The sequence below is a fragment of the Micromonospora sp. NPDC049903 genome (genome assembly GCF_044460945.1).
Taxonomy (GTDB): domain Bacteria; phylum Actinomycetota; class Actinomycetes; order Mycobacteriales; family Micromonosporaceae; genus Micromonospora.
Window position 1 is genome coordinate 55,707 of record NZ_JBITKL010000011.1, and the last position, 57,671, is coordinate 113,377.

Annotated in this window: 40 protein-coding genes (2 of these 40 cut by a window edge); 28 read left to right on the plus strand and 12 right to left on the minus strand. The window is 73.0% G+C overall.

The window, feature by feature from the left end; all coding sequences use genetic code 11:
- A protein-coding gene (locus ACIBO1_RS18525; protein ID WP_396747970.1) for a hypothetical protein crosses the window boundary here: on the minus strand, positions 1 to 3,137 show its 5' portion. The gene continues 136 nt to the left of window position 1, outside the view; 3,137 of the gene's 3,273 nt are visible here — the first part of the coding sequence; its start codon is at positions 3,135 to 3,137; the stop codon falls past the left edge of the window.
- 160 nt (positions 3,138 to 3,297) lie between these two features.
- Between ACIBO1_RS18525 and ACIBO1_RS18530 the strand changes: the two genes are divergently transcribed.
- The 6 genes from ACIBO1_RS18530 to ACIBO1_RS18555 all read left to right on the plus strand — a co-directional run bounded on the left by ACIBO1_RS18530 (position 3,298) and on the right by ACIBO1_RS18555 (position 7,637).
- Positions 3,298 to 3,855 (plus strand): RNA polymerase sigma factor, encoded by a 558-nt coding sequence (locus tag ACIBO1_RS18530; protein ID WP_396747973.1) that lies wholly within the window; start codon positions 3,298 to 3,300, stop codon positions 3,853 to 3,855.
- Positions 3,852 to 4,652, plus strand: coding sequence for a hypothetical protein (locus ACIBO1_RS18535; protein ID WP_396747975.1), 801 nt, complete (start codon positions 3,852 to 3,854; stop codon positions 4,650 to 4,652). The genes ACIBO1_RS18530 and ACIBO1_RS18535 overlap by 4 nt, the downstream gene beginning before the upstream one ends.
- Before the next feature lie 69 nt (positions 4,653 to 4,721).
- On the plus strand, positions 4,722 to 5,522 hold the full coding sequence (locus tag ACIBO1_RS18540; protein ID WP_396747978.1) for an ABC transporter ATP-binding protein: 801 nt from the start codon (positions 4,722 to 4,724) through the stop codon (positions 5,520 to 5,522).
- Positions 5,519 to 6,853 carry a hypothetical protein gene (locus ACIBO1_RS18545; RefSeq protein WP_396747980.1) on the plus strand — a complete coding sequence of 445 codons (1,335 nt, stop codon included), beginning with the start codon at positions 5,519 to 5,521 and terminating at the stop codon, positions 6,851 to 6,853. The genes ACIBO1_RS18540 and ACIBO1_RS18545 overlap by 4 nt, the downstream gene beginning before the upstream one ends.
- Entirely contained in the window at positions 6,850 to 7,449 is a 600-nt protein-coding gene (locus ACIBO1_RS18550; RefSeq protein ID WP_396747983.1) for a hypothetical protein, read from the plus strand. The genes ACIBO1_RS18545 and ACIBO1_RS18550 overlap by 4 nt, the downstream gene beginning before the upstream one ends.
- Before the next feature lie 41 nt (positions 7,450 to 7,490).
- Positions 7,491 to 7,637, plus strand: coding sequence for a hypothetical protein (locus ACIBO1_RS18555; RefSeq protein ID WP_396747985.1), 147 nt, complete (start codon positions 7,491 to 7,493; stop codon positions 7,635 to 7,637).
- Between the two features lie 57 nt (positions 7,638 to 7,694).
- On the opposite strand, the gene ACIBO1_RS18560 is transcribed toward ACIBO1_RS18555, so the two are convergent.
- Positions 7,695 to 8,057 (minus strand): YciI family protein, encoded by a 363-nt coding sequence (locus ACIBO1_RS18560; RefSeq protein WP_396747988.1) that lies wholly within the window; start codon positions 8,055 to 8,057, stop codon positions 7,695 to 7,697.
- A gap of 219 nt (positions 8,058 to 8,276) precedes the next feature.
- Here ACIBO1_RS18560 and ACIBO1_RS18565 point away from each other — a divergent pair, with 219 nt between their 5' ends.
- The 5 genes from ACIBO1_RS18565 to ACIBO1_RS18585 all read left to right on the plus strand — a co-directional run bounded on the left by ACIBO1_RS18565 (position 8,277) and on the right by ACIBO1_RS18585 (position 13,788).
- Complete coding sequence (locus tag ACIBO1_RS18565) at positions 8,277 to 8,963, plus strand: winged helix-turn-helix domain-containing protein (RefSeq protein ID WP_396747991.1); 687 nt, start codon at positions 8,277 to 8,279, stop codon at positions 8,961 to 8,963.
- A 49-nt stretch (positions 8,964 to 9,012) separates the two neighbouring features.
- Positions 9,013 to 10,128: a MerR family transcriptional regulator gene (locus tag ACIBO1_RS18570; RefSeq protein WP_396747994.1), complete on the plus strand. Its 1,116-nt coding sequence runs from the start codon at positions 9,013 to 9,015 to the stop codon at positions 10,126 to 10,128.
- Between the two features lie 238 nt (positions 10,129 to 10,366).
- Positions 10,367 to 10,732 carry a metalloregulator ArsR/SmtB family transcription factor gene (locus ACIBO1_RS18575; protein WP_396747997.1) on the plus strand — a complete coding sequence of 122 codons (366 nt, stop codon included), beginning with the start codon at positions 10,367 to 10,369 and terminating at the stop codon, positions 10,730 to 10,732.
- Positions 10,729 to 11,208: an SRPBCC family protein gene (locus ACIBO1_RS18580; RefSeq protein WP_396748000.1), complete on the plus strand. Its 480-nt coding sequence runs from the start codon at positions 10,729 to 10,731 to the stop codon at positions 11,206 to 11,208. The genes ACIBO1_RS18575 and ACIBO1_RS18580 overlap by 4 nt, the downstream gene beginning before the upstream one ends.
- 153 nt (positions 11,209 to 11,361) lie before the next feature.
- A complete protein-coding gene (locus tag ACIBO1_RS18585; protein ID WP_396748003.1) occupies positions 11,362 to 13,788 on the plus strand; it encodes an ATP-binding protein in 2,427 nt (808 codons plus the stop codon).
- Between the two features lie 38 nt (positions 13,789 to 13,826).
- Here ACIBO1_RS18585 and ACIBO1_RS18590 read toward each other — a convergent pair whose 3' ends face one another.
- Both ACIBO1_RS18590 and ACIBO1_RS18595 read right to left on the minus strand, forming a co-directional pair.
- Positions 13,827 to 14,651: a trypsin-like serine peptidase gene (locus ACIBO1_RS18590; RefSeq protein WP_396748006.1), complete on the minus strand. Its 825-nt coding sequence runs from the start codon at positions 14,649 to 14,651 to the stop codon at positions 13,827 to 13,829.
- Positions 14,652 to 14,808: 157 nt separating this feature from the next.
- A complete protein-coding gene (locus ACIBO1_RS18595) occupies positions 14,809 to 15,984 on the minus strand; it encodes a low temperature requirement protein A (protein WP_396748008.1) in 1,176 nt (391 codons plus the stop codon).
- A gap of 264 nt (positions 15,985 to 16,248) precedes the next feature.
- Here ACIBO1_RS18595 and ACIBO1_RS18600 point away from each other — a divergent pair, with 264 nt between their 5' ends.
- From ACIBO1_RS18600 to ACIBO1_RS18615, 4 genes are read left to right on the plus strand one after another with little or no spacing between them, the layout of a single operon-like run.
- Entirely contained in the window at positions 16,249 to 17,994 is a 1,746-nt protein-coding gene (locus tag ACIBO1_RS18600) for an RICIN domain-containing protein (protein WP_396748011.1), read from the plus strand.
- Positions 17,991 to 19,568 (plus strand): S8 family serine peptidase, encoded by a 1,578-nt coding sequence (locus ACIBO1_RS18605; protein WP_396748014.1) that lies wholly within the window; start codon positions 17,991 to 17,993, stop codon positions 19,566 to 19,568. The genes ACIBO1_RS18600 and ACIBO1_RS18605 overlap by 4 nt, the downstream gene beginning before the upstream one ends.
- 35 nt (positions 19,569 to 19,603) lie before the next feature.
- Positions 19,604 to 22,201 carry a right-handed parallel beta-helix repeat-containing protein gene (locus ACIBO1_RS18610; protein WP_396748017.1) on the plus strand — a complete coding sequence of 866 codons (2,598 nt, stop codon included), beginning with the start codon at positions 19,604 to 19,606 and terminating at the stop codon, positions 22,199 to 22,201.
- A gap of 31 nt (positions 22,202 to 22,232) precedes the next feature.
- Positions 22,233 to 22,793, plus strand: coding sequence for a sigma-70 family RNA polymerase sigma factor (locus tag ACIBO1_RS18615; protein WP_396748020.1), 561 nt, complete (start codon positions 22,233 to 22,235; stop codon positions 22,791 to 22,793).
- A 48-nt stretch (positions 22,794 to 22,841) separates the two neighbouring features.
- On the opposite strand, the gene ACIBO1_RS18620 is transcribed toward ACIBO1_RS18615, so the two are convergent.
- A complete protein-coding gene (locus tag ACIBO1_RS18620; RefSeq protein WP_396748023.1) occupies positions 22,842 to 35,222 on the minus strand; it encodes a hypothetical protein in 12,381 nt (4,126 codons plus the stop codon).
- Positions 35,223 to 35,365: 143 nt separating this feature from the next.
- Between ACIBO1_RS18620 and ACIBO1_RS18625 the strand changes: the two genes are divergently transcribed.
- The 3 genes from ACIBO1_RS18625 to ACIBO1_RS18635 are packed head-to-tail and all read left to right on the plus strand — an operon-like array spanning position 35,366 to position 37,032.
- Complete coding sequence (locus ACIBO1_RS18625; protein WP_396748026.1) at positions 35,366 to 36,379, plus strand: hypothetical protein; 1,014 nt, start codon at positions 35,366 to 35,368, stop codon at positions 36,377 to 36,379.
- Between the two features lie 16 nt (positions 36,380 to 36,395).
- Positions 36,396 to 36,701, plus strand: a complete 306-nt coding sequence (locus tag ACIBO1_RS18630; RefSeq protein ID WP_396748029.1) for a hypothetical protein — start codon at positions 36,396 to 36,398, stop codon at positions 36,699 to 36,701.
- Between the two features lie 25 nt (positions 36,702 to 36,726).
- Positions 36,727 to 37,032 (plus strand): WXG100 family type VII secretion target, encoded by a 306-nt coding sequence (locus ACIBO1_RS18635; RefSeq protein WP_396748032.1) that lies wholly within the window; start codon positions 36,727 to 36,729, stop codon positions 37,030 to 37,032.
- Positions 37,033 to 37,090: 58 nt separating this feature from the next.
- On the opposite strand, the gene ACIBO1_RS18640 is transcribed toward ACIBO1_RS18635, so the two are convergent.
- Both ACIBO1_RS18640 and ACIBO1_RS18645 read right to left on the minus strand, forming a co-directional pair.
- Complete coding sequence (locus ACIBO1_RS18640; RefSeq protein WP_396748035.1) at positions 37,091 to 41,581, minus strand: FtsK/SpoIIIE domain-containing protein; 4,491 nt, start codon at positions 41,579 to 41,581, stop codon at positions 37,091 to 37,093.
- Positions 41,578 to 42,819 carry a hypothetical protein gene (locus ACIBO1_RS18645; protein ID WP_396748038.1) on the minus strand — a complete coding sequence of 414 codons (1,242 nt, stop codon included), beginning with the start codon at positions 42,817 to 42,819 and terminating at the stop codon, positions 41,578 to 41,580. The genes ACIBO1_RS18640 and ACIBO1_RS18645 overlap by 4 nt, the downstream gene beginning before the upstream one ends.
- 325 nt (positions 42,820 to 43,144) lie before the next feature.
- Between ACIBO1_RS18645 and ACIBO1_RS18650 the strand changes: the two genes are divergently transcribed.
- From ACIBO1_RS18650 to ACIBO1_RS18675, 6 genes are all read left to right on the plus strand, one after another.
- On the plus strand, positions 43,145 to 44,035 hold the full coding sequence (locus tag ACIBO1_RS18650) for a MerR family transcriptional regulator (protein WP_396748041.1): 891 nt from the start codon (positions 43,145 to 43,147) through the stop codon (positions 44,033 to 44,035).
- 184 nt (positions 44,036 to 44,219) lie between these two features.
- Positions 44,220 to 44,996: a hypothetical protein gene (locus ACIBO1_RS18655; protein WP_396748044.1), complete on the plus strand. Its 777-nt coding sequence runs from the start codon at positions 44,220 to 44,222 to the stop codon at positions 44,994 to 44,996.
- A 51-nt stretch (positions 44,997 to 45,047) separates the two neighbouring features.
- Positions 45,048 to 45,383, plus strand: coding sequence for a hypothetical protein (locus tag ACIBO1_RS18660; RefSeq protein ID WP_350700550.1), 336 nt, complete (start codon positions 45,048 to 45,050; stop codon positions 45,381 to 45,383).
- Between the two features lie 53 nt (positions 45,384 to 45,436).
- A complete protein-coding gene (locus ACIBO1_RS18665) occupies positions 45,437 to 46,225 on the plus strand; it encodes a spermidine synthase (RefSeq protein WP_396748047.1) in 789 nt (262 codons plus the stop codon).
- A gap of 62 nt (positions 46,226 to 46,287) precedes the next feature.
- Positions 46,288 to 47,205 (plus strand): NADP-dependent oxidoreductase, encoded by a 918-nt coding sequence (locus ACIBO1_RS18670; RefSeq protein ID WP_396748050.1) that lies wholly within the window; start codon positions 46,288 to 46,290, stop codon positions 47,203 to 47,205.
- Positions 47,206 to 47,313: 108 nt separating this feature from the next.
- Complete coding sequence (locus ACIBO1_RS18675; RefSeq protein ID WP_396748052.1) at positions 47,314 to 48,255, plus strand: acyltransferase domain-containing protein; 942 nt, start codon at positions 47,314 to 47,316, stop codon at positions 48,253 to 48,255.
- Between the two features lie 22 nt (positions 48,256 to 48,277).
- Here the strand turns inward: ACIBO1_RS18675 and ACIBO1_RS18680 are convergent, their stop codons facing one another.
- Positions 48,278 to 49,756: an NAD(P)/FAD-dependent oxidoreductase gene (locus tag ACIBO1_RS18680; RefSeq protein ID WP_396748054.1), complete on the minus strand. Its 1,479-nt coding sequence runs from the start codon at positions 49,754 to 49,756 to the stop codon at positions 48,278 to 48,280.
- A gap of 328 nt (positions 49,757 to 50,084) precedes the next feature.
- On the opposite strand from ACIBO1_RS18680, the gene ACIBO1_RS18685 reads away from it, so the two are divergent.
- Together ACIBO1_RS18685 and katG are read left to right on the plus strand one after the other, a co-directional pair.
- Entirely contained in the window at positions 50,085 to 50,510 is a 426-nt protein-coding gene (locus ACIBO1_RS18685) for a Fur family transcriptional regulator (protein WP_396748056.1), read from the plus strand.
- A 43-nt stretch (positions 50,511 to 50,553) separates the two neighbouring features.
- A complete protein-coding gene (katG, locus tag ACIBO1_RS18690; RefSeq protein WP_396748058.1) occupies positions 50,554 to 52,830 on the plus strand; it encodes a catalase/peroxidase HPI in 2,277 nt (758 codons plus the stop codon).
- A gap of 110 nt (positions 52,831 to 52,940) precedes the next feature.
- Here the strand turns inward: katG and ACIBO1_RS18695 are convergent, their stop codons facing one another.
- The 4 genes from ACIBO1_RS18695 to ACIBO1_RS18710 all read right to left on the minus strand — a co-directional run bounded on the left by ACIBO1_RS18695 (position 52,941) and on the right by ACIBO1_RS18710 (position 56,951).
- Positions 52,941 to 53,561 (minus strand): DUF1775 domain-containing protein, encoded by a 621-nt coding sequence (locus ACIBO1_RS18695; RefSeq protein ID WP_396748060.1) that lies wholly within the window; start codon positions 53,559 to 53,561, stop codon positions 52,941 to 52,943.
- Positions 53,558 to 55,297 (minus strand): FixH family protein, encoded by a 1,740-nt coding sequence (locus ACIBO1_RS18700; protein ID WP_396748062.1) that lies wholly within the window; start codon positions 55,295 to 55,297, stop codon positions 53,558 to 53,560. Before ACIBO1_RS18700 ends, ACIBO1_RS18695 begins: the two co-directional genes overlap by 4 nt.
- Positions 55,298 to 55,312: 15 nt before the next feature.
- Positions 55,313 to 56,017: a YcnI family protein gene (locus ACIBO1_RS18705; RefSeq protein ID WP_396748064.1), complete on the minus strand. Its 705-nt coding sequence runs from the start codon at positions 56,015 to 56,017 to the stop codon at positions 55,313 to 55,315.
- A 112-nt stretch (positions 56,018 to 56,129) separates the two neighbouring features.
- Positions 56,130 to 56,951: a class I SAM-dependent methyltransferase gene (locus ACIBO1_RS18710; protein WP_396748242.1), complete on the minus strand. Its 822-nt coding sequence runs from the start codon at positions 56,949 to 56,951 to the stop codon at positions 56,130 to 56,132.
- 219 nt (positions 56,952 to 57,170) lie between these two features.
- Between ACIBO1_RS18710 and ACIBO1_RS18715 the strand changes: the two genes are divergently transcribed.
- A complete protein-coding gene (locus ACIBO1_RS18715; RefSeq protein WP_396748066.1) occupies positions 57,171 to 57,533 on the plus strand; it encodes a DUF2089 domain-containing protein in 363 nt (120 codons plus the stop codon).
- On the plus strand, positions 57,530 to 57,671 hold the 5' portion of the coding sequence (locus tag ACIBO1_RS18720; protein ID WP_396748068.1) for a hypothetical protein. The gene runs 119 nt beyond the window's last position; only the first 142 of its 261 coding nucleotides appear in the window; the start codon lies at positions 57,530 to 57,532; its stop codon lies beyond the right edge, outside the window. Before ACIBO1_RS18715 ends, ACIBO1_RS18720 begins: the two co-directional genes overlap by 4 nt.

Sequence of the window (57,671 nt, forward strand, 5' to 3'; positions counted from 1 at the left end):
CCACCAGCCAGGTCGTTTCGCGCCGTCAGCCGCGTGACGGTGTCGGCGAGAGTCGCCGCATCCGGCCACTGGCGCAGACTGTGCAGCCGGGTGCCGACGCGGTCGGCGATGTGCGTCGCGAGGACGGGGCGACCCGCGCACAGACCGGCGACGTCGTCGAGGTTGTCCAGTCGGCCGAGGTCGACCAGCAGGCGGGCGCCGGTGGCGGTGAAGGCGGGCTGGGCAGCGAGCCACCGTGCCGAGCCGACGAGGACGCTCCGGTCGGCGCTGACCGGCCGGGAGTCGGAACGAACCGCCGCACCTCGCGCGAGCAGGTCGATGCGGCGTCGCGCCGGACGGTCGCTGGTCGTGTCGCCCGACCGCTCGTCGACGCTGTCGAGGTCCACCAGCCGGGCCAGGGCGATTCCGAGAACGTCATCCCCACCGGCCTTGAGCAGGGCGGCGACCTCGATCGGCGCCGTCGTCTCGTCGAGGTCGGTGAGCCGGTCCACGACCAGGTCGGTGACTCCGGTCAACCATGGTGACCAGGTCCCGAGCTGCTGGAACGCGCTGCGCCGGACCTCCCGGTCGGCGGAGCGGCAGGCGGCGACGACGAGCGCGCCGTAGCGGGTCCGATGCCGATGCGCGATCACGTACGGGTACTCGTCCAGGACCGCTCGGCGTTCCTCCCGAGCGCCGTCGACCGCCGCCCGCAGGATCGTCCAGCTCGCCTCGGCGTGCAGCCGCTGACGCGCGGCGGAGACGATCGCCGCGCGGACGTCGCGGTGCGCGTCCGTACGGGCATGGGCATCTGCCAGGATCGTCATCACCGGCGCCGGTCCGTAGCGGGCCAGCAACCGCGCCGCCTCCTTGCGGCTGGTGACCTTCCCCGGACCAGCGAGCACCTCGGTGAGCGCCGGGACGACCAGCGACGGCGCGACGTGCCGGGCGGCCCGCCCGGCCGCGTACAGCGCGACCCGGGCCCGGTCGCTGTCGGCGTACCGCAGCAACAGCGGCAGTGCCTCGTCGGGCCGGTCGGTCCAGACCAGCGCGCCCAGCGCGGCCTCGGCGATCACCACCTGCGGCGAGTCGAGGTGCCGCCGCACCACCTCCCGTCCCCGCACCGGCACCTCGGCGACGGCGCGGATCGCCGAGGCGCGCCGCCACACCTCCTGGTCACCGTCGGAGATGATCCGCTCCTGAAGCTCCACGAAGCGGGCCTGCTGGCGGGGCAGCCACCGCTGGACGTGACTCGCCCACGTCGGCACCCACCTCTTCCCCGCCTCCACGAACCGTCCGCGCGGGTCGCGATCGAGCACCAGGTCGAGCAGGTCGGTGCGGGACGCACAGAGGATCGTCCATGCCTCGGGGAGCGTCGCGGCCGTGGCATCGACGGCCAGAACCTCGGCGACCCGCTGATCACGCGCGCGCGGATCGTCGAGCCACATCCCGATCGCGGTACGGGCCACCGACGGCAGGGTCTGCGGGCCGATCGCCTGACGCAGCAGTTCCTGCAACTGCGGCACCCGCCACGCCCGCCGGCCGAGCGCACGGGTGAGGGCGAACAACGGGCCGTACCGGCTGCGGGCCATGCCGGCCTCGACCCAGTCGCGAAGCCGCGCGAAGACCAGCGTCTCCTGTCCGCGCCGCAGCACGTCGTCGAAACGCCGCAGCACCGGCACGCTGGCGCCGCTGCTCACCAGGTCGATGGTGAGCAGCGCCCACTCCCGCAACTGCGGCACGTCGACGTGGTGTCGGAGGACGTCGGCGGCGAGCCTGCTCAGCCCCGAGGTGGTGGCGGCGGAAGCGTCCCGGGCCTCGACCGCGTCGGTGGTCACCTGCGTGAGCCCGTCGGCCGTGTCCGGGGTGAGCAGGGGCGCCACCGTGGCGAGCGCGCTCAGCGCGGCGGCGCGTACCGGATCCTGCTCGTTGCGCAGCCGCCCCAACCGCATCACCACCTCGGCCACCGCGATCCGGTCGCGGGACCGGCGCGCGGCCTGCACCGTCAGCGTGTACGCGTGCGCCCGCGTGTCGGCGTCGCCCGACCGCGTCGCGTCCTCCAGGGCCATGGACGCCTCGGGCCAGGCCAGGTACGCACTCCACGTGCGCACGTCGACCTCCCGTTCACGGATGCGTGCCAGGCCGAGCACCCGCCTCGCCTCGCGGACCCGGACCGCAGCCGGCAACACCTCCATCACCTCGGCCGCCGGCACGAGCGCCGCCGTGTCCACCTCGGCCAGGGCCCGGTCGTACAGCTCAGCGCGGTGCGCCGGTGCGACGGCGTTGAGCAGCGCGGCCAGCGCCCTGCTGTCCTCCCGCAGCGCCTGCGCCAGCGGTCCCAGCGCGTCGGTGGGCAGCCCCCGCAGCCGTCGCAGCAGAGCCGGCGGCAGGACGCTCCGTCGCAGCCAGGCGAGGCGGGTCGGCGTGGTGAGCAGACGCAGCACCCGCCCGGCGTCGTACGCCGCCAGCACCCCGTACGCGTCGAGCGAGCCGGGCAGCGACTCCTCGGGTGCGTACCGTTCGAGCAGGTCGAGCGCCTGGCCCGGGTCGCACCGCAGCACCGAGGTCGCGACCTCGTACCAGATCCGGTCACGTGACTCGGGCGAAGCCGGTGCCAGCCGCTCACGCACCCGGTCCAGCAGCGCACCCGGGTGCCGCCGGACCAGCGGCTCCAGACGCAGAGTGTGCTCCAGGTCGGGCAGCAGCGCCCGTACCGTCGCGTCGCCGCACCCGGGCAGCAGCGCGGCGGCCTCCTCGTCGCCGAACTGGGCGTGAACCTCGCCGACCAGCGCGTCTGCCACGTCCGGCAGGTGACGACGGCGCAGGGTCCGGTAGACCCGCCGCCGCTCCGCCGCCGACCGCTGCGTGACCGGCCCGACCGCGACACCCGCACGGAGCGCCGCACTCAGCGCGGCCGCCCTGATCGACGGCGCAGGGTCGCGGAGGGCCGCCGCTATTCCGGCACCATCCCGCACCACCATCGACGCGATCAGGGCGAGGTGTCGCTCGTAGGGACCGCGCTCGCGTAGGTCGGCACAGACCTGCTCCCGGTCGGGGGCAGTACGCGCCCACTCCGTGAGCAGGGTCATCCGTCGGTGGTACGGCAGCACGTCGAGCGACGACAGTAGGCTGCGGGTGGCGGTCAGCACGGCGCTCATTGTGCCCGCGCCCGCGTCACGACGGGACCGAGTATCACCCGCCATCGACTGGCATGAACGCCACCGCGATCGACCGACCCGAGATGAAGGTGATGGCCGTCACACTAAACCGGGACCCGATCCCGGTCCGCCCGTCGTCTTACCCGGTGTGAGTACCGGCATGGACGCAGCCGACGAGGGCGAACTCGTGCGGCGCGTCGCCCGTGGTGATCGACGGGCCTTCGACGAGCTGTATCGGCGTACCTCGCCGTGGCTGGAGGTGCGCCTGCGTCGCCGGTGCGCGGACCCCGACATCGTCGCCGAGGTCCTCCAGGACACCTACCTGACCGTCTGGCGGGCCTCGGGCACCTTCGCCGGTGTGCGGCGCGGAAGCGGCGGCGCGGCGCGGGGTACCGCGGTGGGCTGGCTGTGGACCATCGCCGCCCACCGTCTGGTCGACGCGTTCCGTCGCCGGGCCCGCACGGCGCAACTGCCGCAGGTGCCACTGACGCCGACCACGGCACCCGCCGCCGAGGACGAGGTGATGGCGGCCCGGATCGGGCAGGAACTCGAACAGGCGCTGCTCACCCTGCCGCCCGAGGTCCGTGCCGCCCTGCGCGCCACCGTCCTGGACGGGCTCTCGCCCCGCGAGGCGTCCGTGCTGCTGGGCGTGCCCGAGAACACCGTCAAGTCCCGTGTCCGCCGAGCCCGGATCGCGCTACGGGAGGCCCTGTCATGACTTCCCACCCGACCCTCACCCAGATCGAGCGGTACGCCACCGCCGACCCCCGCCTCGACGAACCCAGCGTCTGGGCCGTCGAGGTGCACCTGGAGGACTGCGCCGACTGCCGGGCCCGGCTGGCAGGCAGCACCACCGTCGACACGCGTACCGTCCTCGCCCAGGTCGCCGCCACCCTGGACCGGGAGATCGCCGCGTCCCCGGCCCCGGCCGCCCGCAGCCGGTCCTGGACGGTGCTGCGCCGCCGCTGGCTGGCCGGCACGCTCGTCCCCTGGCTGGCCATGACCGCCGCGGTACTCGCCTGCGCCGTCGTGCTCAGCGAGTTGTGGACCGAGTTGCCGTCGCTGGTGCTGCTGCTCGCGCCGCTGGCCCCGTTGCCCGGCGTCGCGGTCGCCTGGCACCGCCGGGCCGATCCCGCCTGGGAACTGATCGCCACCACGCCCGGCGCCGGCTTGACCACCCTGCTGCGACGCACCGCGACGGTGCTGGTGGTCGTCATCCCACCCCTCGCCCTCGCCGGCTACGGCACCGGCGTGCCACCGGCGCTGACGCTGTTGCCCTGCCTGACGTTCACCGCCGCCACGCTGGCGCTGGGCAGCCTCGTCGGCGTACGTCGGGCCGCGATCGCACTGGTCGCGGTCTGGACGCTCGCGGTGATCACACCCAGCCTCGCCGCCGCCCGAACGCCACTGGTGCTGACCGAGGAGAGCACCGGCATCTGGGCACTGACCACGGTCGCCCTGACCCTCACCGCGCTGCTGCGGGCCGACGGGCTCCGACGACTCGCCCAGCAGTAACACCGTTCCGCCCACCGGACGCGCGACGCCGCGTCCCGCTCCACCGACCCCGAACGAAGGAGGATGCCGATGCGTGCCCTGAGCGCTGCCGAAACGGCCGTCACCACCAATCCCTGGGCTGTCCACGCCGAGGGCCTGCGGGTCCGCGCCGGACGGCGCCTGGCCGTCGACGGCCTCGACCTGGCTCTGAACATCGGGGTCCACGGACTGCTCGGCCCCAACGGCGCCGGGAAGACCACGCTGATGCGGTCCCTGGCCACCGTCCTCGCGCCGGCCGCCGGGCGCCTGACGCTGCTCGGACACCCGGTCGACGGCCGCGCCGACCTGCGGGCGGTCCGCCGTGGCCTGGGCTACCTGCCGCAGCACTTCGGCTTCTACCCGCGCTTCACCGTGCGGGAGTTCGTCGGATACATGGCCTGGCTCAAGGAGATGCCCAAGGCCGCGATCCCCGCGGCGGTCCAGCGGGCCGTCGACCGGGTCGGCCTGACCGACCGGGCCGACGCCCGGCTGAAGACCCTCTCCGGCGGCATGCTGCGCCGCGCCGGCATCGCCCAGGCCATCGTCAACGACCCGCAACTCCTGCTGCTCGACGAACCCACCGTCGGCCTCGACCCGGAACAACGACTCGACTTCCGCGAACTGCTGCGGGACCTCGGCACCGACAGCTGCGTCCTGGTCTCCACCCACATGGTCGAGGACGTGGCGGCGGCCTGCACCGACGTGGTCATGGTCAACGAGGGGCGTCTGGTCTGGCAGGGCACCGCCGAGGCGCTCAGCGCCCAGGGCGACCAGAGCCACCCGGGCGACAGCCCGACCGAACGGGGCTACTCCGCCGTCCTGCGCCGGCACCGGGCGGAGGCCGCCCGATGAGCATCCTGGGAGTCGAACTACGCCGCTCCGCCGCGCTCGGTGCCGCGCTGATCACCGTGCTCGCCGGAATCGGCGCACTCTATGTCGCCCCGGCCCGTTGGTCCGGCGGCTGGATGTCGCTGGCTCTCGTCACCCGCGAGTACCTGCTGCTGATGTGGCCGTTGGCGCTGGCCGCAGGCGCCTGGCAGGGCCGTCGGGAACACCGGTCGAACGTCGGTGAACTCTTCGGCACCACCGCCCGGCCCCGGGTCCAGCGGATGGTGCCGGTGCTCGGCGCGATGGCCCTCACCCTCGGCGTCGCCTACCTGCTGGTGAGCGCGGCGGGTGCCGCCCGGATCGCCACCAGCGCCGGCTACCTGCCCCTGCTCGGCTTCGCCGTCGTCACCGGCGTCGGCGTGCTGTCTCTGATCGCCGCAGCCTGGCTCGGTCTGGGGATCGGGCGTCTGCTACCCGTTCCCGCGACCGCGCCCGCGTTGGGCGTGGCCGGCGTCCTGATCGTCTCGGTCAGCATGTTCATCCGTCCGGACTGGCTGGCCGCGGCGGTGTCCCCGATCTACGGCACGAGCCAGTTCCACGCGTACCAGACGATCGACAACCGGGTCAGCGGTGCGCTGGCGATCTGGCTCGCCCTGCTCGCCGTCGCCGGCCTGGTGCTGTTCGTCGCCGGTGGCCGGCGGACCCGTACGGCGGCGCTGGTCCCGGTGCTGCTCGGGCTCGCCGCGGCAGTGGCGGTCGTGCCCCGGGACCCGGCGGTGCTCGACGCGCCGGTGGACCCGATCGCCCGGGAACTGGTGTGCACCGACGATGCCCCGACGGTGTGCGTGAGCCGGGTCAACACCAAGGTCCTCGACGACCTGACCCCGTTGGCCCGCGAAGGTCTGGCGGCGTTGGCGAAACTCCCGGACGCTCCGACCGCCGTGCACGAGGACACCTCCACGTACGGGCGCGGCGGGGTGACGTCGTCCCGCGACGACGTCGTCGAGGTGCCGGTCCGGATCGACAGGTCCGGCGGACTCGCGCACCCGGGCGTCGTGGCCGTCGAGGTCGTCCGAGGGCTGGGCGTCCCCATCGACGTCGAATGCCGGCAACACCACGAGGCGGTCGAACGGGCGGCGGCGTACTGGCTGCTGGGCCGCGAGCCGCAGTCCGACGTCGGGCTCATCCCCGGAATGATCCAGGAGGACCCCGAACTCAACCCTGAGGCGCTCGCCCTGTGGCAGGGGCTGCGCGAGGTCTCCGCCGAGGAGGCGCTGGCCCGGGTGACGGCGGTCCGTGACGCCAAACGGGCCTGCGAGGACACGAGCGAACTGCTGTCCCGGAGCACTCGGTGACCTGGACGCTGCTGTACCTGCGCTCCCGGCGCGTACCCCTGGCCCTGGCCGTGGCCCTCGGCGGCGCGGCGGTGATCTGGACGCTGTGGCTGACCATCGCCGACGAACGCGACGTCGCCCCGACGACGGTCGTCCTGACGGTCCTGCTGATGGTCGCGGTGCTCTCGGCCACCCTGGCCGCACCCGACGAGAACCTGGACCGGACCGCTTCGTTGCGATGGCCGCCCCGGCGCGCGGCACACCTGCTGGCCGGCCTGCTGGTCGTCCTGCTGGCCCTGGTCGCCACGCGGTACACCGGGGCCCGCTTCGGGCCGGCCACGCTGGTGTTCCGCGACGCCGCGGGCCTGCTCGGACTGACGGCGCTGTGCGCGACGGTGGTGGGCGCCGGTCGATCGTGGTTCCTGCCGCTGGGCTGGACCAGCGTCGCGGTCATGTATCCCCAGACGGGCACCGGGGGAGCCGTCCTGACCTGGCAGGGCCAGCCGACCGACAACACTGCGGCGACGGTGACGGCGGCGGTGTTCGCCCTCGGCGGGCTGATCGCCTACTCGCTGGCCGGCCCGGCCCGCAGGGAAGCCACCGAGTCGATCCCCTGAGGCGTCACCGGCTATTGATACCCTTCGAGGAAATCGAGTTCGTGCTGCTCGTAATGGAGGTCATCATGCGCCTGCGCCGCACGGTCGTGTCACTCGCCCTCCTGGCCGTCGCCGGGGTGGTCGCCGCCCTCGGTCTCGACCAGGCCCCAGAGATCTCGCACCTGGCCGGATTCACCTGGTCCAACTAGCCCGACGACACCTGCTCGCGATCGTGGACCGCGGACGGTCGCGAGCAGGTCGGGGCGCTACTGCATCGCCCGGACCTCGATGCGCGACCCCAGGGCCCCGGAGCACTGTTCGGCCCAGGCCAGGGCGGCCTCCTCGTCGGCGGCCTCGATGATCCAGAACCCGCCGACGTACTCGGTCGCCACCACGAAAGGCCCCGGCACGCGGGTGACCTCGGAGCCCGTCGCGTCGACGGTGATCGCGGTCGACGGCGGGTGCAGGCCACCGGCGTGGACGAAGGCACCCGCCTCCGTGAGCGCCGCGTTGAAACGCTCGACGGCGGCCATCATGGCCTCCAACTCGGCCGGGTCCATCTCCTGCATCGACGCCATCGTCGGCTCCTCGGCCGTGTCGTGCGGGACGGTCAGGAAATACTGCGTCATGATGCGTCCTGTTCTGTCGTGATCGCGTGGATCGGTACGGGCTTCAGCTTCGGGGACCGGACGCCGGGCGGACTACGCTTTCGACGTGGATCGAAAGGTGGAGTTCCGGCTCGGTTCGAGCGACATCTCGGCCGTGCGGTTCGGGATCTCACCCGGGCACGAACTGGTTCACGCGGTACGCGTGATGCTCCGTCCCCAGACGGCCCCGCTGCACTGGGGTTGCGGTTCGACCTGCAGAAGATGGTGATCCGCTCCGAGGGCGCCCGACAGCAGGAGATCCGGGAGCTGATCGCCGACCCGGCACGTGCCCGGACGGCTGTGGTCGCCGCCTGGCAGGAGGTGTGGCGACAACTCCTGGCTCCGGTGTGGCCGCAGATGCTGCGCCTGCTGCGCGCCGACATCGCGGTGCGGGCGCGGCGCAGCAGCGACGTCGGGCTCGCGACGATGGCGGCCACTCTGCACTCGACCGTCACCTGGCACGACGAGGTCGTCCACGTACGGTTGCGGCACCACTCGGAGGCGGTCGACTGCGGCGGGACCGGGCTGGTGCTGGTCCCGTCGGTGATGATGGCCGCCCGAGGCTGCGCCGTCCTGACCGAGCCACCCGCCCAACCGACGATCTTCTACCCGGCGCACGGGGTCTCCGAGACGTGGCACCGCCCCACGTCGGACGTGCTCGCCGCGCTGACCGCCCTGCTGGGCGCCGCCCGGGCCCAGCTGGTCCTGGAACTCCAGCAGCCACTGTCGACCTCCGAATGCGCCGAGCTGACCGGAGTGGCGGTGTCCACCGCGTCGTACCACCTCACCGTGCTGCGGGACGCCGGGCTGGTGGACAGGCGGCGGGCCGGCCCCCGGACCCTGCACACCCGTACACCCCTGGGTGAGGCTCTGGCGGGCGGGCATTGACCCGGTCGCCCTTGCACCTCACGTGACGTCATGCCGCATCGTCGACGAGGTGACCGAGCACCTGACCGTGGGACGTGTGGCGAGGATGGCCGGCGTGAGCGTCCGGACGCTGCACCACTACGACGAGATCGGCCTGCTGCGACCGGTCGCCCGGACCAGCGCCGGCCACCGGGCCTACTCCGCGAGCGACGTGGAACGACTGCGGGAGGTGCTCGCCTACCGGCGGCTGGGCTTCGGTCTGCGGGAGATCGCCGCGCTGGTCGACGACCCGACCAGCGACGCGGTCGCCCATCTGCATCGGCTGCGGGGCCTGCTGCTGGCACAACGGGACCGGGCCACCGCCACGATCGCCGCCATCGACAGGGAACTCCAGGCGCGGGCGATGGGCATCAGCATGACGCCGGAGCAGCATCTTCGGGTCAGCGGCGCGCAGTTGTACGAGTCCATCGGGTCCGCGTATCCGGCGACGCGACGCACTGAGCCACGCATCGCCGCGCGGGTCTGGGAAGCGCTCGGTGACGCCCGTACGGTGCTCAACGTCGGGGCGGGCACCGGTTCGTACGAGCCGGTCGACCGTGCGGTCACCGCGGTCGAACCGTCGGCGACCATGCGTGCACAGCGTCCCGTGGGCGCGGCGCCGTGCGTGGCCGCCAGTGCCGAGACCCTGCCCTTCGCGGACGACTCTTTCGACGCCGCGCTGGCCTTCAGCACCGTCCACCACTGGCACGACCCGATCGCCGGGCTGCGCGAGATGCGGCGGGTGGCCCGTCGCGTCGTGGTGTTCACGCACGACGCCAGCGACACCGGCTGGCGTCAACGGTTCTGGCTCAGCCGGGACTACCTGCCCGAGGTCGCCGGCCTGGTGGTCGGCCGACCCTCGGTGGACGAGTTGGCCCGCGTGATCGGGGCCCGCATGGAGCCGGTGCTCGTCCCGTGGGACTGCGCCGACGGTTTCTTCGAGGCGTACTGGCGTCGGCCCGAGGCGTACCTGGAGGAGCAGGTACGTCGGGCGGTGTCGGTGTGGACCCGGGTCGGGCCGGCGGCCGAGCAGCGGGCCGTACGCGCCCTTCGGCAGGACCTGTCCTCGGGCCGGTGGGTCGACCGCAACCGCGAGCTCGTCGACCTCGACGCGGCCGAGCTGGGCCTGCGACTTCTCGTGGCCTGAGGCTCACCACCCGGAGTGTGGATCGGCTCAGGTCGCGGTGAAGACAACCGCGCGTCCGGCGGCGCTGACGTAGACGACGTAGTACAGGTCGTGCAGGTGCCGCCCGCCGAGCACCGTGTGGGACAACGGGTACGTGCCGGCGTCCGGGTCGAGGGTGCCGTCGGTCAGGCAGCGGTGGACGCACGGGGGGTCCGCGTAGCGGTGGTCGTAAGTGTAACTTGTGGGTTACGCTTTAGTCGTGGACGAGGTGGTGGCGGCGATCGCCGATCCGGTGCGCCGGGAGATCCTGCTGATGCTGCGCGACGAGTCGCTCTCGGCGGGGCAGATCGCCGACCGGTTCGTGATCAGCCGACCGGCCGTCAGCCGTCACCTGCGCGTGCTGCGGGAGGCCGGTCTGGTGCGCGACACGGCCGACGGACGTCGGCGGGTCTACACCCTGACCGCCGCGCCCCTCGACGAGCTGGTCGGGTGGTTGGGGCGGCTGATGCGCCCGTCCCGATGGCAGCAGCACCTCGACGCGTTGGAGACCGAGGTCTTCCGCACCCGCCGCGAGCGGCGCACCACCTCGACCGCGCAGCACCCATCGACGAAGGAGACAGCGTGACACCGACCCCGACCGGCCGACTGTTCGACCGCGACCTCGTGCTCACCCGCACGTTCCGCGCACCCATAGCCGACGTCTGGGCGAGCCTCACCGAGTCGTCACGGACGGCGCGCTGGTTCGGCCCGTGGCGGGGCGACGCGGGGCCCGGCCGCACGATCGAGGTGCAGATGGCGTACGAGGAGGACGCACCCTGGATGGACATGACCATCGAGGCGTGCGAACCGCCGAGCCGGCTCACGGTCTCCGCGGTGGACGAGGACGGCAGCTGGCATCTGGACATGGCGCTGTCCGAGAACGCGGGCGTGACCGAGCTGCGGTTCACCCACCACCTGACCGCCACCGACCACGTCGGCGAGTCCGGGTCGGGATGGGAGTACTACCTCGACGCGTTGGTGGCCGCGCACACCGGTCAGCCGAGGCCGAACTTCGACGACTACTACCCGGCGATGAAGGAGTACTTCGAGGCGCAGCGGTAGGCATACCCGGGGCGGGGGACCTCGCTCTGCCAGGACACGTTTTCCCGAGATGTCGCGACATCGCCGGATGCGCCGACCCGTGGCGACAGCGGAAGAGGTCGACAATCATCTATGGGTTGGGCGATCGCGTCCGCCTGGGGGAGGGGTGCGGGGATGAGTGGACCGGCTGGGCAGGCGCAGGCGGCTCTGGCCCGGTTCGTCGACGACCTCAGGCGCCTGCGGCAACACTGCGGGTCCCCGTCGCTGAACACCCTGGTGGCCGTGTCGACGGCGCTGGGGTCACCGCTTGCCCGCTCCACCCTCAGCGACAAGCTCAACGCGAAGTCGTTGCCCGAGTGGCCGTTCGTCGTCTCCTACGTCACCGCCTGCCTGGCCCACGCCGAGCGGTCCGGCGTCCCGGTGCCGACCGAGATGGCCGAGCTGAGCCGCTGGGACGCGGCGCACTGGCGACTGTTGCGTGCCGTCGACGCCGGTCGCGCGGAGGACCGGCTCCGGGCCGCCGCCCACGCGCAGCTCGCCCGGCGTGCCGAGGACACCGCCCCGCACGTGACGCCGCCGGTGACACCCCGGCAGCTTCCGGCGGCCGTGCCCGTGTTCGTGGGCCGGCGCACGGTGCTCGCCGGGCTGGCGGCGCTGTTGGCACGCCGACCCGGCGAGCCGGGCACCGTGCCGGTCGCGCTGATCAGTGGTACGGCCGGCGTCGGCAAGACCGCGCTGGCACTGCACTGGGCACACCGGGTCGCCGACCGCTTCCCCGACGGGCAGCTCTACGTCGATCTGCGCGGGTTCGACCCGGACGGGCCGGTACCGGAACCGGCGGAGGTGCTGCGGGAGTTCCTGGAGGCGTTCGGGGTGTCCGCGCCGCGTGTCCCGGCGGGACTGTCCGGTCGCTCCGGGCTGTTCCGCAGCCTGCTGGCCGACCGACAGGTTCTCGTGCTGCTCGACAACGCCCGTGACGCCGCGCAGGTGCGTCCGCTGCTGCCCAACTCACCCGGGTGTCTGGTGCTGGTGACCAGCCGCAACCACCTGCCGGGACTGGTCGGCATCGAGGCCGCCCAACCGTTCGTCCTCGCACCGCTGTCGCCGCCGGAGGCGTACGAGTTGCTCGCGGCCCGGCTCGGTCCGGACCGGACGGCCGGCGAGCCGCACGCGGCGGCGCGGATCGTCGCCGCAGCGACCGGACTGCCGCTCGCGTTGGCCATCGTGGCGGGACGGGCCGCCACCCGGGCCGGACTCAGCCTCGGCCGCCTCGCCGACGAGCTGGCCGAGCCGGGGCGCCTCGACGGGTTCACCGGCGGCGACCGGACCCTCGACATCCGCGCGGTCTTCTCCTGGTCGTACCGGAGTCTCGACGCGACCGCGGCGTGGGCGTTCCGCCTGCTGGGGCTGCACCCCGGGCCGGAGGCCACCGTCGCGGCACTGGCCAGTCTCACCGGCGTGCCCGCCGGGCAGGCGGGACGGACGCTGACGGCGCTGGCCGACGCGAACCTGGTCTCCGAGCCACGGCCCGGCCGGTACGCCCTGCACGACCTGTTGCGCGTCTATGCGGCCGAGCAGGCGGCCACACACGACCCCGATCCGGTACGCCGGGAGGCCCTCGGCCGTCTCCTCGACCACTACCTGCACACCGCGTACGCCGCCGCGCTGCTCCTGTACGACCACCGCGACCCGATCGACCTCGTCCCGGCGCGCGTCGGGGCGGTGGTCGATCCGCCGGCCGACCGTGCCGAGGCATGGCACTGGCTCGTCCGGGAACATCGGGTGCTGCTCGCGCTCGTCGCTCTCGCCGCCCAGACCCGCTTCGACACGCATGCCTGGCAGCTCGCCTGGACCCTGAACACCTATCTCGACCGCATCGGCGCCTGGCCGGAGCAGTTGGTCGTGCAGGAGTTGGCGTTGGTCGCCGCAGCACGGGTGGACGACCGGGACGGCCAGGCCCGCGCCCACCGGAACCGGGCCGTGGCCTGCCTACGGCGTGAGGACCACGAGCAGGCCCGGTCCCATCTGGACGCCTCGCTGGCGCTCTACGCCGGGCTCGGTGACGCCGTCGGCAGCGCCCGGGTCCATTTGAACCTCGGCATCCTCGCCGAACGGCAGGGGCGGCTGCGGGATGCCCTCGACCAGGCCCGGCAGGCGCTGGACCTGTTCACCGAGGCGGGGAACGTCGGTGGCCGGGCCAACGCGCTGAACAACATCGGCTGGTACCACAGCCAGCTCGGCGAATACCCGCAGGCGTTGGCGCACTGTCAGCAGGCGTTGGCGCTGCAACAGCAGGTCGGCAACCGGTACTGGCAGGCGCACACCTGGGACAGCCTCGGTTACGTGCACTACCGGCTGGACCGGCAGCCGCAGGCGATCCGGTGCTATCACCAGGCCCTGGCACTGTGGCGGGAGGCGGCGGAACGCTATTTCGAGGCGACCACCCTGACCCACCTGGGCGACAGCCACCGCGCGGCCGGCGATCCGGAGTCGGCCCGTACCGCCTGGTGTCGGGCGCTGGAGATCCTGGAGCAACTCGACCACGCGGACGCCGCGCAGGTCCGGGCGCGGTTGACCGCCGCGCCGGCCCGGTCGGCCTGACCGGGCCGGCGCGAACGTGGATCGGCCGTGGGCGGCGGTCACCGCCACTGCGCGAGGTTGGCCACGGCCTGCTGGGTGAGCCGGGTGGCGACGCTGTAGACCACGCCGGGCCCGACCCCGTCCGGGCCGCTGGTCAGGATTCCGACGGCGGTACGGGTGAGCGGGCAGGGGCAGGGAGGCTTCGGCCACGGGAACTCCAGGCGCGGTCCCAACGGGCACCAGTCGTCCGGATCGGGGGTGTAGGCGACGGGGCTGCCGTCCTGCCCGCCGCTGAAACTGTGTGACGTGTAGAGCTGCGTCGAGCTCTCGTAGCGGATGCGGTCGACGCTGGTCCACTGCCCGGACCGGTCCGCCGGATACCCGTGCGTCGTGGTGCACGAGCCGTACAGGGGCTGGGTGGTGTACCCGAGGTCGTACCAGCCGGTGATGTTGCCGATGCCGCAGTTGAGCTGCACCGCACCGTAGTTGTAGGCCGGGTCGCGGCTGCCGGGGTGGGTGAACGAGCCGGTCCAGGTCACCGGCGCGTAGAGCTGGGTCGCCGCGCAGGAACCGAAGGGCGCGGTCGTCCCGTTGTGCCCCGGGTACGCGACGATGTTCGTCCGCCAGCCACCGCCGGAACCTCCGGTGTGCACGCAGTGCGCGGCGGTCGCCACCGTGCGGGGGCTGATCATGAAGCCGCTGCACCGGCCGCCGGAGAACGTCAGCAGCACGGTGGCGCTGGCGGGATACGTCGTGGTCGACGTGACCGGCACCCGGTTGTCCGGTCCGGAGCTCGTCGCGGCCGCCGCCGGTGCCGCCGCGAGGGCGGTGGACGCGAGCGCCACGGCGGCCAGGGCGACGAGCGCCCCACTTCTTCTCGGCATCGATTCTCCTTCGTCGGGGGTGGTGGCCCGGGTGGGTACGCCCACGGTGGCCCGACCGTCTGCTGTCCGGCCGGTTCCCGGACACCGGTGTCGGTCGGACGGCGTCACCCGCCTGCGCGGCAGAGTCGACCGGATCGTGCGCCACCGGCCGGACCGGTCACAGCGGCGGCGTCGCCGGCACGGGTGTGCGACGTCGCCGGTGCGCGAAATCGAACAGGGCGATCGCCAGCAGCACCAGGTTGGCGCAGACCACCGCGAGCAGTGGGGTGAGCGCCAGCGCGACCGGGGCGAGCGCGCCGAGGAGCGCGACGCCGGCCAGCAGTGGCCAGGCGACCCGACCGAAGACCTCGTACTCGAAGCGGGTCCGACCGATGAGGAAGATCGCCGGTCCGCCGACGACGACGGCGAGCAGCTCCGGCTCGACCGTGCCGGTCGGCTCGGCGATGATCAGCTTCGCGCTGGCGGCGGCCGTCACCACCCCGGCGATCATCAGCAGGTGGGTGTACGGCGCGGACCGCGCGAACCGGCCCGGCTGCCGGGCCTTCTCGATGGCCTGGGTCAACTGCGCGGCGGCGCGGTGTACGTAGATCCGGAACAGCAGCGTCGCGCTGGCGAACGCCACCACGATCGCCGCGGTGCGCTCGGCGGTGACCGGGTGTGCGCTGTACGTCAGGCCGGCGACCAGGATGATGTCGCCCAGGGCGATGATGAAGAACTGGTGGTACCGCTCGGCCATGTGTTCGGCGATGGGGTTGAACTGGGCCGCGCCGATCCGCCGCCGGCCGGGGAACGGGTAGCCGAACGCGAAGGCCAGATAGTCGACGGCCGCCGCGCCGCCCCACCACCACAGGCGCGTCGTGCTGTCGGCGAAGGCGCCGGCGATCCACCCGACGGCCGAGACTCCGAACCACGCCCAGATCCGTACCGCCCGTCGGCGCGGGACCGGCTCGTGCAACGTCAGGAAGAAGAGGAACCCTCGACCGAGGTGACTGGCCACGTAGGCCCCGGCGAAGATGGCCGCCCGGTCGGCGAACGCGGACGGCAGCGCGGCGGCCATCATCAACGCGCCGAACATGACGCCGACCGTCACCACCTGGATGACCCAACTGTCCGGGTTGTAGAGGTCGGTGACCAGAGTGGTCAGCACCCACACCCACCAGACGGCGAGCAGGACGACCACGGCCTCGGCGACGCCGCGCCAGGTCAGCTCGGTCACCAGACTCTCGGACAGCAATGCGAGCGCGACGACGAAGACGAGGTCGAAGAAGAGTTCCAGGAAGGTGGCCCGGCGTGGGGTGGCGGCGCTGCGGAGCAGGCTGTTGGCAGAGGTCATCGCGGCACCCGGCCGCCCGCCGGCACCGTCGCTGCGGCTGGCCCACGAAAACTCATACGGGACATATAGTATAAAACATCCTGGTTTGGGGGCGGCGACTCCGCCGGCTCTCCGGCAGAACCGGCGGTGAAGGCGCCCCGGTCGGCCACCCGGCGATTCACGCAAAGTTCACGGTGACGCCCCTTCGATCGCCCGTTCTCCACGCCGCCGGCATCTACCGTCCGTGCAGTCCACTTCAGACGGACTGCGGGGAGGCGTGGCGCGGTGGCGACGAGACCGACGCGGACGAGGAGATCGACCGGTACCAGCCGTCGCCTGGTCGGCGCGGCGACACTGGCGACGGCGGCACTGGTCACCATGACCGCCTCGATCGCACCCCGCCCGGCCGACGCCGTGCAGCCGTTGGCCGGCACCCGGGTCTCCGACGCCGACGTCCGGCTGCTGACCGAGGCGGCCACGGCCTGCCCCACGCTGACCCCACCCCGGCTCGCCGGCCAGGTGATGGCCGCCTCCCGCTTCACCGCCACGCCCGTCGAGGCGGTGCAGGCCGTCGGCGCACAGGGCACCGCCGGTCTGGTGCCGAGCGTGTGGCAGAAGTGGGCACCCTGGGACGGCGCCCGCCCGGCCGACCGCACGGCAAGCGTCACGGCGCTCGCTCACCACATGTGCCAACTGGTCGGTCAACTCCGGGTGCTCGACCTCGACGGCGACCGGTGGCGCCTGGCTCTCGCGGCGCACCGCGTCGGTGTCGAGGCGATCGTCGCGACCGGCGACGTGCCGGCCGGCGCGGTGGACTACGTCGACACCGTCGAACGGTACGCCACCTGGTACGCCATGCAGCCGGCCTTCGGTGGCAGCGACGCGGCCGCGCCCCCGGTCACCCCGGCGGCGATCCCGGAACGCGTCACCGAGGTCGCGCCGCTGCCGGTGCCCGACGCGTACCTGGAGTCGATCCTGGCCGCCGGAGACGTCTGCGCCCCGATGCCACCGGCCCGCGTCGCCGCGCAGCTCATGGCCACCTCCGCCTTCGACCCGCAGCGGCTCGGCCCCACCGGCGAGCAGGGCATCGCCCAGTTCCTGCCGCAGGTGTGGGTGGCCTACGTACGACCGTCACCGACGGACTCGCCGTGGACCCCCGACTCGGCGGTGCCGGCCCTCGGCGAGACCATGTGCGCGCTGCTGGAGGCGATTCCCGGCACCGACGACTACCCCCTCGCGCTGGCCGCGTTCCTGCGCGGCGACCCGACGGTCCGGTCCCTGGCCGACGTGCCCGGCGGCGACCGGATCACCATCCTCGCGGCGCAGGTGGAGCATTTCACCACCGAGTACGCCAAGGACCCGCGCCTCAACCCGCCCGCCGACCCGTCGGCCACCCCGGACCGCACCCCCGGTGCGCCCGGCCGGACGCCCACGGCAGACCCGGCCGCCTCACCCACACCGAGGGCCACGCCGTCGGACACCGCCGCGACGCCGGACCAGGTCCGCTCCGACCAGCCGCCCGTCAAAGCCGGGGGCGCCGGCGCCACCGGCCGCCCGTACGGGCCGTACCTCCTCCGCAACCTCGGCACGACACTCTGCGTGGACATCCCCGGAACCGGTCCGGGGCCCCGCGACGGACCGGTCAACCAGAGCCACTGCCGTCCGCACACGTCGGACAACCAGGAGTTCGCCTTCGTCCCCCGTCGGGCCGACAGCGCCGGCAACCAGCTCTACTGGATCCGCAACGTCACCAGTCAGTACTGCCTCGACCTGCCCGGACTCGGCACGGTCGCCCCGGCGACGCCGCTCAACGAGACCGGCTGCTTCGACGACGAGAACCAGTACTGGCGGCTGCAACCCACCGCGCGCTCCGGCGGCATCGCGTACCACCGGATCGTCAACACCGCGTCGAACCTCTGCCTGGACGTGCCCGGCCTGGCGACCGGCGGACCCGACCTGCGCCTGGAGGTGTTCGGCTGCCGGGCCGACGACGACCACGACTGGGCGCTGATCCGCAGGGCGGACTGGTGACCGGGCGGGCGGCCCTGGCCGGGCTCGCCGTGCTCACGGCGCTGGCCCCGGCGGCCACCGCCGTGGTCACCGACCCCGCGCCGGCACTGGCCGCACCGGCCGACCCGCAGGTGCAGCCCTACGTCCTCTCCTACACCGTGACCGCCTCCCACCAGGGTCGGCCGGAGACCCTCTGGACGATCGCCGCCCGGTTCCTCGGCGACGCCGAGCGGGCCGGCGAGATCCTCGAACTGAACACCGGACGGCGGCAACCCGACGGCGGACGGCTGACCGACCCCGGGCGGCTGCACGCCGGCTGGCACCTCGTCCTGCCCTGGGACGCGATCGGCACCGGTCTGCGCCACGGCGTCCTGCCGACCGCCCCGACCACCGCCCGGTCCGCCCCCGCCCCGGCGACGACCGCCCCGGCCGTACCCGCCGCCCGGACGCTGCCGCCCGTCGCACCCGGCACCGTCCGCACGGCCGGCTCCCCGGCCGCCGACCGGTCCGGCTGCCGGCCCCGCGTCGTCGCCGAGCCACCGGCCGCCTCGACCTGGGGACAGCGGCTGATGGCCCCGCACGAGGTCTGGCGGATCACCAGCGGCAGTGGGGTCCGGGTGGCCGTGGTCGACTCCGGGGTGGCCGCCGGCCGCCCGGAACTCGGCGACCGGCTCGGCCGGGGCGCCGACATCGTCTCCGGCAACGGGTCGGGCGACATCGACTGCGTCGGCACGGGCACCGCGCTGGCCGGCATCGTCGCCGCCGACGACGGTGCGGACGGCCGACGGGTCGGCGTCGCGCCGAAGGCGGTGATCGTCCCGGTGCGGCTGGTGGACCGGGGGGTCCCGGCGAGCCCTCCCGCCTCCGTGACCGCCGTGCAGGTCGCGGTCGCCACCGGGGCGAAGGTGATTCTGCTCGGCCCGGCCGTGGACGCCACCGACCCGACCGTCCGCTCCGCGATCGACGAGGCGATCGGCCACGGCGTACTCGTGGTGGTGCCGGCCCCCACCGGCGGCACGCCGGTGGCCCCGGCAGACGGTCTGCTCCGCGTCGGCGGTCTCCGGTCCGCGCAGCACGCCACCGTCGACCACCCGGCCGGTTCGGTGGACCTGCTCGCCCCGGCGACCAGCGTCCGCAGCATCGGCGCGGCCGGCTCCGGCGCCTTCGTGGGCAACGGCACCGCCTACGCCGCCGCCTTCGTCGCGGGTACGGCGGCACTGGTGCGATCCGCCCACCCCGGACTGACCGCCGGACAACTCGGCCGGCAACTCGTCAGCACCGTCGCCCCGGTCGAACACGGACCGGCCGGCGTCGGTCGGCTCGACCCGCACCGGGCGGTCACCGGACCGCTGGTCGACGGCGGGCTGCCCGGTACGGCCGAGGCGAGCGCCGCCCGTACCGCGCGGACCGTACCGGTCTCCTGGCCGGTCGTGCTGACCGTCCTCACCACACCCGGCGTGCTGCTGGTCGGCGGCCGGTTGTGGAGTCGGTACCGGGCGGCCCGCCGACGCCGCCGATGGGACGCCGAGCAGGCCGACGACCCGTTCCGCAGCCACGTCGACGGCGCGGACCTGGTGCGCAGCGGCAAGCCGTGAGCATCCGAACCAGCGGTGTCCGGCGGGAGTGAACGATGGGCGTACGGATACTCAGGACCCGCCGGCCCGGTGCCGCCCCGGAGGGCATCCGGGTGGCACCGGGCGAACGCGGCGCCGCACCGACCATCACCGCCGCCCTCCGCGCCGCCGCCGAGGGGCAGACCGTCCTGGTGGCACCCGGCCGGTACGCCGAGGACCTGCTGATCGACAGGCCGGCACGGCTGCGTGCCGAGCGCGGTCCCGGCACCGTGACGCTGGTGGCGCGTACGCCGCTGCGGATCGCCGCCTCGGCGACACTGGTCGACCTGACCGTGCTCGGCACCGACCCAGGCGAGCCACTGCTGCGCGTCGAGGACGGTGACGTCGAACTGCGCGGCTGCGGTCTGCACGGCGGCCGGGTCGAGGTGAGCGGGCAGGCCCGCCCGGTGCTGCGCGACTGCCGGCTGACCGGGGCCCGGCTGGCCGGCCTGTACGCCGTCGGCGACAGCGTCGTGGAACTCGACCGTTGCGTCGTCGCCGACGTCGACGGCATCGGCGTGGTGGCCGGCGAGTCGGCCCACGGCACGCTCCGCGACACCTGGATCGGCCCGGTCACCGGCTCCGGGGTCCGGGCCCGGGGCACCGCCCGCGTCGAGCTGGTCGGCGGGGCGGTCGTCACACCCGGACGCAACGGGGTACGCGCCGAGGAGAACGCCGCGGTGACCGCACGCGACGTCGCGGTGACCCGCAGCGGGGCCGAGGCGATCTCCGCCGTCGGCAGCGCCCGGGTCGAGCTGACCGGCTGCCGGCTGAGCGACCCGGCCGCCGCCGGTGTGGTCGCCGCCGACCAGACGCAGGTCGTGCTGACCGGCTGCGCCCTGGACCGCGCGGGCGCGACCGCCGTGGTGTGCCGCGACGACGCCGACGTCAGCCTCACCGCGACATCGGTGCGCACCTGCGCGGGCAACGGTGTCTACGTCACCGACCGCGGCACGGTGACACTCACCGACACCGAGGTCGGTCCCACCACCTACAGCGTCCTGCACGTCGGCGGGCACGGCCGGCTGACCGCCGTCGACACCTGGCTGGGACCGTCGGCGGAGCACGGGCTGCACGTGGTCGGGACGGGCCGCGCCGACCTGACCGGCGGCCGGGTCCACGACTGCGGACTCGCCGGCCTGAGCAGCGAGGGACACGCCCAGGTGACCGCCACCGCGACCGTGCTCGCCGCCACCCGCAACGGGGTGGTGGCCGGGTCGGACCAGCCGGTCCGGCTGACCGGGTGCGTCATCGACGCCAGCGACCGGGCCGGGGTGCAGGTGGGTGTCGGCGCCACCGTGGAGCTGACCGACTGCCGCATCCACGGCCCCGGCACCGCCGGGATCGTCTTCGAACAGGACAGCGGCGGCACCGTGGACCGGTGCGCGGTGCACGACGCGGCGGGCTCCGGCATCGTGGTGTGGACCGGCGCGGCACCCCGGGTGACGTCCACGTCGTGCACGTCCGGCGCGAAGAACGCGCTCTTCGTCGCCGAGGGCGCCGCCGGCGAGTACGTCGACTGCGTCCTCACCGCCAGCGGATACCCGGCGATCCACGTCGGTGCCGGGGCGACTCCCACCGTCGTGCGCGCCCGGATCCGGGACAGCGATCTCGACGTCGACGTGGACCCGCAGGCCCGGCCGGTCTTCGAGGAGGTCCGGCTGACCGGGGTGACCCGCTCCCTGCTGCCGCCGTCCGGGCTCGCCGCCGACGCCGCCGCCCCGGCGGTGCCGGCGGTGGCCGGCGGCGAGGCGGCCGGCACCGCACCGACCCCGGTGCCCGAGCCACCCACCGAGGCCGACCTGCCGGAACTGCTCGCCGAACTGGACGCGCTGGTCGGCTTGGACCGGGTCAAGCAGGACGTGCAGGCCCAGATCAAACTCATGCAGACGGTCCGCCGCCGCCAGCAGGCCGGATTGGCGGCACCGCCGCTGAGCCGGCACCTCGTCTTCGCCGGCAACCCGGGCACCGGCAAGACCACCGTCGCCCGCCTCTACGGCCGACTGCTCGCCGCACTCGGCATGCTGGAACGCGGCCACCTGGTCGAGGCCGACCGGACCACGATGGTCGGCGAGTACGTCGGCCACACCGGACCCCGTACCCAGGCCGTCTTCCGGCGGGCACTGGGCGGCGTCCTCTTCATCGACGAGGCGTACTCGCTGGTCCCGCCCGGGCACACCAACGACTTCGGCCAGGAGGCCATCGCCACGCTGGTCAAGTTGATGGAGGACCACCGCGACGACGTGGTGGTGATCGTGGCCGGATACCCGCTGGAGATGAACCGCTTCGTCGCCTCCAACCCGGGCCTGGCGTCCCGTTTCTCCCGCACCCTGACCTTCGAGGACTACGGGCCGGACGAGCTGACCGCGATCGTCGAGTCCCAGTGCCGGCAACACGAGTACCACCTCGCCGACGAGGCCCGCAGCGCCCTGCACACCCTGTTCGCCGGCATGGACCACGGTCCCGGTTTCGGCAACGGCCGCGCCGCCCGGCAGCTCTTCCAGCGGATGACCGAACACCAGGCGCAGCGGGTGGCCGACCTGGCCGAACCGTCGACCGAGGACCTGTTGCGGCTGACCGCCTCCGACGTACCCACCGCCGGTTCGATCGCCTGACCGGCTCGTCCGGCCAGAGAAGAGGTATCCGATGACGACGACCGTCGAGTGCGACGCCCCGCCGAGCCAGGCCGACCTGGCCGACTGGTACGAGCGGGTGCTGGTGCCCGAGAGCACACCCGCGCTGCGCCGGTACGCCCGTCGGCTGGTCCCCGGTGACCCGCACCGGGCTGAGGACCTGGTCCAGGAGACGCTGCTGCGGGCCTGGCGTCATCTGCCCACGGTGGCCAACGCCCGGAATCCGCAGGCGTGGTTGTCCCGGGTCGCCCACAACCTCTGTGTCGACCAGGCCCGACGGGTGACGGCCCGCCCCACCGAGGTGGCCGAGGACGTCACCACCACCGTCTGGGAACCGGCGGAGAGCCTCTACGACGCCGCCCTGGACCGGGCGATGCTGATGCCGGCTCTGCGGAGCCTTTCGGCGGTGCACCAGGAGGCACTGATCCTGGTGTACTACCAGGACCGTACGCACAGCGAGGTGGCCGGAGCCCTGGGCGTGCCACCGGGCACGGTCAAGTCGCGCACCCACCACGCCACCCGGGAGCTCCAACGGGCGCTGAGCCGGCACGGGGTGACCCGGGCGACGGGCTGACCCGGCCGGTCGCCCTGGTCAGCGGGCTGATCCGCCCTGGCACCCCGGTCAGGGGGCGGCTCGGGCCGCCAGGTCGGCGAGCATGGTCTCGCGGTCGGCGGTCAGGCCCTCGGCGATGATCGTGGCCACCGTCGGGTCGGTGCCGTCGGCCCGCAGCCGCTGCGCCTGGACCTCCACCCACCGCGCCCGCAGGTCGTCCGTCGGCGGTGCCGGGGCGGTGCCGTCGGTCGGGCCGGTCCGGGTGGCCGGCGCAGGGGCGGCGTGCTTGTACGGGCGCGCCTCGACGATCTCACCGAGCTGTGCGGTGAGTCGGGCGGCGACGTCGTCGAGCCACCGCTGCACGTCGGCGGGATCGAGCCCGGGGCGGATCTTCTCGCTCATGTAGCGGCCGGACTTGTCGTCGACGCCCCACCGGCCGGTGTCCGGATCGCGGTGCAGCTCCCCGCTGATGCGTCCCCGGCCGACGAGGGCGCGCCCCTCGCCGTCGAAGCGTACGCCGATGGTGGGGTGACCCTGCTGGTTGATGCTGTTCCTGAGCTGGTCGAGCGTGAGGCCGGGGTCGGTCGCACGCATCGCGGCGTGCAGGTCGGCAAGTTGCCGGGCGGAGACCACGGTCAGGATCTCCTCGCTGCCGATCATGATCTCACCGGCCTCGGTGACCACGTAGTGCCAGCGGGCGTCCGGCCGGCCGGCGTGGATCTCGGGGGTGAAGTCGGACAGCGGCATCCAGGCCGGATTGACCCGCATCTGCTGGGTGCGCAGCGCGTCCCCGGTGATCGTCTTCCCGTCGGCGGAGCCGGGCGGGTCGACCTCGAAGGGCTTGGCGCCCTTCGGGTGGACGGCGGGGCCACTGGTCCGGTCCAGATCGGCGGGGAACGGGGCGGCCGGGGGAGTCGACTCCACCGGCTCCGGCTCCGGCTCCGGCTGCGGCTGCGGGCCGACCATCGCCTGGTAGTGGTCGCTGCGCCGGAACACGTCGAGCAACGGCGCGCCGTCCGGGCCGATCGTCTCCGTGTGTTCGGGCGTGTGGATGCGTACCTGGGCGTCCAGGGCGGATGCCACCAGAGCCGGGTACGCCTCGCCGACGTCGTCCCGCCAGTGGTCCTCCCAGTGCCGCACGGCCCGTGTGAGCGTGGTGAACTCGGCCGCGTCGACCGGTCTCAGTGGATCGAGCAGGTACGTCGCGAGCTGGTCCCGCAGGATCGCGTCGGACAGCGTCCGCAGCTCGACGTGGGTGCCACGGGCCCTGAGGTAGTCGAACATGGTCCGCATCGAGAGCGAATCGTCGGCCAGGTCGCGGGGCGGCGAGCCGTCCTTCGTGGGTTTGAGCGGCACCTTCTGCTCGGCGTACGCGCGGGCCGCTCCGGGCTCCCAGCCCTGCGTCACCAGGTCGGCGGTACGTAGCTCAACGAAGAGGTCGCGCAGGTGTGTCGCCGGTAGCAGGCCGGGGTCCTGCAGGGTGGTGATGCCCAGCTGCGCGAGCCGGTCGAGCAGGGCCTCGCGGCTCATCGCCTGCACCATCTCCTGCATCTGCACAGCGCCGCTGAGCCGGTACCCCTGCATGGCGGCGACCGGCACACCGTCCGGACCCAGCGTGTGCAGGTGCCGATCGACGAGCTGCCGCAGCAGCTCCGCCGCCTGGCCGAGTTCGGTGTCCAGCGGCACCAGTCCGGCCGAGTTGCGCAGTGGGCTCGTGGTGGCAGCGGTGACCTGGGAACGGACGGCTTCGGGATCGCCGAGCCAGGCGTGCAGGGCGGGCGAGCCGAGGCCCGCCTCGGCCAGCTTCGCGCTGACCAGCTCCGGAGCGCTACCGATCGTCGCGTACAACTGGCAGCGTCCGTCACCCGGCGTGGGCAGCACCTGCGGGGCGGCGGTGCCGACCTCGGTCGTCTCGACCTGCGTCCCCTCCGGTCCGGGCACCTCCGTGGACGTCGTCGGCTCGGGTTCCTCCATCGTGGCTGGCGCGGTCTCGTCCTTGGTGGCAGGAGGTTGGCCCTTGGTGCCGGTCGTGCCGTTGCTCTGCTGTGCGATGTGTTCAGCGAGTCGGGCGGGCTTCGTCCCCGCCGGGTTCTCGGTGATTCCGAGGTACGAGTGTCGGAAGTCGTCGAGCAGGAGATGGTGCCGTTGCAGCAGCTCCCACCACGCCTGACCGGCCCGATCCCGCTGCTCGTGCAGTCCGGGCAGGGTGGCTTCCAGGGCGGCACGCTCGGCACTGCCCTCCGCCGCCGCGTACGCGTCGTAGCGGGCCTGGTCGAGCCTGTCGGTGGCGGAGACGAAGCTCTCGGCCGCCGTGGCCAGCTTCGCCTCGTGGTCGACGATCTCGTCGAACGCGGCGACCCGGCCGGGGGAGTCCGTCGCGATCGTCGTGGCGTCGGTCGGGATGTGCAGCGCCGTCCGCGCGTCGTGCAGGCCCATCCGCAACGACACGTTCACCAGCTCCGCCGGCTTGCTCGCGCTCGTCACCGTTCTGGCGGGTCGCATCGAGTACGCCAGCGAGACAGTCACCTCGACCCGGCTGAGGTAGTCGACGAGGGTCGAGCGACTTTCCGGCTTGACGTTGCCCAGACTGCCGGTGGCGTTGCTGCCGCTCTCGGCGGCGGCCTGGGTGTCACCAGCGGCGACGCCCGGCCCACCGGCCTCCAACGCCTGGTACGGGTCGTCGGCGAAACCCCGCCCGATCAGCGGGATCCGCGGGATCCGCAGGTGCTGGGTCAGCACGCTGGTGCCGGTGCTGTAGCCACCGCTCTGTTGGGGTGCGTGCTCCCGGAAGACTCCGGAGCTGACCCCGCCGAGCGATGCGCCCTCGGGCACCAGTTTGAGGTTGATCGTGGCCTGTTGGCCGAAGATCTGGGCGCTGACGGCGGGTGGCAGGTCGAAGCCCTCGCCGGTCATCATCTTCGGCACGCCGGGCAGGAGGATCTCCGGCGTGAGGCTCTGGTGGATCTGGTGTGCCCCGGCGTACCCGTCGGTGCGGAGCCGTTTGGCGGCGTCGGTGAGCAGACCCTCGACGAGGCGCTGTACCTGGGCGAGCCGGTTCAGGTCCTCGGCGCTGAACCGTGGCGGCATCGGCATGCCGTTGACCGTCCGCCACCCCGGCGGCAGGGTCTCCGGTGCGGCGATCCGGTAGGTGGCAGGTGCCTTCGCCGGCTCGACGCGTGGCGGTCGCAGGTCGTCGGCCCACCGGTCCTGGGTCACCGTGTCGTACACGACCAGCAGGTCGCCGTCGACCCGCTTGCCGTCGTCGAAGACGGCCAGGGTGTACTTCACCCGGGTCTCGAGTCTCGCCTTGACGCCGCGCCCGGAGCTGAGGTTGGTGTCCGTCGTGGTGGTGCCGCTGTTCTGGGCGTTCGACACCTGCGAGACGCGACCGACGGTGTCGCCCATGCCGGCCGCGAGGTTCTCGCCGTGGTGGTTGGAGACCCCGGTGCCGGCGACCCCGGCGAGGAGGGTCTGACCGTGCATCCGTTGCCGGGTGACACCGTGGTCACTGGTGTGGGTGGTCTTGATGTCGACGTCGTCGTGGTCGGCCACGAAGCCCCGCACCTTCGGCTCGCCGATCGGCTCGGCGATCAGGCGTACGTCCCGGGAGTGCTGCGTCATCCGCCCCGGCTTCGTGTGCAGCACCGACACCCCGCCGTCCACCATGGATGACCAGTGTTGTGCGCCGCCGGCCGGGGTGAACAGGTAGAGCAACCGGCGGCGGTTCAGCATCGGGTCGTCGAGCCCGGAACCGGAGAGGGAGTCGGAGATCTTGGCGATCGACCTGTTCACGATCTGGCCCTGAATCGTGTCGAGGAGCTTCCTGACCATCCCTCGGTCGGGGCCGAGCTTGGCGGCCTCGGCCCGCAGTGCGGTGATCATCGGCTCGGTCAGGGTCGGGGTCCGGTCGAACGTGTAGAGACCGAGTCCGGGGCTGTGCCCGGGTGGCAGCCGCAGCGACGGCATCGGACCCGGCAGCCACAGGTCGCCGATCATGCCGGGGTCACCGGCCAACCTCGGCAGCAGACCGAGTTGGACCACGGTCCGGGCCGGCAGCCGCAGGAAGAGCGCGTTGGTGACGGTGCCGTGCCGTGTCACCGACTTGTGGTGGTGCAGCCAGTCGCCGGTACGCAGGGACTGGGGGACGAGGGCGTAACGGTCCGGTGAGGTGGTGATCTCGGCGGCCACCGAGGCCCGCATGTCGAAGACGACCAGGAAGGAGCGCTGCTTGCCCTTCCGGTTGTTGGCGTTGCGCTCGATCGCGCCGCCGATGCTCTCGCTGTGGCGAGTGGAACCGGCGTAGAGCAGCTTCTCGTAGCCGCCGGTGAACAACGCGCCACCGCCGTGGGTGTTGTCGCTGCTGGTGCCGGTTCGTCGGACGTTGCCCGAGAAGGTGCCCCGCAACGCCAGCTGGTTCTCCTTGGTCCTGGCGGCATTGACCTCCACCGACCCGGTCGACGCGAACTCGTTGGTGATGGTGGCGTACGTGGGCACCAGCCTCGGGTTCGTCAGGGCGGTGGAGACGGCGAGGTCGGTCGCGGCGCCGTCCTCCCCGGAGGTGATGCGGTCCACGTGCCACGTGCCGTCGACCATCGCGGGCAGGCCGTGGATCTGGCGCGACTCACCGAAACGGTCGATCAGCCCGGCCCAGACCGGCATACCCTCGGCCAACCCGTCGGTGCCACGCAGGTCCCCCAACTTGGTGCGCGAGACATCGTCGGTGTACTGCTGGGACGCGCGGATCGCGTCCTTGGCCAGGACGAGGACGAAGGCGCTGCCGGGGAAGTCCTCGACCGACAACCATCGGTCGACCCGCGACGTCGGACCCTGGTCGACCCACTCGCGCAGCGTGGTCAGCTCAAGCTTGGTCTGGCGGTCGACCCCGAGCGGATCGGGCCGGGGCGCGAACGTGGTCGGCAGGCTGAGCGGCTGGTGCAGCACGGACGCCTGGTCGAACTGCACGGTGACCGGGTGGGTCTGCGTCAGGCGGAACCGGCTGAACTGCTTCCCGCCGACCCGTACGCTCGGCTCCTGCTTTGGTGCCACCACCCGCCGTGGACCGGCCGTGTCGGTGGCCGGCCGAGGGAACCGCTGACGCATCACCCGCCCGAGGCCGATCCGGCCCTTCGGGTCCCGGCCGAGGCGCTTCGTGTACGCGTAGAGCTGGACGGTGACCTGCAGGTCGTTGCCGAACGCCTGGGAGTCCGGGGTGCCGCCGTTGAGCCGGGTCTCCTGACCGGAGAGCTGTGACCCGCTCTGCCGGTCCAGCCGGCCCCGGAACTCGATCGCCCCGGCGGGTACGAGCGCGCCGGCCGGACTCCCGGTCAGCCGGGAGATCACGCCGCCTTCGGCCGCCGCCGCTCCCCGCCACTGGCCGCCGGCGCTGATCTTCTCCTGGAAGACGTCGGTGTGGCTGGTCCGGACCGCGTCGCCCTTGCTGGTGCCCAGGTGCTGGAAGGCCTTGGTGTAACTGGCCGTGACGTGCACGATCACGTGCCGGCTGCCGAACTTCTTGGTCCGGCTCAGCTCGGCGATCACGCCGTTCTTGAACAGGTTGCCCTTGCCCTGTCGCAGGCCGGGCACCGTGAGTACCCGGTCCAACTCGTCCTGGTTGGCCTGCCGTTCGATCGCGGCCCGGCTGGTCCGCATCCGGCGTGTCGTGCCGGAATCGCCGAACCGGGGCAGGAACCCACCCTCGATGGTCCGGATCAGTCCGGCCACGTCCAGATAGAGCTGCTGGAAGGCGCTCAGGCCGTACGTGACCGAGCGGCCGCCGGTGTACGCGTACGGCGGCACGTACCACGTCGTCGGCGACGGGATGATCGTGCTGTCGCCGCTGAGCAGTTCGGCGGCCCGCGCGGCCGGCAACCGACCGAGCACCACCAGGTCCACGACGATCGGCCGGACCGTCCCGTCGCCGGCCAACCGGGACCCGGGCGCCTCCCGCAACCCGGCGCTGATGTCGAGCCGGAAACGCGCCTCCACCAGGACGTTGGGGATGTCCTTGAACTCGGTGCCGAGCTTGGAGCTGCCGCCGTGGCCGGCGGAGGCGGTCATCGAGCGCAGGTAGCCCCAGGAGAACCGGGCCTGCACGTACCCGGTGCCGAACGCCCAGCGGATCGGGACGAGGGAGAGCCCGAGTCCGACCCGGCTCGAATGGGACAGTTTCGTCCCCTCGCTCTGGCCCGGTTGCCAGCGGAACGAGGACTTGGCGATGTCCGCGAGCACCGACAGCGCGGGCATGTTCGCCGTGAACTCCAGGGACACCGCGTGGGCGCCGTGCTTGCTGGTGATCGTCGGCGGATGCACCACCGTGTCCATGGCGGGCATCAGGTTGCCGATCATGGCGGACTCTTTGAACAGGTCCCGGGCCTGGCGCGCCCCGAGCGTGCCCGGCCCGACGGCCTTGGTGGGGTGGAGCCGGACCAGGATGTCCTCGACCACGTCGTTCCAGGTGTCGACCGGCCGGGTGCCGTCGGGCAGGTCGATGCCGGCGCGCAGGATGCGGACCGGCGTGAAGTTCTCGACCAGCATCGACGTGTGCCGGCTCGGGTCGACCTCCAGCCAGCCCGTCTGGCGGGGAGCGGCCTTCGCGATGTCGTCGGAGGAGCGGAACGTCACGTCGGCCCGGACCGCCTCGCCCACCGTCCGCTTGCCCGTCTTCGGCCCGCTGAACTGCGTTTTCGGCCCGGTCTCGGTGGGCTTCGGGCCGGTGTCCGTGGTGCTCGGCCCGCTGTCCGTGGTCTTCGGCGCGGTCACCGGGGAGGTGCGGCTGGTGAGCGGTGCCTCCGGATCGGTGACGGTGACCGTGAAGGCGGCCGGCGTGGACACCAGGTGCGAGCCGGACCCGCTGCGCACGTTGTGCGAGTCGGTCAGCTTCGCGCCGTCCTCGAACGACTCCAGGGGACGGGACAACGCGACGTCCAGCGCACCGCCCGCGCCGTACCCGACCCGCTGCGGGAACATCGTGCCGACGCCGAGGGCGCCGGAACCGCCGGTGGTGGCGGAGTGCTTGACGCCGTCGGCCTGGTCGCTGCGGGTGTCGAACTTCGCCCGGTCCACCGACTGGTCGACCACCTGCGCGTCCTTCGGCGACCACTCCGGTGCGATGGTGACCCGGTGCCAGCCGTGCAGGCCGTCGCGGACGTCGAAGCTGCGCCCGCCGCTGCCGAAGAAGGTGTCCGGCTCGTCGCGCAGCGCCTGCCCGATCTCGGCGGTCTGCACCGAGAGTTTCGACAGCCCCGGTACGAGCGGCAGCTTCTCGGACACCCGGGTACGCACCGCGTCGGTGACGCTCTCCTCGACGCCTCGGACCAGTTCGTCGACATCGTCGATGGCATCGAGGTCGTTGAGCAGCTCGGGCCGTTCCCGATAGAGGCCGGGTAGCGAGTTGGCGGTCTGCGGCGTGGTGGAGACGACCGTCAGGGGGATCTCCTCGACCGTGGCCGGAACGGCGATCGGTGGTGCGGAGTTCACCACGATCGGTGCGATCGGCGCGGCAGTGCTCTGGGCGGGGGTCGACACGGTGTCGGTCGGCGCGGATTCCGTGGCCTCCGCGCTGGTGAGCCGGGGCGGGAGGTCCACCCCGGAGGCCCAGAACTCCTCGGCGAGATCACCGACGACCGCGCCCGGCGGCGGACGCAGCGCGGACGAGTCGGAGACATGAGGTGCCAGCACGTCGGCGATCTGACCGAGCGCACCCGGGGTCAGGACGAACTCGTCGACGTCGTGCCGGTGGCCGCCCATCAGGTCGCCGTAGGTCTGCGGTGATGCGCCGTGCAGCAACGCGCCCGGCGGCGCGATGGTGTCCTTCACGCCGAGCTGGTGCACGATCTCGTGCGCGTACGCGGCCGGCGGCGCGCCCACCGGCCAGGACTGCTGGGACATCGGCGATCCGGCGGGCCCGACCGACACCGAGCCGTGTGCCTCCGCGCGATCGTCGACGAACTGCACCGTGACCTTCATCGGCACGTCCCACCCGGGCAGGTGGTGCCGGGGCGCGTTGACGTACCGCTCGATCCCCTCGACGGTGCGGGCCTTCACCTCGGCGAGTTCCCGCGCCGCCACGCTGGGCGCGGCGTCGAGGTGCACCTTGACCGTGAAGTGCATGTCCTGCGCGGCGACGGTGACCTGGTAGCCGACATTGACCCGCTCGCCGCTGGCCGGCGGCCGGACGACCTTCGGCGGCTGCCCGGGGCCGGCGGGCTCGAAGCGGAAGGCGTCCTTGAGCGGGGTCCACCGCTCGGAGTTCACCTCGACCGTACGGCCCCCTCCGGTCGGGCGGCCGTCGCCGAGCAGGTCCCGTGGCGGCGCATCCACCCGGTCCCCGGGTGGCGCGGTGAGCGCGTCGTCGGAGAGGCGCGGCGGCGCGGGGAGCTCGGCGAGTGCCTCGCCGGGCGTCGGCGCCGGCCGCGACGGCGCCTCGGGTGTCCTCGGCGGCGGCTCCTTGAGCCCGGGCGCAGGCGAGGTCCGCGCCCCGGCGGGCTCCACCCGCCCAGGCACGGACGGCTCGGTCCGGGGCGCCGTGGGCAGCTCGGCTCGGGGTGACGCGGGCAGGTCGGTCCGGCTGGGAGCCGGCACGCCGTCCGTGCCACGGAGCTGGGCCAACCGGTCACCGAGCGTGGTGAACCGCGTCGCGGTCGAGTCCCGCAGGCTCTGGGACAGCCCGCCCAGCGCCTGGTCCAGCCGGGAGTCGAGCCCCCGGAGATGGTCGGGTGCACTGAGCGCGGCGTGGATCTGGTGAGCGTCGTCCAGGCGGTGCTGGTCGAGGCGGAGGTCGTACCGGGACAGCACGCGGTCGATGCCGGCCGGGTCGTCGCCGACCCGGGACAACGCCTCCTGCCAGGACCGGTACTCGTCGGCGGACAGTGGACCGGTGCCGCCGCGCACCTCGGCGAGGCGTACCTCACGGGTCAGTTCGGCGAGGCGCAGCTCGTGGCGGGCCAGCACGTCGGCGTGGGCGGCCTCGTCGGTGGCCTGGGCGAACCGGGAGTCCCACTCGGCACGCTCGGCCGGCGGCATGCCGATCGACTCGTCCGCGCGGGCGCGCAGGGTCGCGAGCCGGTCGGCCAGGTCGGCGTCGACGTCGCGGCCCCCGGGTGCCCGCGTCGGCACGTCGGGAAGCTCCGGCAGCGGGGCACCGGCGTCGTCGGTGCCCCGCAGGGCGGCGAGGCGTGCCTCCAGTTCGAGGTCGGCGAGTCGCGGGTCGGGTGTGTGGTCCCCTCGGAGTGCGTCGAGCCGGGCGGTCAGGTCGTCCAGGTCGCCGGGGGATCCGGCCTCGTCGTCGGCCCGGCCGGGGGCGCCATCGGGCCGATCCGCCAGCTTCTGCTGCCCCAGCCGGTCGGCCAGGGTGTTCTCGTAGGCGTTGAGCAGCCGGTGCAGGTCGTCGGTCCGCCCGGCAGCGGCGGCGCGCTCGATGTCCACCGCGTGCTGCAACCAGGTGCCCTTGTCCATGCCGAGCTGGGCGGCGCGCCGGTGCCCGGCGTCGACGTGCTCCCGGTACGAGTCGAGTCGCTGGAACAGGGCGTGCCGGTCGATCCGGTCGTGCAGCGCGGTGATCCCATGCGCGGCGTCACCGTGCCGCCCTGTGTCCAGTGCCGCGCGGACGTCGGTGGTGAGGGCGCTGACCTCCCGCTCGGTCAGCCCGGTCCGGCGCGCGTCGTCGGTGAGTTCTGCCAACCGGCGGCCGAGTTCGTCGGGGCCGGGACCGACGACCGGGTCGGTCCGGGGCACGGCGGGCAGATCCGGCAGCTCGTCGGCGGCTCGCGCGCCCGCATCCACCGGCCGACCGGGAGTGCCCACCTGGTCGGCGTTCACGGTGCGACCCGGACCGTGGACCTCCGGCGTCACCGGTGCAGCGGCGTCCCGCGTCGCTCGCGTCGGGTCGGCGGTCGACGGGCTCCCCTCGGCCCGAACGGCGGCCAACTCGACCTCCAGGTCGGCGAGGCGCTCGACGGCGGTGGCGCGGGCGGTGGCCTCGGCCGGGGAGATCGTCGGTGGGGCCGGGAACATCGCCGGGTCGACCGGCCCGGCCTGACCTGTCGAGCCGGGCCGGAGCCGGGCGAAGCGGTGTTCCAGCTCCAGGTGGCGGGCGCTGGGGGAGGGCACGTCGGTGCCGCGCAGAGCGGCCAGCCGGCTCTCCAACTCCGCCACGCCGGTGCCGGGCTGATGGGTGGGCACCGAGGGCAGGTCCAGCAGGTCGGTGGTGGACACCGGCGCGAACCGGTGCGTCACGTCCAGCCCGGACAGGTCGACGGCGTCGCCGCCGCGCAGGCGGTCCAGCCGAGCCTGCAGCGCCCGCGTCGCCTCGTCCACCGTCACGGAGGCCCTGGCGGCGGCGAGATCGGGAGCCGTCGTCGGCGGGGTGGCCGCGAGGTCGGGCGCGGCCGTCTCGACCGCCCGGGCCGGTGGTGCGTCGAGGAGGACACCCGGACCGTCGATCCGGAGGCTGTCCGAGGTACGCCGGACCAGTGCCTCGGCGACCCGGACGTCCTTCTCGGCGCGGGCGACGGCCAGCGCGTCCCCGGAGGCGTCGGTCAGCGCCCGCTGGGCCTGCTTGAGCTGGTCGAGGGCGTGCAGGTGACTCACCTGCGCGGTGGGCGGCGTGTGCGGGACCGCGACGCTGGTGGGGGTGACCACGGTGGTGTCGCCGAACGCCTTCTCCGGGGCGCCGAGGTTGAACGCCACCGCGGTCTCCGAGGTCCGCACCGCGCTGACGTCGCCGGTGTGCAGGTGGCGTAGTTCGGCACGTCCGAAGGTCTCCAGCCCCTCCAGCCCGCCGGCCCGGTTCAGCGCGCCGAGGTTGCCCATCCGTACGTCCGGCAGGTGCACCGCGCCGACCGCGCCCGGGGTGGGGACGTCGACGTGGCTCGGGATCGTCGCCCCGGTGACCGTCGGCGGGTCGAACCGGGGGAGCGCGCCGAGGTCGACCCCGCCGGCCATCGCGGGCATCCGGGGTGGGCTGACGGCGGCGAGATCGTGCGCGCCGAGCGGCCCACGCATGGCGGACAGGTCCACGCTGCGGGCGGAGAACGCGAGGTGGGGCGTCGACGGTGCACCGATCAGCGGCTTCTCGATCAGGTCGGGCAGGTGCAGGCCGCTCGGGCTGACGTGGAGCCCACCGGCGGGCGGGGCGTCACCGGGCTTGACGACGTGCACGGTGGTGAGCCCGTTGGCGAGCCGTACGCCGCCGCCCAGCCCGGCGAGCGAGTCGAACCGGCTCATCCCGAGTCCGCGACCGAGGATCCCGAGCTTGGCGGCCCCGGACAGGCCGACCGCGCCGATCTCGTGCCCGGCCAGCGGCAGGAAGATCCGCAGCCATTTCCAGCCGCCGAACTCGCGCACCATGAGGTTGCCGAACCGGACGGCGTTGACGGCGACGAACCGGCCGCCGTCGGCCGCCAGGCCACCGAGCCTGACCAGGCCCCGGTATCCCAGGTTGCCCAGCGTGATGGCCGTTGCCGGGACGGTGACCAGGGTGAACTTCTCCAGGGTCACGAACCCGCGCACGGCCAGGCCGTCGAGTGGACCGACGATCCTGGGGATCAGCAGCGCGCCGTTCTTCACCGAGTTGGCCACGGTGATCCCGAGGTCGCCGATGCCGCGTACCGCCGCGCTGATGCTCAGCGTGGACACCGTCCGCCAGAAGTCGTCGATGCCGGCCCGGGCCAGGGTGAAGCTGTTCCGGCTGAACTGGGTGATGTTCCGCCAGGCGGTGGTGGCGAGCTTGGTCAGGTCACCGAGGGCGATCAACGGTCGGGTGCTGGGCCCGAGGATCGCCAGCAGCCCGAGCGCCAACCCCAGCGCGTTCGTCTTGCCCGTCGCGAAGTCCAGCGCCGCCTTCATCGCCAACGCGGCGTTCATCGCGAAGGCCAGCAGACCGAGCGGCCCTCCGACGAAGATGGCCACCACCGTCACGATGATGGCCAGCCAGTTGAAGATCTCCCAGAACACCTCGCACGCCGACTTGGGCGTCACCGGCGAGGTGATGTGGTCGGTGGCGTCGAGGATGGCCTGCCGGGCCGTACCCGCCGCGCTCCGGACGTCCGCCGCCGCGCTCTCGGCGTCCGCCTTCAGGGTGCGGATCCGTTCCTCGTCGTCGCCGGCCGCGCTCGCCTCGCGCAGCGCCTGGTCCGCCTTGGCCTGGGCCTCGCGCAACGCCTGCGCGTACGCGCGAATCGCCGGCCCGGCGGCGGTGAAGGCGGTACGCACACCGGCGACGAAGCCGCGCAACTCCTTGCTGACCTGCTCGCGCAGCCAGTCGGCGGTCTTGCCGACGAACGCGCCCTCACCGCTCTGCCGCAGCACCGCACCGAGCCCGTCGTCCGCGGTCTGGGCGTGCCGCGCCATCACGTCCATGTAGTCGGCGACCCGCACCAGCACGTCCGGATCGCCGGGCGTGGGGTCCCCGGACAGCGTCAGCGGCGACCAGTCACCGGGCCGTACGCCCACCGCACCCCTCCCGCAGCCCCCGACGCTCCTCGTCCTGCTCGACGCGGCGTACCCGCGCGGAGGTTCACGGTGAACCTCCGGCCGCCCCGGCCGCGTCGAACCCGACAGACGGCGAGGAGCGACGACCGGAGGAGAGGGCGGGGATGGCCGACCTGGTGCTCGACTACGCGCTGCTGCACCGGCTGGCGGGCAGCATGCGGGAGCTGAAGAGCCGGATCCAGTTCGACGTGGACACCGGCTCACGGCGATCGGTGGTCACCTCCGACGGGTCCGTGGTCGACTCGTCCCAGGTGGGCAACTCGTCGCTGTACGCCTCGCTGAGCGCCTTCTTCTACGCCTGCCACACCCCGTTCAAGGACTCGATGGACCTGCTCGACGAACTGGCCGGCACCTTCGACGGCATCGCCCAGGCGTACTTCGAGCTGGACGCCGACATCGCCGGCAAGGTCAACCTGGACCGGCTGCGGGCCGACATCGCCGGCTGGCAGTCCGACACCGCCGCGTACGAGCGCTACCTCGACCTCAAGGACCGCCAGATCACCTTCCAGTACTACGACGAGCACGGGAACCTGGTCGACGGTTCGGTGCCGGTGTGGACCGGGGATCCGGTGCCCGAGCCGGGGGAGGTGCCCACCTCCAAGGCCGGCACCTCGCCGGTGGGCAGCAACGACGTCGTAGCGGTCGTGGACGACCAGGGCCGGATCGTCTCCGAGACCACCACCGTGGACTCCGGCGACGGGCTCACCTACACCGAGACGACCCGGTTCACCTACCACGACACCGACGGTGACGGTGAGCCCGACGTCGTGGACTTCACCTCGACCATCCAGCACTCCGACGGCACCGAGGAGACGATCGAAAAGAAGACCAACCCCGACGGCTCGTACGTGGTGACCTCCACGACCGACGAGGGCACCACCACCAGCACGATCACCTCGACCGACGACGGCGGGTCACATCAGGTCACCGTCGATCACGAGGGGGAGACCACCACGACCGACATCGTGGTGACCGGACCGGACACCGGCACCAAGACGGTGGTGGGTCCGGACCGCACCGAGGTCTATCACGGCAACCCGAACACGGGGGAGTGGACGCTCGTCTCCGAGGAGTCACCCGAGGACGACTACGTCCCCTACACCACCGTCACCATCTGACTTCTGGAGTGAGGCCATGGCCAACATCACCGTCGACTTCGAGCGGGTCAAGACCGTCAACGACCAGCTCAACCTGGCCGTCACGCAGACCGTGCCCCGGTTGGAGGACCTGCGCAACGCGGTGTCCCAGTTGCTCACCAGCGACGGTGGTCTCTGGCTGCAACGGTCCAGCCCGACCCTCAGCGGGCAGTACCAGACCTTCAACACCGAGTTGACCAGCGCGATCGAGAACATCCGCTCGTTCGCGCAGCAGTTCCATAACATCACCGTCCAGCTCCGCACCATGGACGACCAGATCTCCACGTCGTCCAGCGGCGGCTGAGCGCCCGAGGACCGGAAGGCAGACCATGGCAGAGGTAGACGTCGACTACGACCGGGTCCACACGGTCTCCGGGCGGCTCACCACCGAGGGCGCGGACATCGCCCAGGTGCTCAAGACCCTCAACGGCAGCGTCACCGAGCTGCTGACCAGCCAGGGTGGACTCTGGATGCAGCAGGCCAGCCCGGTGATGAACAGCCAGTACAACGAGTTCACCGCCTCGCTGACCAAGGCGGTCAGCAACCTGGAGAGCTTCGCCAAGAGTTTCGCGGCGATCGTGAAGAACCTGACCGACATGGACCAGACGCTGTCCAAGCCGCCGGCCAAGGACTGACCGGTCCCGCCCCGGGTGCCGACCACGGCGCCCGGGGCTCGGCCGTTCTGTGTCGGGCCTAACGGACCACGGTGTGCGGGATCGCCACCGTGCTCAGGGCGCCGGTCGCCGGGTCCGGCACGTACCCGCGACCCGGGCGGCTGCCCGACCGCAGTGCCGCCGGTGGCACCCGGGAGCCCACCAGGTCCCCCTCGATGGCCGACTGCGGTGCCAGCAGCACCCCCTGCCGGGACCGGCGGGCCTCGGCGATCCAGCCCCCCAACGACTGGACGAGCGTCTCGGCGGTGCCCGCGTAGGCCAGTCCGATGCCCCGGTCGCGGCCGGTGGCCACCACCTCCCGCAGCACCCCGTCCACCGGGTTGGCGAAGCCGAACAGGTCGACGTCGTCGACCAGCACCACCGACGGGCCGCCCAACTCCGCCAGCGCGGCGTTCACCTGCGCCGGGTCCGGACTCGTACCGGAAAGGACACGCACCCGGGCGTGGACCGCCAACCGGCGCAGCACCGACTCCCGGGGTGTCAGGACCACCAACGCGGTGCCGCCGGCCAGCAGCGACACCGCCAGCGTGGCGAGGGTGTTGCTGCGTCCTGATCCGGGTGGCCCGGCGACCAGGAAGGTCGCCTGCTGGCCGGCGAAGTCCACACCGACCGGTGCGGCGGCGTCGCCGCCGAGCCCGAGCAGACCGTGCAACGGCCGCCGTTGCGCGTCGGGGAACAGCGCGAACGCCTCGGCGAAGGTGACCGCACCGGGTAGCCCGGCCACCGGGAACGGTCGGCGCTGCGCGGGCACGCCGCTGTCCCGGGCGGTGGCCCGGGCCGCGATCCGGCGCATCGCCTCGACCTGCGCCGGACCGGACGGGTCCCGGTCCAGCAGGGCGATCTGCAGCTCGCCCCGGTCCACCGAACTCCAGGCGCGGCCCGGTGGGATCACCTCGGGCACCCGCCGGTGGTTGACGCCGATCGCCGAGTAGTCGGTGCGGTCGGTCATCCGCAGCATGATCCGGTGGTCGTTGAGGGTGGCCACCCGCCCGGACAGCAACCCCCGTTCGGAGGTCATCATCAGGTGCAGCCCGGCCGCCGGCCCCTCCCGCAGCAGACCCAGGAACTGGTCGAGCAGCCGCCCGCCGTCGTGGTCGCCGAGCACCGCGGCCAGCGAGTCCCAGCCGTCCACCAGCAGCACCAGGTGTGCCGGACGTTCGGCCGGCGACAGCGCCGCGCGCAACTCGTCCAGCCCGGCGCAGGAGTGGCGGGCCAGCAGGTCGTGCCGCCGGGCCAGTTCACCGCGCAGCCGACCGAGCAGCCGCTCCAGGCGTTCCAGGTCGGCGCGGGGGACCACCGCTCCGCAGTGCGGGAACTCCGCCAGCGCCGCCATCGACCCGCCGGCCGCGTCGATGGCGTAGAAGTGCACGTCGGCGCTGGACAGCGACCGGGCCAGTGACGCGGCCAGGGTGCGCAGCAACTGCGACCGGCCGGAGCGGGCGGCGCCGAGCACGTAGAGGTGTCCCAGGCGGGACAGGTCGGCGGTCAGCACCGGCTGGGTCTGCTGCTCCGGCAGGTCGGCCCGCGCGTACGGCACCGGCGGCAACCCGGGACCGGCCGGGGACGCGGGCGCGGCCAGATCCTCCAGGAGCACGACCGGGGGCAGTGGCGGCAGCCACGGGCTCGGTTGCCGCTCACACGCCACCTCCCGGGCGGCCGCGTCGATCGCGTCCACCAACACGTCCAGGTCGGTGGCGGCCAACTCGTCCGGCGCGACACCGTTCGGCGTCACCTCCACCGGTGGCGGCAACGACCGGCCCAACCGGGACCAGGGCAACTCCGTGCCCCGCACCGGCACCACCGGCGCGGGCTCGGGCGTGTCCGGCTCGGCGCCCTGGTGCACCGCGCCCACGTACCCGGTCTGGAAGGGCAGCGTGGAGCGGTGCGCGAGCCGGGCCAACGCCCGACCGGGCGTGGCCGCCGGGATCATCGCGGCGTCGGGTACGTCGATGACGTCGGCACTCTCCGTCGGGTCGGTGACCCGCAGCGCGATGCGCAGGTTGGTGTTGGCCCGGATGTCGGTGGTGACCACCCCGCCCGGCCGTTGGGTGGCCAGGATCAGGTGGATGCCGAGCGACCGTCCCCGCTGGGCGATGCTGACCAGGCCGGGGATGAAGTCCGGCACCTCCCGGACCAGGGTGGCGAACTCGTCGATCACCAGCACCAGCCGTGGCACAGCCGGCAGCGCCGGGTCACGACCGCGCATCGTGCGGTACTGGACGAGGTCCTTGGCGGCCACCCCGGCCAGGATCTCCTCGCGTCGGCGCAGCTCCGCGCCGAGCGACTCCAGCGCCCGCACCACCAGCGCGCCGTCCAGGTCGGTCACCATGCCGAGGGTGTGCGGCAGGCGGACGCAACTGTGGAAGGCGCTGCCGCCCTTGTAGTCGACCAGCACGAAGGTCAACTCGTCGGGTCGGTTCACCGCCGCCAGCGACACCACGATGGACTGCAACAACTCGGACTTGCCGGCACCGGTGGTGCCCGCGATCAACGCGTGCGGCCCGTCCCGGACCAGGTCGAGGCTGACCGGCCCGTCGAACCCGCTGCCGATCACGAACGTCGTCGACGCGGGCTGCCGCGACCAGCGCGCGGCCACCTCGGCAACCTCCGGCGGGTCTGCGTCCAGCAGCTCCAGCAGACGACTGCGGTCGGGCAGCCCCGCGCTCTCGTCCGGCGTGACGTCCCGCAGCGGGGCCATCGCCCGGGACACCCGGTCGCACCACTGCGGCGTGACCAGGTCCGGACGTACGCCGGTGGCCTCCGGCACGCCGGTCTGGCGGACGGTCAGCCCCTCCGCGTCGGCCCGCAGGACCGCGGTGCACTCCTCCGGCAGCAGCCGCTCCTCGGCGTCGACGCAGATCGCGAAGACCCGCACCGGCGGACCCTCGGTCAGCACCTGCACCATGCCGGGTACGTCCCGCAGCCGCCGGGCGCCGTCGACCACCAGCACCACGTCGGGTTCGGTGAAGAGGACCTGACCGAGCTGCGTGCCCCGGGCCTTGGTCCGCGCGGTTACCATCGCCACCAACTCGCCGACCCGGTTCGCCACGGTCTCCGGGTCGTTGCCGAGCAGCGTGTACGGCCGTCCGGTCCCGTCCTCGGGCGGCCGGGTGTGCGGCAACCAGCGCACCCAGCTCCACCGCTCCTCCCCGGCCGGCTCGGTCAGCACGTGGATTCGCAGGTCACGCGGGCTGTGCAGGGCGGCGGCCTGGGCGAGGAGCCACCGCGCCGTCGCGTAAGTGGTCTCCGCCGCGCCGGCCAGACCGACCACACCGCGCTCGACCAGGTCCACGGTGACCGGTACGTCCGGCACGGTCCACCGGAACTGCCGGTCCCCGTCGACGCGGGCCGGGTCCTCCACCTCGATCAGCGAGGGCTGGTCCATGGTGCCCACCCGCAGCACGAGGTGGTCGGGGTCGCGCCGCCGCCGCTCCCACAGCCGGCGGCCCGGACCGACGGCGGTGAACAGCAGGGTCGCCGGGTCGGGCGACGCCTCGCACCGGGCCAGCCGTTCCCCGGCGACGTCGGCCGCCAGCTCCCGCACCACCCGGGCGCGTTTGCGGATGTACTCGGCGAGCTCCCGGCGGTAGCGCTTACGACCGCTGCGCCGGTCGGTGTACCAGTTCGCCATCGCCAGCACCGGACTGAGCAGCATGATCAGCAGGAAGAAGTACGAGCCGAAGAGGAACACGAAGGCCAGACCCAGCACCATCGGGGCGAGGATCATCAGCAGCGGGATGGGCCGGCGGGTGGGCTTGCTCGGCGGGGTGGGCAGCCGTCGCCGGGCGAAGAGCAGCGGCGGCACGATCCGGGGCGGCCGGTTGAAGTCCAGCATCGGGACGTCCACGGCGGGCGTCACCGCTGCGTCCGGGGCCGGCCGCCGGACCAGCCGCAGCAGACTGTCACCGACCGCCAGGTCCACCCCGAGCGGCCAGCGTCGGGCACCAGCCGACCGCGCTGCCTCGGGCCGTCCGCTCGCGGGTTCGTCGTCGCGTCGCGGCCGGTCCGAGTCCGTGGCGGGAACCACCGGTTCGGTCTCCGGCGGCGCCTGCGGAAGCGCCAGCCGTACCCCGTCGCCCAGGGTCACCCAGGCCCGGCCCTGCGCGTCGACCGCGAGTCTGGCGGCGTGCGCGGGTACGCCGGCACCGGCCGGGCCGATCGCCGACCCGGGCGCCGCGCCGATGTCGTGACAGCCCAGGCCGACCGGCCAGACCCGTCCCGCGTCCGGGCCGCCGACCCCGTGCACCTCCAACCAGTGCGTACCGGGGTCGCCCGGCAGGTCCCGTACGCCCCCGGCCGTCGTCGGCGTGCCCGCACCCACGCGGACCCCGGCGACGATCCCGGCCGTGCCGACCGTCTGCGTCGGATCCAGCCGGTCTCCGTCGAGGTACCAGCCGTCGGGCCGGTCGTCCCTGTCGGTGAGCGCCCCCACCGGCGTGTCCACCTGGACGTCCACCGCGACGTCCCGCTCGGCCTCGGCCGCACTGACGGTCAGCAGCAGTCGCATCATCGGTCTCCGGGTCGGCCGGCGGGCTCGGCGCTGGAGTGCGCCATCGGCCGGTGCGTCTCCGGCGTCCGCTCGATCAGGTCGTCGTTGCCGGTCGGCGTCGGCGTCGGCGTCGGTGGTGGCGGTGGCGGTGGCGTGTCCACATCCGCCGTCGGTGCGGCCGGTGCGGAGGAGACCGCGCTGACGGGCGTGGCGGCCGGTGAGTCCTCCTCGGCCCAGGCCGGTGACGTCGTGGGCACCGTCGGCCGTCGACGCGACCTGGCGATCCGCACGAGCGGCGCGGACTCCGCGTCGAGCGCCAGTTCCGGCGCGCTGACCCGTCCGTCCGTGTCGGCCCGCAGCCGCCAGCGGGACCCGGGCAGGTAACCGGCAACCAGCACCAGCAGGGTCGGATCGTCGGCGACCAGCGAGGCGAGCCGTGCAGCCGTCGCGGCGTCGGGCCGTCGGCAGACCAGGACGCGCCGCCCGACGGCGGCGGCCTGATCTGTGGCGAGCAGCGTCAACGCCTCGGGTAACCCCTGCCGCTCCAGGTCGGCCGTGGCGAGATCGTCGTCCGGCGGCACCGCGACGATCAGGCGGTCCACGCCGTGCCCACCGATCATCGCGGCCAACTGGACGGTCATCGCGGAGACCAGTCGGTCCACCGCCCCCGGTGCGCCGTGCACCGACACGACGCCTGGGCAACGACCGAGGTCCAGCAGGACCAGGTCCCTGGCCCGTACGCCCACCGCGACCGGCAGCGGCGCCGTGGAGACGGCACCGGACATCGGGGGCAGCGGTCGCCGCGTACGCCACAGGTGTCCGCTGACCTGCCACCCGGACTCCGCCAACGGCCGCAGGGCGGTGGACCCGGGCCCGGCGACCCGGACGCCGACCTCCTGGTCACCCAGCAGCACCAGGTACGGCCACCACTCGTCCTGCCCGCCGAGCGCCGCGCCCGCCGACATGATCCCGGCTCGCGCCGTAGGCACCGGACCGGGACCGGCGAACCGTGCCGCGACCACCCGCATGCCACGCCGGGCCCGCAGGCGACCGACGATCGGCGCCACCAGGCCCCGGGCCGTGTCGGTGATGCCGCGCCGGAGACGTCGCCCGAGGTGACGCAGGCCGTACCGACGGTTGACCCGCCGCAGCAGCAGGACCAGCAGGATCGCCAGCTCCACGACGGTCAGGACGGTCAGCAGCGTCTGCCGGTGGGTGTCCAGGAAGCCGCCGAGCTCGCTCAGGGACGGCGTGTCCAACCGTGCTCCTCCTCGCGCGGTAGCGGCCTGCGCACGGCGCAGCCGCCGTCGAATGCTAGCCGTGGACGGACCCTCGCTCCCGGCCCGGCGATTCCCTGCGGAGCCGGTAAAGTCCCAGCTCAGAACGCGTGGAGAAGCGTCCAGCGGGCTGGTCGGCCGGCGGATGAACTCTTGGTGACGAACAGTCTGCGTCCCGTCGTCGGGCTGGTCTCTCCGGCAGCGCGGGCGCACCGGCCGGCGGGCGGCGTCCGAGGCGCGGTTGACCTTGCCCAAAGGGCCGGGCCGATGATGAGTCGGTCCACAAGCGCCAGGCCCGAGGAGGACCATGAACGACGACCTCACCGCCGGTGAGTTCCAGGTGATGACCGGCTTGTCGGCCAAGGCGTTGCGCCTGTACGCGGAGCGCGGCATCCTGACCCCGGCGTCGGTCGACCCGCGCTCCGGGTACCGGCAGTACGCGCGCTCGCAGGTGCGACACGGGATCATGGCCGATCTCCTGCGTCGTGCCCAGGTGCCCCTGTCCGAGTTGGGGGAGGCCGTCGACTTCCCGTTCGCGCAGTGGCGCGACAAGGTCATGATGCGGCGCAGCTTCGAGGACTTCTTCCTGGCCGTCGCCGAGCACATCGCCGAGTTCGACCCGGCGGACCTGACCGCCCACCGTCAGGCCGCACCGAGCCTGGAGTGGGTGGGAGTGATCCTGGATCTCGACATCCCCGACGACGTGGAGGGCACGGTCGGGCGGATGTCCGAGATGGCCGCCGTCACGCCCGAGGTCGACCAGGCGTTCGGCGAGGCCCTCGCCGACCTGGCGGTGCCCCCGGCCGGCCTCTGCTGGGCCGCCGCTGGGCAGTCGGTCGGGGCCGGCGCGGCCTCCCGGATGCTGCTGGCCCGTCCCGGACCCGCCGGTCTCGACGAGGCCGCCCGCGACCTGATCGAGGAGCGGGTGCGCTCCCGGACCGGAGAGTCCGTCCGCGCGGTGACCGGGACGCTGCCGGCCCGGCTGGAGATCACCTTCACCGCCGGCGCAGACGGCGACCTGTCGCCGGTCGAGGAGGCGGCGGCCGGATACCTGTACGTGCTCGCCTTCGGCGAGTACACCGCTCGGCACGGCCTGACCGCGTTGTCTTCGATGCCCCGGGAGGTCAGCCACGGCCCGTCGCTGTTCTCCGACGAGCCCGCACACCGCTCGGTCAGCGTCTTCGACGCCCGCGCCTGACGCCCGCCACCCGGTCGGGTCCGACCACGGGTCAGCGCAGGCATCCACCGTCTGCTATATATGGGAACGCTTCCACAGGCGGTCGACGGATTCTGGTCCCGCCTGGGCACCCGTGACGCACCGACGGTCGGACGCCGGGTGCCCGGCGGCGGACCGCCGCCGTGGCGACCATCGGAGGACAGGCATGCGCACACTTCTCGCCGCGGTGACCGCCGCGTTGACGCTCGCCGTCACGGCCGGCAGCGTCCCGTCCGACGCCGCGAACGCCTCGCACCGCGGCTCCTGCACCCGGCACATGCTGTTCTGCGAGGACTTCGAACGCCTGCCGCGCGGCGGTGCCAGCAGCCTGAACTGGGGCATCGACACCCGCAACGGCACGCTCACCGTGGAGCACACCCACCGGGGCAACCAGGTGCTGCACGTCCACACCGTCGACAACGGACGCGCCTTCCTTCGCGTCGACGACTTCGCCGCGCCGGGCAACCGCTTCTACGGCCGGATGCGGCTGCGCGTGGACGCCTTCCCGACCGCCCCCGACTGGGCGCACTTCACCCTCGTCGAGGCCACCGGCAGCGGCAGCGCCGAGGTCGTCCGACCGGTCGGCGGCCAGTACGCCCCCACCGTCCCCGGCATCTTCTGGGGGATCGGCGCCGACGGTGGGCCGACCGGCGACTGGACCAACTGGCGCGAGTCCGCCCCGGTGGTCGAGGACACCTGGCAGTGCTTCGAGTGGAAGCTCGACCCGACCGACAACCGAGTCACGGTCTGGATCGACGGAGTCGCCAACCCGGAGCTGACCGCCTCCACCACCGAGCACGGCGGCAACGACGTGCCGTTCGTCCTGCCGAACGTCAACACCGTGAAGATCGGCTGGCAGCTCTATCAGGGCGGCACCACCCCGGACGCGTTCGACCTCTGGATCGACGACATCGCCCTGGCCAGCCGACGCCTCGGCTGCTGACCCGCTGGCGTCCCGTGCAGGTCCGGCGGGAGTCCGGGTACCCTCGGGCGGGTGCGGATCATCGCGTTCCTGGCTGTCCTCCTCGTCGTGCTGGCCGCCGTTGCGCTCATCGGAGCGGTGCTGACGGCCGGTAACCGACGCCGCCGTCACGCTGCGCAGGTGTCGGCGCGGTGGACGGTGCGCCACTACGCCATCCCCGGTCGAGGGCACACCGTGGTCGGTGTCAGCCTCACCGACGCCGACGGCCGGATCCACGGTGAGAACGTGGTCGCCCGCATCCCGGACGGCGCTCCCGACTGGCAACGCGACTTCGTGGCGGCGCGGCAGGAGGCCGAGGAACGCGCGTTCCACCTCAACAGCGACCGCCCGCCGATGCTCGGGAGCTGACGCCGCCGGGTCCTGCGGGTGCGGCACCGGCGACTGGGCTAGCCTGCCTGCTCATGGAGGCCACCGACGACCGTCTCGAACTGGTCGTCGACCCGGCCCGGCCCACCGGGCGCACGCTCCTGGCGGGTGGCGTCGAGCAGTCGTACGTGGACCTCGCCGACCCCACCTACCTGCACTTCGAGTACGTGCGCCGGATGGCCGCCGTGGCCGATCTCGCCGCACCGGCCGGTGATCCGCTCGACGTGCTGCACCTGGGCGGCGGCGCGCTGACCCTGCCGCGCTACGTCGCGACGACCCGGCCCGGCTCGGCCCAGGTGGTCGTCGAGCGGGACCCGGCCGTGGTCGACCTGGTGACCCGGGACCTGCCGCTTCGGCAGCCCGGCATCGAGGTCCGGGTGGCCGACGCGCGGCAGGCGGTCAGCGAGGCACCCGCCGACGCGTACGACCTGGTGTTCGCCGACATCTACCGGGCGGCCCGGATGCCGCCGCACGTGGCCACCGTGGCGTTCGCCGCCGAGGTCGCCCGGGTGCTGCGCCCGGACGGCGTCTACCTGGTCAACGTCACCGACCTGCCGCCGCTGGTCCTCGCCCGGGTGCAGGCGGCCACCCTGCGCGCGGTCTTCGCCGACGTCTGCGTCGTCGCCGACCGGCGGATGCTGCGCGGCCGGCGGTACGGCAACCTGGTGCTCGCGGCGGCCAATCGCCCGGGTCGGCTGCCGGTGCCGCGCCTGGTGACGCGGGTGCAGCGGGACCCGTTGCCCGGTGCGGTATTGCACGGGCCGACGCTCGACACCTTCGTCGGCGGTGCCCGCCCCCGCACCGACGACCGGTCACGTCCTTGACTTCGAGTGAGGTTGAGGTTCGAGACTGGGTCCGGTGGCCACGATCACGGGGAGGCGTACGGATGCAGGCAGCGGTGTTCCGGCAGGTCGGCGGGCCGGAAGTGCTCACGTGGGGGAGGATCGAGACCCCAGAGGCGGGACCCGGCGAGGTCCGGGTACGTGTGCGGGCCGCCGGCGTGCAGCCCATCGACTGCGCCGTACGGGCCGGGGTGATGCCCGCCGGGGCGACACCGACGCTGCCGACGCTGCCGGCGGTGCCGGGCAACGAGTTCGCCGGGACGGTCGATCAGGTCGGCGCCGGGGTCACCGGGATCGCCGTCGGCGACGAGGTGTTGGGCTTCGGGTTCATGAACGCGGCGGCCGAGTACGTCGCGGTGCCCGCCGAGCAGGTGACCGCCAAACCGGCCGCGATGCCCTGGGAGGTCGCCGGCGGTTTCAGCGGTGCCGCCCAGACCGCGCACATCGCCCTCGACCAGATCCGACCCGGGCCGGGGGAGACGCTGCTCGTGCACGGAGCGGCCGGTGCCGTCGGTGCGGTCGCCGTGCAACTCGCCCTCCGGGCGGGAGCCCGCGTCGTCGGCACGGCCAGCGTCGCCAACCAGGAGTACCTGCGGTCGCTGGGCGCCGTACCGGTCGTCTACGGCGGGCACCTGGCCGACCACCTCCGTACGCTGCTGCCCGAGGGCGTCGACGCCGTGCTCGATGGGGCCGGCGGGGAGGCACTCACCCTGTCGCTCGCGCTCTGCCCCGACCGGTCCCGGATCCTCACCCTGACCGCGCACGCCCGAGCCGTCGACCTCGGTATCCGGACCACACCGAACCTGCGTTCCGCCGCCCGTCTCGCCGCGCTCGCCGATCTCTACGCCGCCGGCGACCTGCGCTTCCCGATCCGCCGCACCTATCCGATGGCCCGGGCCGCCGACGCCCACCGAGAGGTGGAGACCGGACACGGCCGGGGCAAGGTCGTCCTCGTCGCCTGACCGGCCACCACGCCGGCACGTCTCGACCCGCCGCCGACCTCTGTCCACGAGGGACGTGCTGCTTCGTAGGGGCTTGCGGCGGCCCCGCCGCCGAGTAGGTTCGTCGACGTGGACCTGGAGGACATCGCCGCCCGGCTCGGCGTACCCGTCGAGGACGTCGCGCGCGTCGGGCAGCTCGCCGGTGACCGGCCGTCGGCCCCGTTGCCCGCGAAGGCCGACGCGCCCGCGCTCCTGGACCGGCTCGCCGTACGCCCTGACGACGCCGCCGAGATCATGGCCGGCTGGCCCGATCCCGACTCGGCGCTGTGGACCCCGGAGCTGCGCTGGCTGCTCGACCGCTCGATCGCGCTGGTCCGCGCCGACCTCGGCGGCCACGAATGGCTGCCGCCCGGCCCGGAGCTGCCCCGCGATCGCGGACCGGCCTGGCGGCACCTGTACGTGTACGCGTACCTTGCCCTGCTCGACGTGGTGCGGGCCTTCCACCGTGACCACGGCGTCCCCGACGCGGTGTCCTGGGCGACCCTGGCGGACCTGGGCCGCAACCTCGCGATCGACCGGCGGATGCACCGCGAGGGCTGGCCGGTCATGCAGAGCTGGTTGACCCTGCACCCCCGGGGCAGTCTCTACGAGCTGGGCCGGTTGCAGCACCAACGCGGCGACACGATCGGCCTGCACATCCCCGAGGCGGGGCCGTTGACGCCGCAGGCGGTCACCGACTCGCTCGACGCGGCCCGCGCCTTCTTCCCGCGTCACTTCCCCGACGAGCAGCACACGGCGTTCTCCTGCGGTTCGTGGCTGCTCGACCCGCAACTGCGCGAGTACCTGCCGGAGGACTCCCACATCGTCGGGTTCCAGCGCCGGTTCACCCTGGAGCCCTACGAGGAACCGGAGGGCATCGACGCCGACGTCGAGGTGCTGCGGTTCGTGTTCCGCAGCCTGAGCACGCCGCTGGACGAGCTGCCGCGACGCACCGTGCTGCAACGCGCGGTCGTCGACCACCTGCGCGCTGGTCGCCATTGGCACTGGCGTCGGGGGCACTTCCCGATCTAGCCATCCGCGCCGGGTGCCGGAGTCAGCCGGTCGGCTGCTCCGGCGCACCGTGCCGCGCCGCCTCGGGGCCCGGCACGGCCGCCCGCTGCCCGGGTACCTCGTCCGGGGCGTCCGCCGACCCGTCCCCGGCTGCGGCCGTGACCGCCGGAGGCTCGGTCTGCGCGGTGGCCTCCCGCAGCGCGGTACGCGCCACCACCTGCTGCAACGTCACGGTCCGCTCGGAGCGACCGCGCCCGATGAAGCTGACGAACCAGTGCAGTACGGCGGTGACCCGGTTCTTGAAGCCGACCAGGTACAGCAGGTGCACGGCGAGCCAGAGCAGCCACCCGGTCAGTCCGGCCAACCGCAGCCGGCCGACGGTGGCCACCGCCGAGAAGCGCGAGATGGTCGCCATGCTGCCCTTGTCGCGGTAGCGGAACGGCTGTCCCACCGGCTGGCCCCGGAGCCGCCGGAGGATCTGCCGGGCCGCGTGCCGCCCGCCTTGGATGGCCACCTGCGCCACGCCCGGCAGGCGGTCCAGAGCCATCAGGTCGCCGACCACGAACACCTCGGGATGTCCGGGCAGGGTCAGGTCCGGCTCGACCTTGACCCGACCGGCCCGATCGGTCTCGGCACCGGCCCGGGCGGCCAGGTGCGCGCCCAGCGGCGAGCCCGACACCCCGGCCGCCCAGATCTTCGTCTTGCACTCGATGCGCCGCCGCCGGCCGTCGCGGTCGGCCACCTCGATGCCGTCGTCGTCCACGCCGACCACCATGGCGCCCAGCTCCACGTCGACACCGAGGCGGTGCAACTGCCGCAACGCCTTGCCGGAGAGCCGGTCGCCGAACGTGCCGAGGACCGAGTCACCGGCGTCTAGCAGGACGATTGTGGCCTTGCGCGGGTCGATGCGGCGGAACTCGCCCGGCAGGGTCCGGTGCGCCAGCTCGGCGATCTGCCCGGCCATCTCCACGCCGGTCGGTCCGGCGCCGACCACCACGAACGTCATCCACCGCGCGATCGCCGCCGGGTCGGTCTCCAACTCGGCCAGCTCGAACGCCCCGAAGATCCGTCCGCGTAGTTCGAGCGCGTCGTCGATGCTCTTCATGCCGGGCGCGTGTTCGGCGAACTCGTCGTGGCCGAAGTACGACTGTGCCGCCCCGGCGGCGACGATGAGGCTGTCGTACTCGACGCGGAACGTGGTCAGCGGCGCGTTCGCGGTGACCGTCCGGGTCTCCAGGTCGATGTCGGTCACCTCGCCGAGCAGGACCTCGGCGTTGCGCTGGCGGCGCAGGATCTCGCGGGTGGCGGGCGCCACCTCGCCGGGGGAGAGGATGCCGGTGGCGACCTGATAGAGCAGCGGCTGGAACAGGTGATGGGTGGTCCGCGCGACCATGGTCACGTCCACCGGCGCGCGGCGGAGCGCCTTGGCCGCGAACAGCCCGCCGAAGCCGGATCCGACGATCACCACCCGGTGTCGCCGGTCACCGGTACCTGTGCTCTCGGTGGTCCTGTCTCGGTTCATCTGCGCCCTCCGTCCCGGTGTGAGCCACGCCCTCGGGCGTCTGCACGTCATCCTCAAGCGCGCTCCCGGCCGGACGGAACCGGCGGCTCGATCAATCTGTTCTGATTTCCGGTACGTCGGCGGCGAAACCCGCACCACGGCGGGCTCCGGGTGTTGCGGGACCTGGGCACCGTGTCCGGCACCGCGCGCCGGACGTTGCCTCTGTGACGGTGCTCACCGGCGTCGCCCGTCGGCAGGTCGGTGCCGGTACATGGACGGACCGTGACACGAACGTGCGGAGCGTCAGCAAACTTGATTGATTCCAAAAGAGTGGAGTAGGTTGGCCGGCATGACGTCCGACTTCGAGGCCCAGCTCCGCGCGGTCTCGTTGCGCGTGACCCGGCCCCGACTGGCGGTGCTCGCGGCGCTGCGGGACCACCCGCACGTCGACACCGACGCGGTGACCCGGCTGGTCCGGGCCGACCATCCCAGCGTGTCCCACCAGGCCATCTACGACGTGCTGCGAGCGCTGACCGACGCCGGTCTGGTGCGGCGCATCCAGCCCGCCGGAGCCGTCGCCCGGTACGAGTCCCGGGTGGGGGACAACCACCACCATGTCGTCTGCCGCTCCTGCGGCGCGATCGCCGACGTGGACTGCGCCGTCGGCGACGCACCCTGTCTCACCGCCTCCGACGACCACGGTTTCGTGGTCGACGAGGCGGAGGTCGTCTACTGGGGCACCTGCCCCGACTGCGACCGCACGCACCACCAGTGACACGCACCACCAGTGATCCGCCAGGTCGGAAGGAAGCAGCACATTGAGTAACCCACAGCACGACGGTCCGACGAGCGCCCAGGGCGTGGACAAGAAGGCCGAGTCCGGCTGCCCGGTCGCGCACGACTCGGTGACCGCGCACGGCAGCGAGAGCGAGAACCCGGCGATCGACTCGCCCACCCCGAAGACCGGCGGTCGCCCGCGTACCAACCGGGACTGGTGGCCCAACCAGCTCGACCTCTCGGTGCTGCACGCCCACTCGTCCAAGGGCAACCCGCTCGGCGCCGACTTCAGCTACGCCGCGGAGTTCGCCAAGCTCGACGTCGAGGCGCTCAAGCGGGACATCACCGAGGTCCTCACCACCTCGCAGGACTGGTGGCCGGCCGACTTCGGCCACTACGGCGGTCTGATGATCCGGATGAGCTGGCACGCCGCCGGCACGTACCGCATCGAGGACGGTCGCGGCGGCGCCGGCGACGGCGGGCAGCGCTTCGCCCCGCTGAACAGCTGGCCGGACAACGCCAACCTGGACAAGGCCCGTCGCCTGCTGTGGCCGGTCAAGCAGAAGTACGGCCAGCAGATCTCCTGGTCCGACCTGCTCGTGCTCGCCGGCAACGTGGCCCTGGAGTCGATGGGGTTCAAGACCTTCGGCTTCGGCTTCGGCCGCCCCGACGTGTGGGAGCCCGAGGAGATCTTCTGGGGCCCGGAGGACACCTGGCTCGGCGACGAGCGCTACGTCTCCGAGCAGGAGATGGCCAAGGGCGTCGGCGCGACCGAGATGGGCCTGATCTACGTCAACCCCGAGGGCCCCCGCGGCAACGCCGACCCCCTCGCGGCGGCGCACTTCATCCGGGAGACCTTCGCCCGGATGGCGATGAACGACGAGGAGACCGTCGCGCTCATCGCCGGTGGCCACACCTTCGGCAAGACCCACGGTGCCGGCATCGCCGACGACCACGTGGGCCCCGAGCCCGAGGGCGCCCCGCTGGAGACCCAGGGCCTGGGCTGGCTGAGCACCCACGGCAGCGGCAAGGGCGCCGACACGATCACCAGCGGCCTCGAGGTCACCTGGACCGACCGGCCGACAGAGTGGAGCAACCGCTTCTTCGAGATCCTCTTCGGCTACGAGTGGGAGCTGACCACCAGCCCGGGTGGCGCCAAGCAGTGGGTCGCCAAGGACGCCGAGGCGATCATCCCGGACGCCCACGACCCGTCGAAGAAGCACAAGCCGACCATGCTCACGACGGACCTGTCGCTGCGCGTGGATCCGGCGTACGAGCGGATCTCCCGCCGGTTCCTGGAGAACCCCGACGAGTTCGCGCTCGCCTTCGCCAAGGCGTGGTACAAGCTGCTGCACCGCGACATGGGCCCGGTCAGCCGCTTCCTCGGCCCGTGGGTCCCCGAGGCCCAGCTCTGGCAGGACCCGGTGCCGGCCGTCGACCACGAGCTGGTCGGTGACGCCGACGTCGCCGCCCTCAAGAGCAAGGTCCTGGAGTCCGGGCTGAGCACCGCCCAGCTCGTCTCCACCGCTTGGGCCTCGGCCGCCAGCTTCCGCTACACCGACAAGCGGGGCGGTGCCAACGGTGCCCGGATCCGCCTCGAGCCGCAGCGTAGCTGGGAGGTCAACCAGCCGGAGCAGCTCGCCGCGGTGCTCAAGACCCTGGAGGACATCCAGCGGGAGTTCAACGCCGCCGGTGGCGCGAAGATCTCCCTGGCGGACCTGATCGTGCTGGCCGGCTCCGCCGCCGTGGAGAAGGCGGCGCGTGACGCCGGGGTCGAGATCACCGTGCCGTTCCACCCGGGTCGCACCGACGCCAGCCAGGAGCAGACCGACGTCGAGTCGTTCCGGGTCATGGAGCCGCGTGCCGACGGGTTCCGCAACTACCTGCGCCCGGGTGAGAAGACCCAGCCGGAGGTCCTGCTCGTCGACCGGGCCTACATGCTCAACCTGACCGCGCCCGAGATGACCGCCCTGATCGGCGGCCTGCGCTCCCTCGGTGCCAACGTCGGCGAGAGCCGCCACGGTGTCCTCACCGACCGGCCCGGCGTACTCACCAACGACTTCTTCGCCAACCTGCTCTCCCCGGGCACCCGGTGGAAGGCGTCGGAGTCCGAGGAGCACGTGTACGAGATCCGCGACCTGGCGACCGACCAGGTGAAGTGGACCGCCACCGCGGTCGACCTCATCTTCGGCTCCAACTCGCAGCTCCGGGCGCTCGCCGAGGTCTACGCCAGCGACGACGCCCGCGGCAAGTTCGTGGCCGACTTCGTCGCCGCCTGGACCAAGGTGATGGAACTCGACCGGTTCGACCTGGCCTGATCCGGGTCCCACCGAGAGGGCCCCGGTCGATCGTCGACGATTGACCGGGGCCCCTCCCGTTCCGCGAGGCCGCGCGGCAAACTTCCCTGCCGGGAAGCCGCGCGGTCGCCCTATCGGACGCGGCGGGCGACCAGGAGACCCGCCCCTGCGGCGACGGCGACGAACACGACGACCACGGTCAGCGCCTGGCCCAGCGTCGCGCCCCCGCCCTCCGGCGAGGCCCCGCCACCCGAGGCGGCACGCGGCGCCACCATCGCCTCCGGCGGGTTCTCCAACACCGCGTTGGTCGCGATCAACCTCGGTGCCGGGTAGTCGCTGTCGGCGGTGCGGTCGATCCAGTCGAGCGAGTTGCCGTCGGCACACCGTTGCAGCACCGGGAAGTGCAGCGTGTCGCCCGCCTGGGCGGCGATCCGGGCGGTCACGCCCACCTCGGCGGTCTCCAGCCCCGGCCCGGTGAAGGTGACACGGTCCCCGGAGAGGGCGGCGGACCAGCCCTCCGGTTCCACGGTGCCGGTCGCGGTCACCCCCTCGGGCAGGGCGACGACCAGTTCCGTGGTGGGGGAGTCGTCGCAACTGTGGTCGTAGGCGAACGTCAGGGTCGTGCTGCCGTCGCCGTTCGGCTGCGCCCCCGCGACCTCGACGTGCGCCGAGGCCGGTGCCGCCCCCAACGCCAGGTACGCGACCACGCCGCCGGCCACGGCAGCGGTCCGGATCCACCGTCGCGACGTCATCCGACGTCCACCGTGACCCGGGCGACCGGACTCTCGTACTTCGAGGTCCGCACGCTGACCTGGACCACCCACGAGCCGGCGAGCGGCAGGTCGACGACCGCCTCGTACCGGCCGGGGCCGGTCGACGACAGCGTCCGCTCCAGCGGGCCGACGTCCATCGCGGGCAACTGGACCGTCAACCTCGGGTCGTCGACCGGCTCGACGGGTTGCCCCGCCGCGTCGAGGAGATTCAGTTCCATCGAGTTCACTCCCACCACCCCGGGGGTCAGCCGGACTACGGCCCGCCCTGACCCCAGCGGCGCCTCCACCAGGATCGGACGCTCCCCGGCGTCGGCCGTCGGACGCGTACCCGTCTCGGTGACCGGGCTCTGCGTGACCAGGAACCCGGTGGCGGCGACGACACCGACCAGCAGCGCCGCCTCCCACCGGACCGACCGGCGCAGCAGCCGCCACGCCGCCGCAGATCCCTCGTCGCGATCGGCGGCCACGACGCGGGGCACCAGACGGAGACGGTTGTGTGCGGCCACCGCCAGCACCACGACGGTCAGCCCGACCTTCGTCAGCAGGGCCAGACCGTAGGCCGTGCCCCACAGCGCCGCCCAGGACCCCAGGATGCGCCAGCCGAGCAGCACCCCGGCGACACCGAGCAGACCGACGAGGACGGCGGCGGTGCGCGAGAACGCGGACACCGTACGCGCCGCCGCGCCGGGCGGCAGGTCGGCCGACCGGGTCAGCGTCCACGCCAGGGCCACCAGTCCGCCCAGCCACACACCGGCGGTGACCACGTGCAGCACGTCGGCCGGGACGACCAGCCAGGCCGGACCGTAGGTCCGGGTGTGCCCGACCAGGGCGACCGCTCCCCAGGCGAGGACCACGCCGGCGAACGCCACCGCGGTCAGCGCCGCCCGTCGACCGGTCGCCCCGCCGGACGGCGGAGACCCGGCCGTCGTGGTGGCCCACCAGGCGGCACCCAGACCCAGCACCACCAGCAGGCTGCTCAGAGACTCCTCCGCACCGAGGCCGGCGGTCCACAGCGCGGGGTCGACCAGTCCGTCCAGGTCCCGGCCGTCCTGCCAGGCGGGGACGGCCGGCACCAGGACCAGCCGCGCCACCACGGTCAGCCCCACCGACCAGGCGGTCAGCCGCAGCAGCCGCCGCCGCAACACCGGCGCGTCGGCGCGCAGCAGCACCAGCAGGAAGACCAGGACGCCCGCACCGACCAGCAGACCGAGGTACGCGAGCGCCTCGGTGACCTGACGCAGCACGTCCAGCCCGCGTCCCGGACTGCTCTCCGGCACGGCCACGGCGGAGCTGCTCGGTGCCCCCACCGCGAAGCTGAACCCGCCCGAGACGGGATGGCTGTCAGCGGAGATCACCCGGAACGTCACGATGTAGGTGCCGCCGGGCAACTCCGGCGGCACGGTCAGCACCACCGTCGTGTCCACCGACCGGCTGTCGGCGGACACCTCCTCGCCGGCCGCGTCGAGCAGCCGGACGCCGCCCGGGCGTACCGCCACCGGCTCGTTGAAGGTCAACGTGATCTGGGCCGGCGTGGTCGCCAGCACGGCACCGTCGGCCGGGTCGGTGCCCAGCAGGACGGCGTGGGCGGAGGCCGGCGCTGCCGGCAGGACGGCCGCCAGCAGACCGAGCAGGCCGGCGAGCACGATGGACCATGTCCACCGTGCCCGCCCGCCTGCCACCGTCCGCCGTGCCGCGAGGCCGCTACGGGACGTCACCTGCGTCCCCGCCCGTCAGGCCGTCCTGCGGGTACGCACCAGCGCCAGCCCGCCGGCCAGCAGACCCAGCGCGCCGAGCACCAGGCCGATCCACCCCACCGCGCCGCTGCCGCCATCGGACTCCGTGCTGGTCTGGGCCACCGGCTGCACGGCGGCGTCGTCGGCGTCGCCGTCGGCCGCGGCGGTCAGCACGAACTTCGGCGCCGGATACTCCAGCTCGTCGGCGTTCTGACCGTCGGCGGGCATCTGCACCCAGGGCGTCTCACCCTGCTCGCAGGTCTGCACCGAGGGGAACGCCAGCGTCTCGCCGGCGGCGTCGGGCAACTTCACCGACAGCTCGAAGGTGTCCCGCAGGTCGTCCGGCAACGGCGTCCGGGCGGTGTAGACCACCTCGGCGACCCGCTGGGTGACCTCGTTGCCGTGACTGTCCTTGATCGGCGGGTTCAGGTCCGCCATCACCTTCTCCACCGTCCAGTTCGGGTTCACCGTCGGCGTGACGGTGACGATCTGCTCGGGGATCTGGATGGACACCTTGGTGGTGGCGGAACCGTCGCAGCCGTGCGGCACACCCATCGTCAGCACGGCGTACGAGCCGGCGGTCGTCACCGACGGGCTGATCGTGACGTGCGCGGCGGCCGGTGAGCCGGTGAGCGCCACCGTCGCGGTGGTGAAGAGCCCGAGAGCGCCGAGCTGCGCGACCCGACGACGTGTGAAGAACATGTCTGGACAACCTTCCGGGAGGGGTGCGGCGACCGGTGCGTACGCACCTCGCTTACCTGGTCGGGCGCACCCCGCCCGGAGTTCCCGGCATCGCCGGGGATTTCTGCCCCGGTCAGGAATCCTCGCGGGTGCCGAGGGCGAACCGGATGGTGGTGGTCAGCCGGAGGCTCCCGCCGTCGGGGGACAGCACGTCTGCCACGTCGGCGAGGGCGGCGGGCAGCCGTTCCGGCGGGATGCTCTCCAGGATCGTGCGGGCCCCGTGCGACCAGACCCAGGCGACGAAGTGGTCGCTGTCGCGGAACCGGCTCTCGAACGGCACGTCGTGCACGGTGACCTGGTGGTAGCCGGCACGGCGCAGCAGGTCGCCGGTCGACTCGCGGGTGGCGAAGTCGTCCTCCCGGCCGGTGGCCGGCGGTTGGCGGCGCTCCGGCGGCAGGTGTCGGGCCAGCGTGCCGAGCGCCGCGGTGAAGCGCGGGTCGTAGGCGGCGAAGGTGGTGACGCCGAGCCGCCCGCCGGGACGCAGGAGCCGCCGGTAGGCGCGCAGTGCGGGCAGCGGTGCCGGTAGCAGGAACACGACGAGTCCGGCGAGCACCGCGTCGAAGTTCGCCTCGGGTAGGGCCGGGTCCTCGGCGTCGCCGACCTCCACCCGGACGTGCGGGAGGTGGGCGGTGTCGGCGCGGGTCAGGTCGACCATCGTCGGAGCCAGGTCGATGCCGACGACACCGCCGGTGGGCCCCACGGCCTGTGCCGCGGGCACCAGGACGGCGCCTCGTCCGCACCCGACGTCGAGGACCTGTTGTCCGGGGCGCAACCCGGCCCGGCGTACCAGTTCCCGCCCCATCGGGCCGAAGAACTCCACACCGACGCGGTCGTAGGTGGCGGCGCTGCGTTCGAACACCGCCGCCGTGTCGTGGCTGGCGCGGCTCGCACTGATTCGGTTACTCACGGGCTTCCCCCTGGGTCTCTGGTGGTGCCGTCGAACCATCGATCGTCGTACCTCTATACCCAGCTCGTCTCGACCTTAACGACCACGGTATTCGTTCCAGACCGAAACTCGGCCACTATCAACTATCTTGAGGTTCTGCCGTTGCAGAGTTAAGAAATTCAAGCTACAAATAGTTCCAGGTGCGTCGTCGACGGCAGGGGGCCGCAGGTGGACTGGCAGGAACTGACGGATCTGACCCGTGGGCAACCGTTCGTGGTCGAACGGGTGCGCCTCACCGACAGCGGCATCGCGGTCGAAGGACAGTTCGAGCCGCCGCAACTGGCCCAACTCGGCGTCGACGACCAGGTGTTCGTGGCCGCGTTCGTGCGGTCGCACGGGTCGATCAAGGAGATGGAACGGATCTTCGGGGTGAGCTACCCGACGATCAAGTCCCGACTCAACCGGATCGCCGCGCAGCTCGACTTCGTGGACACCGACCCGGCGCCCACCGGTGCCGACGTCGTCGACCGGCTGCGACGAGGAGAGATCGACGTCGCGCAGGCACTGGCGGAGCTGGAGCGGTCGCGATGATTCCGCAGCTGGTGACGATCCGCCACCGCCGCACCGACGGCCGCTGGCGGAGGCGGTTCGTGCCGGTCCTGCCGGTCCTGCTGCTGATCAGCCCACTGTTGCTGCTCGCGTTGCCGGTCGCACTGGTCGCCTGCCTCG

Bases quoted from the DNA above. Each gene is read 5' to 3' on its own strand.
- ACIBO1_RS18610 (WP_396748017.1), top strand. From the start codon at position 19,604: ATGGGCGTACGGATACTCAGGACCCGCCGGCCCGGTGCCGCCCCGGAG.
- ACIBO1_RS18635 (WP_396748032.1), top strand. From the start codon at position 36,727: ATGGCAGAGGTAGACGTCGACTACGACCGGGTCCACACGGTCTCCGGG.
- ACIBO1_RS18705 (WP_396748064.1), bottom strand. From the start codon at position 56,017: ATGTTCTTCACACGTCGTCGGGTCGCGCAGCTCGGCGCTCTCGGGCTC.
- ACIBO1_RS18665 (WP_396748047.1), top strand. From the start codon at position 45,437: ATGGAGGCCACCGACGACCGTCTCGAACTGGTCGTCGACCCGGCCCGG.
- ACIBO1_RS18640 (WP_396748035.1), bottom strand. From the start codon at position 41,581: ATGATGCGACTGCTGCTGACCGTCAGTGCGGCCGAGGCCGAGCGGGAC.
- ACIBO1_RS18625 (WP_396748026.1), top strand. From the start codon at position 35,366: ATGGCCGACCTGGTGCTCGACTACGCGCTGCTGCACCGGCTGGCGGGC.
- ACIBO1_RS18560 (WP_396747988.1), bottom strand. From the start codon at position 8,057: ATGACGCAGTATTTCCTGACCGTCCCGCACGACACGGCCGAGGAGCCG.
- ACIBO1_RS18615 (WP_396748020.1), top strand. From the start codon at position 22,233: ATGACGACGACCGTCGAGTGCGACGCCCCGCCGAGCCAGGCCGACCTG.
- ACIBO1_RS18650 (WP_396748041.1), top strand. From the start codon at position 43,145: ATGAACGACGACCTCACCGCCGGTGAGTTCCAGGTGATGACCGGCTTG.
- ACIBO1_RS18695 (WP_396748060.1), bottom strand. From the start codon at position 53,561: ATGACGTCGCGACGGTGGATCCGGACCGCTGCCGTGGCCGGCGGCGTG.
- ACIBO1_RS18685 (WP_396748056.1), top strand. From the start codon at position 50,085: ATGACGTCCGACTTCGAGGCCCAGCTCCGCGCGGTCTCGTTGCGCGTG.
- ACIBO1_RS18545 (WP_396747980.1), top strand. From the start codon at position 5,519: ATGAGCATCCTGGGAGTCGAACTACGCCGCTCCGCCGCGCTCGGTGCC.
- ACIBO1_RS18595 (WP_396748008.1), bottom strand. From the start codon at position 15,984: ATGACCTCTGCCAACAGCCTGCTCCGCAGCGCCGCCACCCCACGCCGG.
- ACIBO1_RS18530 (WP_396747973.1), top strand. From the start codon at position 3,298: ATGGACGCAGCCGACGAGGGCGAACTCGTGCGGCGCGTCGCCCGTGGT.
- ACIBO1_RS18535 (WP_396747975.1), top strand. From the start codon at position 3,852: ATGACTTCCCACCCGACCCTCACCCAGATCGAGCGGTACGCCACCGCC.
- ACIBO1_RS18590 (WP_396748006.1), bottom strand. From the start codon at position 14,651: ATGCCGAGAAGAAGTGGGGCGCTCGTCGCCCTGGCCGCCGTGGCGCTC.
- ACIBO1_RS18680 (WP_396748054.1), bottom strand. From the start codon at position 49,756: ATGAACCGAGACAGGACCACCGAGAGCACAGGTACCGGTGACCGGCGA.
- ACIBO1_RS18540 (WP_396747978.1), top strand. From the start codon at position 4,722: ATGCGTGCCCTGAGCGCTGCCGAAACGGCCGTCACCACCAATCCCTGG.
- ACIBO1_RS18670 (WP_396748050.1), top strand. From the start codon at position 46,288: ATGCAGGCAGCGGTGTTCCGGCAGGTCGGCGGGCCGGAAGTGCTCACG.
- ACIBO1_RS18630 (WP_396748029.1), top strand. From the start codon at position 36,396: ATGGCCAACATCACCGTCGACTTCGAGCGGGTCAAGACCGTCAACGAC.
- ACIBO1_RS18655 (WP_396748044.1), top strand. From the start codon at position 44,220: ATGCGCACACTTCTCGCCGCGGTGACCGCCGCGTTGACGCTCGCCGTC.
- ACIBO1_RS18585 (WP_396748003.1), top strand. From the start codon at position 11,362: ATGAGTGGACCGGCTGGGCAGGCGCAGGCGGCTCTGGCCCGGTTCGTC.